This window comes from Clostridium sp. YIM B02506 (assembly GCF_022324845.1).
Taxonomy (GTDB): Bacteria; Bacillota; Clostridia; order Clostridiales; family Clostridiaceae; genus Clostridium_T; species Clostridium_T intestinale.
Genome location: NZ_JAKGTG010000022.1, coordinates 1 through 57,671 on the forward strand (window position 1 = coordinate 1; position 57,671 = coordinate 57,671).

Consider the following 57,671-nt stretch of genomic DNA (forward strand, 5'->3'; position numbering starts at 1 on the left):
GGTATCTTATATTCCGGTAGATATCCTCTGCATAAATTATCAAATATGTTCAATGACTAACTTAATGACATTGGTAATTACCTTTCCTTCCTTTTTACTTTCTTCAATGATTACCTCTTTTAAGTATTTTATTTCTGAAGGATACTGTAAATTTCTCTTTTTTAATTCCTCTATTTTATTCTTACTTTCACTTAAATCTCTATTTATTTCATCTATTTTATTTGTTAATCTGCCTTTATTTACTGATATATAATCCTTCCTTTTTGATATATATTCCTCAGTTTTTAGGGCTTTAAAGCAAAACTCCTCTGAATTTTCATAATTCAAAACATTTAGCGCTTCAATAAATTCAGTATAATATTCATCATATTTTCTAGAGAGAGTCTTAAATAGCTCTTTTTGATCTTTTACTAAAGTTTTAAATTTGACTAAAGTTTTGTCCTCTTCTTTTAACTTTTCCTTAAGATTATATATCTTACCATCAATACCTTTTACAGCTTTATAATCTCCGTTAGAATTTAACTCTACATTTAAATCATTTTTTAAATCTTCTTTGTTTTTCTTTAAATTTTCTTCATTAGTTTTTTCATCTGTCAAAATTTTAAGCTTAAGCTTATTTTTTTCAATATCATTTTTTAAATATTCAAGCTGATTAATAAGCTGTTCTTCTTCAGCTCTTGATATTATGTAGCCCTGTAGCTTTACATTCTTTTTATGTTTTTCATATTCTTCGTATATAGCTTTTATATCCTTTAATCTAGATATTTTAAGCTTTATCTCGTCTAACAGTTCCTCAAATTCCCTATAGGTTCTAATATTTTGTCTTAAATTTTCAATATTAACTTCCTTTTCATCAAGTATATAAGAATATACAAATTCCTTAACATTGCCTAGTGGCTTAAAAGCAAGGGCTTTCGGTAATAATTCAAAAAACTTGTTATTATAATTGCCTAATCTATTTCTAAAATCATCTCTTGCTTGGCTTGGTTGATTAAAGCTTTGGATTTTTAAACTCTTTCCATAAACTTTAAAATCATTAATATCCCTAGGCGTATTGTCACCCTTTATGAAGTCAATATCTTCAAGTTTTTCCCCTTCAATCCTATAAAATAATGACTTAGATGATGTTTCTGAAGCTGAATCAATAACAGTTCCAATAATAAAATATTCTTTTCTCTTCTCCTCATAAAACTCTAAAGCTACATGTGAAGTTACATTGCCGCTCCTCTCAAAAGCCCTATCCTCTTTACCTGTCTTATAACGAACATAACCTTCTAGATCTCTTTTTCCAGATTCATTTGCAGCCTTATTGAAGCTGCTTTTTGAACAAGTTAAAACATATTGTATAGCATCTAAAACAGTAGATTTTCCTGCACCATTTTCTCCAGATAATAAAACAGAATTATGTATTTTAATAGTTTCATTTTGGAATGCATGCCAGTTTATAAGCCTAATCCCTGTCATCTTCTTCATAATCATCATCACCACCTTTTGACTTATAGCTTTGAAGTTTTTCATATATAATATCTATATTTTCACTTCTAACAAGCATTTGAATTGTTGGGTAAATAATAACCCTAGAGTCTCCTAAAGTTACATCTCTATCTAAAGTCTCTATAATATTAAACCTCTTAAATTTACCTAAAGTTCCCTTTAAACTAGTTTTGTCCATAAGTCTATCCTTAAAGCCTAATGCTATAAACTTATTTTGTAATTCTTCAACTTCAATTACAACATGTTCACTTAAAGAAAGATCCTGCATCTTTTCCTGATACAAAATTCTAAGGATTAATAAAGTAATACTCTCAAACAAAACAAACTGTAACTTATTACGTCCAAATTTATTAATAAGTTGAGCTGACTTTAAATTTCTGTTAAGTTCAACCTCAAAACCTAATATTTCAAAATACTCATTAATAGCTAAGATGTTATTCTCAACAAAATAATAGTCTTTCTTATTATTTTCCTTATGTCTTGTAAGCAAAGAATGACTTAATAAGTAATTACAAACTCTTTTAAAATCTTCTTTTTCTCTAATGTTTAATTCCTGATATCTCACTTTTTCCTCCTCCAAATTTCAAAATCCCTATATGTATAGCCATTCTTTTCCACAATATTATTTTTTCTTTTAAGCTTATATGTAGTAAAATAATTATTACTATAAAGTCTTACATAAATAAGCCTAATATAATCATCAATGGAACTAATTTCTATGTCACTAGCATTAATCTTATCCTTATCACCTAAAAGTTCATTTACAATTTCATTTATCTTCTTTGGTGAATATCTTTTAGCTTGACTTTCTTTAAACTCCTTAAGTTTCTTTTCCCTTTCTATTAGTGATATTTCACTAACTTCAATACTACCTGGTTTAAATTCTTTATTTCCTTCAATTCTTGTATAAAGAGAAGTTTCATCATAATATCCATAAGAATAAATAGTAAATAAATCATTTAATTCCTCTAAATAATCAGAGGATAAATTAAGTTCAAGTTGTTTATATTGGTCACAAGTATATTCTAAAATACTTTTAAGAAGTCCAACTGTATCTTTAGAATTATTAAGCAAAAACTTAGCTCTAGTTACAGCTGCTCTTATATACTTAGAATTTTTTGAATCTATTTCAGAAATAATATCATCAATATCATCAAAAGCATTAATTACGTTAGCAATAACGGTACATACCTCTTCTTTAGCTTCCTCTTCTGAATTATCACCTTGTTCTTTATAAAATAAAGTAGCTTCCATAATAAATTCATTACTAGCTAAAAGCTCCTTTAATTTCTCAACAATCTTAGGTCTATACCTAGAAACATTCTCAGACGTCTTAAGTCTGTGGTAAGCCTTATCCAAAACCTCTTGAGTATAATTGCCAAAAAGCTCCTCTAATATCTCCTCAGGTGACATTTTTTTTGTGATGTTATCCATATACTTCTTGATATTAGCATTAAGAGTCTTAAGGGCACTCATAATCCCTCTTGTATTCTCATGGACCTGCTTAATAATAACCCCTGCATTATTCTTTTCTATATTATTTAACAAGGTATATATTGTAATAATATTACCTTGATACTCAAGCCTATCCTTTTTAATAATCTTAATTAAAGCCTCAATAATAGTAATAGAATAATCATGAAAATTAATAATCTTCTTATAATCATTAGTCGTCTCAGTATATATCCACTTATACTCCTCAAGCTTTCTAATAAACAAGTTAGCCTTATCCCTATTACTACTTGCCATTTCATTATCATCTAAATCAATATCAACATTTTCAAAACTAAAATAGTCTTCTATCTCTGAAACAAAAACATCCTTATCAGCCCCATAAGATAAACCACTTTCAACTAACTCATAAAGTAAAGATATAATCTTAATATAAATCTTCTTATTTGGGCTACTTAAAGGAATAAAATAATTTTCAGGTACACTACTAAATATATCAATATCCTTCATAAGTCTCTCATTTCTCCTAAATAATTCGTTAAGTACATTTTACCATTATAATTATATTTTACAAAATAGGAAATAGTAGATGAGATATTAGGATTCGTTGCAAATATAAAAATGGTGTGGAGGCGTCTTCTCAAGTCTCATTAAATTATTGTAAAATGGATTAGATTGACGTTAAGAATCACGTCCACCAAATAGCAGTGCACATTAATACTTTAGAAGCGTTCCTCAGCTTCATTAGAGTCATTTTGCTCCAAACTTATGTTTAATAAGAAGTTAAATTCTTAAAAAGTTAAACACCATATTGCTGTAGAAGCCGTTTCTCAGGCTTCATTAAATTCATTTTGATTGATAATTATGTTTAATAAAAAGTTAAATGTTTAAACATTTAAAAAGTTAAAAAGTTAAAAAGTTAAACATTTAAACAGTTAAAAAGAAAAACATTTAAAAAGAAAAATGTTTAAAAAGTTAAACACATTTACTCTGTAGAAGGCATTCCCCAGCCTTCATTAGAATCATAGGCTATTATAAAATGGATTAGACTGACGCTAAAAACAGCGTCCACCGAATAGAAGTGCACCTTGTTGCTGTAGAGGCTTCTTCCCAAGCCTCATTAGATTATTATTATGTTTAATAAGAAGTTAAGCACAATATTACTGTGGAGACTTCTTCTCAAGTCTCATTAAATTCATTTCAATATTATTTTTAATAAGAAGTTAACTTCTTAAGTAGAAAAATAGAAAAGTACTTAAATCGAAAAATGTTTAAAAAGTTAAAAAGCCGATTAGAATAAACATATAAAAAAAGAGCTGTGCACTAATTATTTAGCGACAGCCCTTTTGTGATGTGTTATACTATCTTCACTTTATTAAAGTTAAACCCTGTTAACTTATTATTTTTTATCATCTTTTTAAATCTTTCAGATGCGAATGCCTGTACATCATATTCTTTTAATCTAAAAATATCAAAATCCCGTATAGCTTCCTCTTTTAAAACAAAAGAAACAAAAGAATATCTATCAGGGGCTAACTCAAAATACTCTGACTTCTCCTTATCAACAGCTGCTATAAGGTTAATTATATTAGCCACATAATATATTCCTACTTCTATATCATTATCTTTATTTATAACACTTACCTGTAAAAATTGTATTCCAGTCATCCCCTCATTCTCAAAAGCTTTTTTAAAACTATCTGAAACTATAATCCACCCAAAATCATTGCAAATATAATCAGTAAGTTCACTTCCATCTGACTCTGAAAAAGTAAAAGTCACTCTCTTATCCCATTTATTTATATAACTCCCACTAGTAACATCATACATATCAAATTCATAAATTTTGTTATGATAAGCCATAACACCGCTATTTTCATATTTCTTCATATCGTATTGTAAAGTGAAATAATTCATAAAATCTCCTTCTTTATGATTTCTATATAATAATTTAGGACTATTGATCATGAAATTATTAACCTTTTGAATCTATTCATAAATATTTGCTAAATTAGCTTTGCCTTAGATATGTTTCCTTTTAGTATGTGGCTCGAGAGGATAGCAAGTACGTCTAGGTACGAACACTTTATCTACTGCTATCAACTTAATTTTAGTGCTAGTTGGAAATATATCAACATAGAAAATATTCATCAATTTCATCTTCATTTTTGAGAATGCTTTTCTCTGGAACTCCTACCGACTTCGCTAAATTAATAGAAGAAACAAATCTTAACTCAACATTGATATTGAAGTCAAAGGAATATTGCTGCAATTCCCCAAGTTTGTGATATTTATTTAAAAGCTCATCTAGTTCTACTTGGTATTCTTTGTCCAATTTATCAACAAATGCATTAACTCTTTCTTTATAAAGATTGATAACTTCTATTTCATGTTTGTTTAGAACGCCTTTACCAAGACTTAGCGCTGTGGTTGCAACGATTGAGCCAACCAAAGCACCAACAACTGGAATTGGTATAATTGTTTGTCCTATTGCAGCACCAATAGCAGCACCTGTTGCATCAATAGCATTTAATGTTACTAAATCAATAAATTCATCTGTATCAACATCGCCTTTTCTATATTTGACGATGGCATTGCTTAAACCAAAAGTACCTGAAGTAATTGCTCCAGCACTTGGTGCCGCAAGGTGACAAACGTTGGTTAATCCATATATTGCATATCCAGAAATTCCACCTTTAATAGCACCTTTAGCTGTACTTACTCCACATTCTTTCCAATCTTCAATATTAAAATTCCATACTTCTTTTCCGTCTTTATGTTTTCGATAGACAAAAATCCCTAGATTGAACCCACCTTGTACTGCTGCACCTATTCCAGCAACTTTAGATGCTTCTCCAAAGCTTGGTTGTGCTTCTTGTTGAGCTTTTAATCTATCTCTATCTACTTCTTTTTTAATATCAGATTTTTGTTTAGCAGTTTGCCTATTTATGTCATTTACTTCTCCTGATAAAGTTTGGTCAATTGTTCCTTTTTGAACATCTTTATACTTATTAACTGATGCTTCCAACCATTTATCATAAGAAACGCCACGCAGGGCACTCTCATCTTCAATAGCTTTTCGAATATTATTAATTTGTGCACTTGACAAGACATTTCCATTAAATTCTACAGATTTTGCTCCGCCCATAATTTTTTCTATTACTTCCACATGGTCTTTTGGAAACATCATACTCATATTGTCATAATTAGATGCTTGCCTAATCTCTTCTAAGATATTCGAGTAAAACTTCATTTGCACTTCTTTACCTTGAAGTAGAATATCCGCGGGCCCATTATCATTTAATAATGTAACACTTTTCTGTAGTCCTTGAAAAACATCTCTTGTATTTCTTATACCCGTTTCAGCGAATTCCGAAATAAAACCATGTACTCCTGTTTCCCCACCACGATTAATATTGATAAGATTATCAATTTCTGCTTTCGCCCAATCTAGATTTGATAATGCATTTGCTGATTTAGTAGCTAAGTTCGATAATTTATCTGTTTCGTTAGTAAGAATTGATTCTAATGAATTCATCAAATCTGTTAATCGGATATTATTTAAATAATCAACATAGGAAGCAATACCTTGTTCAAGATTATTATCAATAGTCTGTTCACTAATCATTTAATTTTAGCTCCTTATTAACTAGTTGTGCTAAAGTTAAAGTTGAATTCACGAGCAATCCAACTTGAATTTTTTCATCTTTGGAGAACTGACTATAATCACTTCCAATCAAAGCTTTCTCTGCTTTAGTAACTCCAGCAATTTGAGTGTTGGTAGTTTCCACCAACGCTTTGACTTCTGAATTCATGGTATTGAATTTCCTAATTATTTTTTCGAGATTTTCTCTCTCAAGAACTAGCTTTTTCGCAGTTTCTTTATTTTTATAACTAGCAAACAAGCCTGAACCAACAGAACCTGCGAGCATAACGCCAGCAATTGTCCAGCCTACTGGTCCTGCTAATGCGAGGAATGCACTACCTGCACTCATTCCGCCCCCACCAGCAGCTAATGCACCACCACCAAGCCATGCCAATGCAGCATTAGTCGCAGCGGCTCCTGATAAAGTAGAGATAGCAGTACCTGTTGATGCAACACCAAAAGTAGTTGCAATGCCCATTGCTGCTGTCGGTCCCATTGTTGCTACAGCAACTCCAAGAGCACTTAAAGTTGCACCTGCTCCAGAACCTCCAGCAGCCGCTTTTGCTTCAACTTCTGCCTTTTTAATTTCTTGTTGTTTTGTCTTAAAATTTTCCACTTCAATTTCAATTTTTTGAAGGGTCACTTTGAATTCCTTTGGGGCGTTTGTTAATTGATTAATTCGTTCTTCTACTAGTTTAACAAGCATTAAAGCTTTTTTTCGTTCTTCATAAAGAACATTCGTATTTTCACCTAAATCATTAGCGACTTTCTCATAACGCTCAACCGCTACATTATAATTGTCGATTGCATTTTTTCTTAACTTTGCATTAAACATACTATTACCTTCCTTCATAGTGTAATTATTGTAGTAGTTTTTTACCTTCTTTGCTAGTAATTCTTTTCTCAACGATATTTTTATAATCTTTTAGTCTGTAGGTTTGTAATTTTTTATAATACACACGTCAGAATAACTAGTCTTATTGCAATCTCTATCTATTTGCATACCACAGGAAATGATCAAATTGGGTATACACCAAATATATAATTTCGTATCCTTGCACATCATCATTTTGTAGTGCTGCTCCTGTTCCAAGGCTTCAAAAATCAGCTTGGACAAGTTCTTGTATACTTTATAAGCCCTTATTATCGAGCATTTCGAGAATATCACTTGCTGATAATCCTGTATCCCTAATTACAACATTTGCAAAAGATTTAGCTCCAGATCGGCAATTGTAACTTCCGGTTAATATAGCATTACAACCTTCTCTAAGCCGCGCCCACGATTGGCTTTTCTTAGTTCTTATTTTTTTAATTATGTTCCAGACATCTTCATCGCTGTCCTCTTTTTCTTCATTGCCATAACTGTTTCTTTGATTGTTCTGCTAAATTAATTCATGACCCCTTTTACTCAATAAAATCGGTGGCCTACCATCTCTCAAAGGGTGATGTAATTGTGGATCTACCCCAAGACAATACACTTATCAACGGCCTCCCTACAGGTATTCCTAGTAGTACCACCAAGAAGATATTATCTGTTGCTTGCGACTCCGCTGAGACCCATTGTTTTAACGCATTAAGAAGAAGTGAAAACACTCTAAAGTCATCAGGTAATAGTTCTTTCATATGAGATGGCAATGGATTAGCTTCAAGGAATTCCTTTACCGGGCCATCCTCATTAGCCATTTCTATTGATTTTTTATTTAAAATGCTACCAATATGATCCAAAATATCTTCAAATACCTCTCGAGGTATTTTGATATTAAGCGTATCAAGACCTTGCTCATTTATCAAACGCTCATAATAATCAATATATTCAGCCATCAAATTTACTTTTTTAGGCTTGGATAAAGCCATTTCATCACCTTCAATTATCAAATTTGTCTATCAGAGCAAAAATATAAGCAGTGTTTCTTGATTTTCTACTCACCTCATGCCTTACTCCTGACTCTCCGTTAACCCAGCGATCATAATATGAATGAACAAATAAAAAATCTTTTTTTGAGATTGACCTTTGCATCGATAGTTCACTTGATGGTGTGTTGTCAGTAGCTCTATCAACATAAAGTCTTCCATTATGAGATGATACTCTAAACCAAAGAGCAGTTGTGGTTTGTAGTTCTAATCTCGAAGATGAAAGTTCTGAAATAATAATATTCCATAGTGCTTCTCCACTCATTATTTTGCTCCTTCCTTTTATAGTTTTCAAAAATTTATCTTATCTTTAATTCATTATTCAACTCTTCAGTATATATCTCTAATATATTAAGAAGTTTATTAGTTTCAGGATTTTTGATAAATACCAATAGCAAGCTTAAAAAAGTATTCCAAGATAACTTAGCTTTCTTATTTTCTACTTGCATAATAGTGTGTCTTGAAACACCAATTAAATTAGCTAATTGTACTTGTGTTAATCCTAACTTTGTTCGAAGCATTGCTAAATTATCTGCCATATTTGCTGTTACTTTTTCTCTAACTAAATCTATATTATTGTTTACCAAAGCACACTCACCTCTTTTGTGAAAATTTTACCATCTAAATATATCATAAAATTTTACATTTTACAATTGATACAGACAAAATGTTGAAAATAATGACTTCAAAACAAAAAGCACCAACCGAGGATATTTTTCCCCAAATTGGTGCTTATAATAATTTCTTACATCTCCACCTCTATATCTACCCCAGACTTAAATTCTACCGTCAATCTATCTTCATAAACCGTTACCTTTTCAACCATTCATCTTACAAGATATTTATCATATTCTTCTCTTTCATCAATTTGCCCTACAAATCATTGATTGCTTATACATCTCTCCCCCTTTTTCAACATATTATAAAAAAACAAAAGCCCACAGATGTAATCCACAAGCTTCTATTTTTACTATATTCCTTTATTCTTTAATTCAAATAGTTCCGAGCATATTTCACCTATAAAATTATTCTTAAATTGTGCGGAGGCATGTCTAACACTAGCTATTGCATCAATTATACTACTTGAACAACTAGTTATAGTACTCAATGCTTCTCTAGGAATAACTATTGAGTTTTTTTTTTGTATTTTTGTAAGCTATATTTTCCTTCGAAATAATTATATTATCTAATAGATACAATTCTCCTCTTAATCCGTCCATACTTTTCAATAGTTTTACTACCTCATCTAATACCCTTTTTTCGTTTACATCTAATTTATTTATAGGTACAATCTCCTTTAATTCTGGTTTAAAGTCTTCTAAAAAGACCTTATCTTTTTCTGAATATATTGATTTTAGTGTTTCTTTTATTTTAGGAGATACTTTTATACTTCTTATATTTTTATCTAAAACTACTTCTTTATATAAATCATTTCTTTTATCTATATCTTCATTACTTATAAAAATAACATTTTCATTTTTAAGAATATACTTACTTGTTTTTATAGCTATCTTCTTCCACTTGATCTCTGCATAATTTTTATCTTCATAACTTCTTTCCATCTGCTCTACTAACTTATTTAATACAGTTTCATCATCTACGTTCTCAAGTATATTGGATATATCTTTTTGGTAAACAGTTCTACTTACATATTGTCTCTCTCTATTTATGCCCTTTTTTATGGTGGAGCTTGGATTTGTAATATTATAAGAAAATCTAAGATTACTATCTTCTGAAATCTTCATTCCATTTAAATAAATACTGGCTTTATCATCTATCCCCTTATCAATAACATCACCTTTTATGGTTTTTGCTAGAACTTGTGGGGTTTGAAATTTTATAAATTGTAACTTAGCTTCTTCAACTGCACTTTTAGAACAGTTAAAAATTCTAAATTCAGTTCCCTCTAATGAATCTTCTTTTATTTCCTTTATAGTCGCATGTAATGTTTCATATCCACTTCCCTTATTCTTTTCTTTCATTTCAAAATTATATCTATATCCCTTTGATTTAATCTCTACCTTTATTCCTCTTGACGATAAAACTCCTATTGCGTCTTTAAGCCCTACCCCAAATTTTCCATTCTTATCATCACGATCTCTTTTTTCAGTTTCCTGATAAATAAAATGTTCAGGTGTTAAGCCTTTTCCCTTGTCTTTAATTACAATAACTTCATTCTTAATAGCTACAATAGCATTTTCATCTTCATCTAATGCATTTGCGATTATTTCTCTTAATGCTAGTGATATTTTCCAATCGCTTAAATAATTTTTTCCTATGTTTAAATCAAAATATAGTATACTCTCTTCCTCTGCCAATATATTCCCTCAATCTATATTATTGTTTAATTAATTATATTACTATGAACTATTATTTATCTCTTTGTAAGATCATTTTTCTTAAGGGATTATATTATTACTTAAGAAAAAATGGCTAGTAAAATCTAATAAATTTTCACTAGCTATTTTTCAAATTATTTTCATCATAATAAATAAATTTATATATTGAGGTTTTGCCAGCCCCATTAACTCCTGCAAAAATTGTATAAGTTGGCATACTATTTACCTATAACCTTAGCTTGTTCTTTTTGCAATACTAAGTTAGATAAAGTCATATAAAAATCTTGCTCTTCCTTTGTTCTTGCGTTCTTAAATAACTCTTTCAGTTGACTATATGAGTAATTTATAAAAATATCATATAAATTTATATCTTTATCTACCATTCCACGTACCTCCTAAAGAAAACTACTTTTATAATATTATATACCAAATTCATTAAATGATAAACCAAACAACTAAAAACATTTGTTTTGTATATATCTTATTATGGCATTTTTGAGTAGTCACCATGTTTTTCCTAAATATGAACTTGCTAAGAAAGTTTATTAATTGTTATAATTTAACAATTGAGGGATTGTTATGAATACTTTTGGTAAAAGAATAAAAAGCTTAAGACAAAAAATGGGATTAACTCAAGTAGAACTAGGTAAAATGCTTAATGTAACTGATCTTGCTGTAACAAAGTGGGAAAGTGATTCTAGCTTACCTAATACGATCACTTTAATCAAAATTGCAGATTACTTTAATGTATCCATAGACTACCTGCTTTGTAGAAAATATATCTCATATACTAGTTCTGGTAATAACGTCGTTAAAATTCATGAAAAATATCCTTATAATTTATCACCTGATGATGTTGAAAGATTAATTAATTATCTTAGAGACATAGGATTTGATATAGACAGATTAATTAAAAAGATAAAGGAATCTAGTAAGTAGTCCTTTATGTGCTTGAGGTTATAATTATTGTTATCTATGTTAAAAACTAATTCCTGTTAGAAGAGAGTTCATTTTTAGCTAATTGAATCAAAACCCTCTCATTCAAGCAAATAGACATAATAAAACCCCAGAGCATTGCCTGGGGTTTGCGCGGAACAGACTTAGACATGATTCAATTCTGAGAATTATAATTTATCAGTTTCCTATTTATGTTTATATCTTATGCTAGTCACGAATTCTTTCTACATTGCGATTCATAAGTTTACGTCCGATATTCCGATAAATCCATTTTTTTAGCGGCGTTAACTGTTGGTGATATTTCTCAAAAAATTCATCAGGTGAATCGAACACACCGAAATCCTGGTTGATACCCTCTTTTTGGATGTAAGTATCATTAGCATTCCACTCTACTTGTGGATTTTGAAAGTTATCGGTAGCTGCACCATAGCCACAAAAACTGGTTTTACAATCTTTAAACTTTTCTTGGAGCTTTTTCAAATATTGGCTGTCCAAAATGAACCCCTCTATATTATACCAATTATCTTTATACTGAATTTCAACCCAGCTATGAATAATACTTTTGGGAGCAAACTTATAAATTATTCCTGTCATTGCACCTTTTTGCAATTTCTTGTCAATGGTAAAACCATGAATCCGACAAGGTATTCCAACTGCCCTCAGAAGTGCCATAAATAATGTTCCCTTTGTATTGCACTGGCCATAACCATCATTTAAAACTTCGGATGCAGGGATAATATCATCTGTATTATAGCCAAATGCAATATCGTCGCGTACAAAATTATAGATTTTTAGGATTTTTTGAAAGTCATTATCGTTTATCCATTGCTTTTCCTTTATCAATCTCTGTATTGATTTATGGTTAAAATTCAACATTTGAGTTTCTTGCAAGTATTTATTCATTGTGTAATCCTCCCTTTTGGTTTAATTACACTTTACCAAAGTACTCATCAAAAAACTTTCAAAAACTCGCTATTTCTTATAATATTTGTTGCAGACATCCCAGTCATCATTTTATTTGTGTATGCAAGATGAGACGGACTGTCAAAACCTGCATTTAGTGCAGATGTCGTTATGTTTTCACCATTAAAGATTGACTCATACGCTCTCTGTAGTTTGTGTAAAACAATATAACTTTTAAGCGGAATACCTGTTTCTTCTTTGAACAAATGCGCTAGGCGGCTTTCAGAGAGCCCAACTTTTTCAGAAAAATATTTTATCTGATGAAACTCATTTTCATAAACACAATCATCCAATAGATTCAGTACTTTCATAACACGGTCATCAAAAATTTTCATATTACTATAAATAAACTGAAAGGGAATGCTCTGAGCAAAGGAAAGAATAGCCTCATGACTGTTTTGTTCAATCACATTTTTGAAAGCCTGCTGCATAACTATATTTTTTTCATGTGGGAAAATATAAAAAGGTTGATCCATTAATAACCCTCTCATAGTACGCCCAAGCTCTGTTGTAGGATCAACTAGTATAGTGAAATGATGTTCTCCCTCTACGTCAAACCTATGCAGTGTATCCATGTTTACAAGAATAGAATTGCATACTATACGTTTTCCATTAACTTCAATATTTAATTCCTTGTGACTGCTGAGAAACATTTGTAATAACCAGTGCTTATGATAATCTGCTTCTATACTACTTGAAATTGCCATAAAATTTCTGCCATATTTTATAATATAGTTCATCACATCACCTCCGAACTTAAAGTACAGATACTTAATAAATTAACTTAATTATAAACTATAGCTATCACATATATTATCTATACCTCACATTATGCATATACAGTGCAAAAATCAAAAAAATACCCATAGTTAGAAATAAACTAAAATATATTATTTTAATACTGAGTATATAAATGGCATAGCTAAAAGAACATAAACTAAAACAATCATAAAAACGCCTTTACTATCTTTATATTTTCTAACAGCCTTAATTGCTAATCCTATTATCCCAATAACAAATGCTAAATTATAAATTCTTATACCATTAGATTCTCTCATTACAAATGAAATCACAATTAATAATACAGCTATTATATATAAGATCTTACTCAATTTATTACCTTTCATATAAACTCCTTAAGTTTTAAAATTTCTCTGTTATTTAAGCTTAATTATCACTAATTACTGGTAATTATACCATATTAACTTATACAAAGTAACTACTACTCCCATCCAAGTAACTTCTTCTCCAAAGAGTCATAGTAATAATTTCTCCCACTAAAATTATCAAACCTTAACTTGCCCTTATTAGAATTCCTAGAGTTTGATTTATTAGCGTAATTACCCTCAAGTATTTTTATATAATTAGATTCTTTTATGATCCAATCAAAGCCACAGTTTCCCCATTTTCCATCTCTCCCAGTTAGAAAATCACTTTCTTCAACCTTAGAGAAAAGCTCTTTAATTTTTTCTATGGATTTAAGTTTTATATAAAAAGCTTTTATAGTCTTCTCTCGAGTTTTAGACCTTGCCTTAACCTTAGGTAAGGATTTACAAATAAAGTTATAGCAATCTATTATTTCTTCATAGGTCACTTTACTTGTGTCATTTTTAGATTCACTCTCTGATGTTTCATCTGAGTTAATCTCCTCCACAGTATGAGGATTATAACTTTCATAGTTTTTTATAAGGTGTTTATTATTTTCATTTTTATTTTCTTTTTTATTTTCATTTTCCCCGCGTGTCCTTGTACGTATCGTAGAAATGGCTCTACTTGGCTGTTTGTTATTTTCTAATGTTTTTTCTAATTCTTTTTCATAATAATGCTTGGACATATCCTCATTGGTATCGTTGTTAGTAACGTCAGAGGTGTCGTTATAGAAATCCTGATTTACATTATGACAACTATCAGTGTAGGTATCCTTATTAATATCCTTAAACTTATCTATATGTTCTTTAAATATTTCTTTAAGCTTTTCGTTCTTTATTCCATCATAAACATATAGAAGCAGGTTCTTATTTTTAACTTCCTCTAGTTCAGCTTTAATGCAGCACTCAATAGGGGTACCACCTTTATTTAAGTTGTATTTACCCCAATTTTTTATAGCTATTTCACTTGTTTCCTTGTCATAAACAATAAGCTTATATTGATTCATAAATCTCTCTATCATAGAATTAATACTCTCAGTGCTATAGCCTATCTCAAAAGCTATAACCTTTAGTGGTATTCTGTAAACTCCAATCTGTTTTGTATATTTATTTGTAAGAAGATATAGCATAAAAAGTTTATCCTCTGGTGTGAATCTTTCAATTACTTTCTGATCGTTCCAAAAATCTGTGTAAATATATCTAAACTTTGCCATAATTTCCTCCTTTAAAAATAGAACCATTTAAAATTATTTAGTCCTCTCCAAGTTGGTTCTATCCTCATATTTTTGCACCTTTTTAAATAATCTTGAAGAATTTTTATATTCAAAAACCGTTACTCCTTTCCTTAATTTGTGATATAGTAACGGTAAGAGCTGTACCAGAGCTCTTACCCATATCGTTGTATGAAGCAGTTGTTTTTACTTATGTAAAGTCAATTGCTTCTTTTAGCTTTATATAGTTATTTAGTTACTCTTGTTTTACATCTTCATCAAAAAATATTTGTTCAACTGGTATTCCAAAGTGTTTAATTATCTTGACTACTAAATTGCCTTTAGGAGTATACTTCCCTCTTTCTATATTAGATAATGTGGGTCTAGCAATTCCTAGCTTTTCAGCTAATTCTTCCTGGGTTAAATTTCTCTCAGCTCTCAATAATTTAATTCTGTTCTTCATGTATAACACCTTCCTTTATTTATAGTGTAATACTGGAGTTAAATATTGTCAATCAAGCTTTACTTTATTTTTCCAAAAAGTTCTTCCATTTTAGTAATGCATGAATTACAATGATACTGAGGTGTATAAAATGAATAATCTACAGGATTTTTTGATAAACAAAAGAAAAGAGCTTAAACTCAGCTTAAGAAATGCGGCTAATCTAATTGGCATAAGCCATACATATTTAAATACTTTAGAAAAAGGCGTAGATCCAAGGAACAACATTCCAACTAAACCTACTCCTGAAACACTAGAACTAATAGCCAAAGCTTATGATGTTTCTTACAAATACCTTATGAAACTAACAGGCTATTTATCTGAAGAAAATAAAGAACTAACTGCTAAAGATGAAAAGGATATTGAGAAAAGAATAAATAAATTAAGACAAGATTTAATGGAAAGCTCTGAAGGATTTATGTTGTCTGGGGAGCCAGTATCAAAAGAAGCTATAGATAGTATTTTAGATACTTTAGCTTTCGGAGTTCGTCATGCTAAAATTATAAATAAAAAATTCACTCCAAAAAGTTCGCACCATTGAATCTTTAGTAGTAAAAGTTATGGTCACTACAGGGGGTATGAGTCTTGCATTTTATAAAAAGAGAGATTGATAAGATTGTAAAGAAATATCATACTAGAGATCCTTTTGAGTTATGTGATGCACTAAAAGTAAATTGCTACATCTTAGATCTTCATAAAGAAATAAATGGTCTCTATCAGTATGAGAAAAGAAATCAATTTATTTATATAAATTGTAATCTTTCAGATGAACTTCAAAAAGTCATCTGTGCACATGAACTTGGACATGCTATTTTACATAAGAAAACAAATTGTACCTTCCTAAAGAAAAATACATTTTTTAATGTTGATAAACTTGAAAGAGAAGCTAATCTATTTGCTGCTGAACTTATAATACCAAATGATTTCAAGAATTTCATTGGACAGACTTTAAAAGAAATCTCCCATTATTTAAATGTTCCAGAGGATCTTCTAAAACTTAAACTGGACAATCCTCTTCAATGAATATTTTATAAGAAGAGCTTAAAGGATTTAAAATACTCTTTAGGCTTTTTCTTATATCTTCATTAGATTCATTTATAGCTTTAATATAACAATATATATTCCTAAAAATATAAAAATTAATATTCCTAAGAATAAATATTCTTAGGAATATATAGTGTTCATGCGCCCTGCAGCCAATTTTACTAAAATACATCTCATACTTATTTCAAAAATATAAATATCTTTTTCTTTGATATTCTTTTATAAATCTTCGAAATTATCTAATATCAAATCAAAATCTTTTAAGCATTCACATCCTTCAACTTTTGAATTATATAACCCTATTTTACTCATTTTTATTCACTCCTTTAATATTTTATAGTACATTAGCTTCTCTGCTATCAAATCAATATCCATATTGCAGAAAAGTATTCCTGAAATAATTTGATGAAGACTAAGACTCGCCTTCTACAGAGTATAGATGATTATTTTTTTCACCAAAAATTAACATTAACTCCCATGAAATCATATTATAAATTAGATTGATTTTACACGTTGGAGGATATTAAATGAAGAAACTAAAAGCTTTTTTATCAATTATTTTGACTTTTGTTTTAATACTTACTGTAGGCGGCTGCACTAAGAAACCTTCTGAGGGAACTAAAGATGTTACTAAGGTTAGATTAAATGAGGTTGTTAGATCTGTTTTTTATGCACCTATGTATGCTGCTATAAATAATGGCTACTTTGAGGAAGAAGGTATAGAAATAGATCTTTCGACCGGACAAGGTGCAGACAAAACAATGCAGCAAGTTCTTAGTAAAAATGCTGATATAGGTTTTGCAGGTCCAGAACAAGTTGTTTATATTAACAATCAAGGTAGAGAAGATTATCCTATACTTTTTGCAACTTTAACTCAAAGAGATGGATCATTTTTGGTTAGCAGAAGTGATGAGAAGAATTTTGATTGGAGTTCATTAAAAGGCAAAACTGTAATAGGTGGAAGACCTGGTGGTGTTCCTCAAATGACTTTAGAATATGTTCTTAAGAATCATGGATTAAAGCCTGGAGTTGATGTTAATTTTGTTACTAATTTAGATTTTACTGCTACAGCTGCTGCTTTTAAGGCGGGTACTGGAAATTACGTTGCTTTATTTGAACCTACAGCTTCTGTTCTAGAAAAAGATGGTGGCTCTTATATTGTTAGTTCTATAGGTAAAGAAGCAGGTCCTATAGCTTATACTGGCTTCTTTGCTACAAAATCTTATATGGATAATAATCCTGATACTATCCAATCCTTTACTAATGCTATTTATAAGGGTCAATTATGGGTAGCTAAAGCTTCAGATGAAGAAGTTGCAAAAGCTATAGCTTCTTTCTTCCCTGGAACAGATGAAGGAATCTTAGTCAATGTTGTTAAAAATTATAGGGAAGCTGAAGCATTTGCAGAGCTTCCAACAGTTAAGGAAGAAAACCTAACTAAGTTAATGGATATTATACAATCCTATGACAGCTCACTTATGCCTACACGTCCTGAATTTAATAAGATAGTTAATAATAGTTTTTCTGAAAAAGCAGTTAGTGACGTTAAATTAAGTAAATAGCATTCTTATGTTCTGATACTAACTAATAAAAAATTTATAATTTATAGTTAAGAGTTAATGTAGTCGAATTTCATCCTTAACTCTTAACTATTCTCTCTTCACTATTAACTATTAACTGTTCCTTGTACATATTATTTTAAAGGCAGGTGAGAATATGAGTTTGTTAAAACTTAAAGATATAAATTTAAACTATCATTCAAAATCTGGAGAAGTTAAAACTCTTAATAATATAAATCTTGAACTATCTGAGGGTGAATTTATAACTATTTTAGGACCTTCTGGTTGTGGAAAATCTACACTACTAAACATCGTAAGTGGACTTATAGCTCCCTCCTCTGGTGAAATCACTTTTAATGGTGAGTCCATAGAACTACACAAAGATAGAATGGGATATATGTTTCAAAAGGATCATCTATTCCCATGGCTTTCTGTGTGGAATAATGTACTTCTTCCATTAAAAATAAAACATCAACTTAGTGAGGAAAAGCTTTTTAAGGCTGAAAAACTTTTAAAGTCCTATTCACTATGGGATTTTAAAGATAGATTGCCTTCTGATTTATCTGGAGGTATGAGGCAAAGGGTAGCTTTAATTAGAACTTTAGCTTTAGATCCAGAGTTATTACTTTTAGATGAACCTTTTTCTGCTTTGGATTATCAAACTAGACTTAAGGTTTGTGATGAGGTTTATGAAATAATTAAAAATGAAGGCAAAACTGCTATTATGGTTACTCATGATATAAGTGAAGCTATATCTTTAGCTAAAAGGGTAATTATATTATCAAAAAGGCCAGCTTATATAAAAAGAGAATTAAATCTAGTCTTCTCTCCTAATGCAGATACTCCTTTCAAAAAAAGAAAAGAGGAAAACTTCAGAAAATATTTTGATGAAATATGGAGGGATTTAGATGAACAATAATAAAGCCGAAATATCTCAAAGTCAAAAACTTTATCTTAGAAATTTAAAAATTGAAAAATTCAAGGTTGGATTTGTTAGGGTTTTTATTCTTGTTGCCTTTGTGCTATTGTGGGAGATAGCTGCTGACAACAAATGGATAGATCCTTTTTTAACCTCTTCACCAAGTAGAATTGTAAAGTCAACAATTTCACTTTATAATAGCGGCATATTACTAAGGCATATATGGGTAACTTGTTATGAAACCATAATTGGCTTTACCTTAGGTACAGTTTTAGGTACACTGGTTGCTATAGTACTATGGACTTCCCCCTTTACAGCTAAAGTTTTAGACCCTTATTTAGTTGTTTTAAATGCATTACCTAAGGTTGCATTAGCTCCTATTATAATATTCTGGGCAGGTAATGGGATTAAGTCAATAATAGTTATAACTCTTTTAATTTCTATAATAGTTACTATTATAAGTGTTGCCTCTGGTTTTAATGAAGTTGATAAAGAAAAGATTCTTCTATTAAAAACCTTTGGTGCAAATAAGTTTCAAATTCTCAAACACTTAATTATTCCAGCTTCTATACCAACTTTAATCTCTGCTTTAAAAATAAATGTTGGACTTTCTTGGGTTGGTGTAATTATGGGTGAATTTTTAGTTGCAAGAGAAGGTTTAGGATTTTTAATAGTTTATGGTGGTCAGGTAGCACAACTTGATATGGTTATGATGAGCATAATATTACTTTCTATAATCGCTTATTTAATGTATAAAGCTGTTTGGTTTGTAGAAAAAAAGATAACTAACAATTTTTAAATTAGATATTTTTATGTAAAGAGAACCTAAAACCTTGGTTCTCTTTAGTTTTTATTAAATTACCCCTTGTTCTATTAAAACTTCAAAATGTAATTGTTTTAGCTATATATTCTATATCAATTTGAAATTTTACATATCTTCTCTATGATGATAAAGTTAATTGTATACTTAAGGAGGATTAATATGAAATTATTTAGAGAATTACTGATCATTTTAAGTGTATATTTTTTAGGTGAATTTTTATCTAAAGCACTTAATTTACCCATACCAGGAAACATATTAGGAATGTTAATTTTGCTTACTTTATTATTAACTAACATTGTTAAAGTTAATCAAGTTGAAAAAGTATCAAATTTCTTTCTTGATCATTTAAGTTTTTTCTTTATACCTGCAGGAGTTGGATTAATAACCTCTGTAGCTGTTATTAAAGATTCATGGTACAAGCTTCTTGTTGTATGTGTTTTAACTACTATTATAGTAATTATATCAACTGGAACCATAGTACAATATCTATCAAATAAAAAAACTAAAGGAAGTGAAGAAAGTGAGTAGTTTAATAAGCTCTCCTTTATTTGGAATTATACTATCATTAATTGCTTTTGAAATAGGACTATTTTTATATAGGAAAACTAAATTTCCTCTCTTTAACCCTCTTTTAATAGCTATTGTTATTGTTTTATCCGTTTTACTATTGTTCAAAATTGATTATTCAAACTTTGAAGAAGGTGGGAAGTTTATCAATATGTTTTTAGGTCCTGCTACTGTAGTTTTAGCTGTCCCTTTGTATAAGCAGATAACTTTATTGAAAAAGCATGCAATACCTATTACAGTTGGTATTTTAGTGGGAAGTTCTGTTGGAATAGCTAGTATAATAGTTTTATCCTACTACATAGGGTTAGATGGAACCTTAATAAAATCCCTATTAGCTAAATCAGTTACAACCCCTATAGGAATGGAAATTTCTAAATCCCTAAATGGTATAGTTCCTGTAACAGTTATTGCAATTATAATATCTGGTATAGCTGGAGCAATTGTAGGACCTACTGTTTGTAAGATATTTAAAATCAAAAATGAATTAGCAGTTGGAATATCTTTAGGAACTGCTGCTCATGCTGTTGGAACCTCAAAAGCTTTAGAAATAGGCGAAACAGAAGGTGCTATGAGTTCTTTATCTATAGGCCTTGCTGGAATTATGACAGTATTTTTAGCTCCACTTATATATGATTTTGCTTTATTCATTCATCAGTTAATGAAATAGCAAAAAGAGCCATGCAACTTAATGCAATGGCTCTTTATTCGTATACAACCTTAACTTTCAGTAATTTCTTATTTATATTTGATAGGATTAAGTTACTATGATTCATAACCTTATTTATATTTGTTTTAGTATAACTCTCCAACTTGTGCATAAATTCATCTGAAGATATCTCTTTACCGTATACCATACCTAATCCTTTTTCCCATGAGGCTGTTAAGATTGGATTAAGAAGTGATGGTATAGATTCTTTTATAACCTCGTATATCATTTCTCCCTTTTTAGTTGGAGTTAAAATTTGTGTCTTGCTATTTGATTGAAGATATTCAATTCTTATAAGTTTTTTTATTATTTCTGCTCTTGTAGCTGAGGTTCCTATTCCACTACCTTTTATCTGTTCTCTTAATTCATCATCTTCAATAAGTTTACCTGCATTTTCCATGGCTATAATTATTGATCCTGTTGTATATCTTTTAGGTGGTGTGGTTTCCCCTTCTTTTATTGAAAGTTCTTTAAGAGGTAGCTTTTTACCTTTCTTTAATGAACTTATGTCTAGTTCCTTGTCATCAGCTTCTTCTTTACCTAAAACCTCTAAATACCCCTTCTCTACTAATATTTTTTTGGAGAAATAAAATCTTTCTTTTTCAATCTCAACGCTCATATTAGTTTTGCTGTATTTAGCTGGAGGATAAAAAATGCTTATAAATCTTCTTAATACAAGCTCATAAACTTCCATCTCAAGCTTTGTAAGTCCAGCTGAAGCATATTCCCCTGTAGGAATAATGGCATAATGGTCAGTAATCTTTGAGTCGTCTACATATTTACTTTTAGCTATTTTAGATGACCATTTATTTTCAGATATTTTAGTCAAAAGTTCTTTTACCCAAGGCTCTTTAACATTCTTATATATACTTGAAAGATTTTTCCCTATATCTTTTGCAACTGCGCTTGATAATACTCTTGCATCCGTTCTTGGATAGGTTAACATCTTTTTCTCATATAATTTTTGAGCTATTCCTAAAGTTTCATCAGGACTAATTTTAAATCTTTTAGTACATTCATTTTGAAGTTCTGCTAAGTTAAATAATAAAGGAGCATTTTTACTTTCTTTAGTTTTCTTTATTTCAACTATTTCACCTTCATTAAAGGTTTTAAGTTTATTTATTAAACCTTCCGCATCTTCTCTTTTCCTGAAGCCTCCTTCATTATAAAGCAGATGGGAATTATAATAATTTGATCCTTCATAACTTCTCCATTCCAAAATAAGATCTTCTTCCCCTAATAAAAAGTTACCGTTTATTTTGAAAAATGGCGTTTTCTTAAATTCTCTTATTTCTCTTTCTTTATCAACTACCATTGCAAGAACACAACTCATTACTCTTCCAACAGCTATAACAACCTTATCTTCCTTTAATACTGAGGAAAGATTTTTTGCGTATAAAAGGCTTAATACTCTTGAGAAGTTTATTCCTAAAAGATAATCTTCCTTTGCTCTTAAATAAGCCGAATCCCCTAATGAATCGTAATAAGAAAGAGGTTTAGCTTCTTTAATCCCTCTTTTTATTTCATCCTCTGTTTGTGAATCTATCCATACTCTAAATTTATCCTTTTTAGGTTCTCCAGACATTTTATCTACAAGTCTATAAATATACTCTCCTTCTCGCCCGGAGTCTGTACAAACATATACTTTATCTATATCTTCTCTATTTAGTAGACTATTAACTATGTTAAATTGTTTGCTTACACTTGGAATAATTTCATACAAGTACTCCTTAGGTAAAAAAGGAAGATCTTTTAAATTCCAGAATTTATATTGTGGTGCATATTTTTCAGGATAACTCATGCTGACCATATGTCCTACACACCAAGTAAAAACAGCCTTATCTCCTTCTATGTATCCATCTTTTCTATTTCCATTAATTTTAAGGATTTTAATAAAATCCATTGCTACAGAAGGTTTCTCCATAACAAAAAGAGCTTTAGCCATAAACATCTCCTCTTCCAAATTAATAAGGCTCCAAAACTTAGGAGCCTTATACATTATACCTTATTTTGTGAATTTTTTAAAGGTGAATATTTATCTGATGTCTAGCAACTTTAAGCTTCATTTAAAAGCCATATAAAAAAGTTAAGTACTCCAGCGTAAGTAGTCCATACTAAATATGGCACTAATAAAAGTCCTGAGACTTTATCTTTCATAATAAAATGTATAAAAGTTATTATAATAAATATAAGTAGTATAGCTAATTCAATAAAGGATATTCCATACAATCTGAAAGTAAAAAATATGAATGGCCATAAAAAGTTCAATAATAGCTGAATATAATAAGTAAATAAACCTGATGCAACATTTTTCCCTTCCTTACCTAACATTCGTATTCTATAAGCAGCTATCCCCATTAATATGTATAGAATAGGCCATACTATAGGGAATACTATAGACGGTGGGGAAAAAAAGGGCTTTTCTAGGCTATTATATGTTCCCATGGATCCTTTATTTAAATATCCTACAAGTAAACCTCCACCCAAAGGAATTGCAACACTTACAAGTAAATCCATCAAATTAAATTTTCCATTTACTTTAAAAATATTTTTCATAACAACACCTCACTCCATAGTTTACTATATGTGCTTTTAATACTTACTATTCTAATTTTATAATATATAAACAGGCTTATTTTCTATATTGTAAAATTTGAAAACAGAACTTCTCGTTTATATGCTATAATTTACATAGAATGTTTTAAAAAGGTGGTTTTATAGATGAACATTTTGATTGCTGAAGATGATAATGATATAAGAGAGTTAATTAAACTACATTTATCTAAGGAAGACTATACTGTTTTTTTAGCTGAGGATGGGAAAAAGGCTATTGATATCTTCGATACTAATGATATAGACTTAGCAGTTTTAGATATTATGCTTCCCTTTGTAGATGGATTTAACATATTAAGACACATAAGAAATACTAGCGAAATTCCTGTTATTTTTCTTACAGCTAGAGGAAATGACGAGGATAAAATTTTAGGTCTTGGTCTTGGTGGGGACGATTATATGGTAAAACCCTTTAGCCCAATTGAACTTACAGCTAGAATACAAGCTCAACTTAGAAGATACTATAAATATGCAACAGGAAAACAAAATGATAGGATTGTTTTAGGTTACTTAATTCTAGATAAAACTAGCTGCGAAGTACTTAGAAATAATATTCCTCTAGAGCTTAATGCTAAGGAGTTCAAGATATTAGAACTTCTAATTGAAAACCCTGGTAAGGTTTATACTAAAAAACAGATTTACGAAACTATTTGGGAAGATACTTATTATGGTGATGATAATACTATAATGGTTCACATAAGTCATATAAGGGATAAAATCGAGGAAGACCCTAAGAAGCCTCAATATCTAAAAACTATTCGAGGTATTGGTTATAAAATGGAGAAGATAAATAATGCGTAAGTATTTTAGACTTATTCGACTTAGAAAAAGAAAAACTCTAGCAAATTTTTTACTTAAAAATTATGTTATATCCTTTATACTTATGTTTTTTGTTTTGATTTTAACCTTACTATCTAGTGCAGTTGTTGCTCTATTTTATTTTAATGTTGATATATCTGATGCAACATCTCCTAAAAACTTCATAAAGGATAACTATAAAGATATAGATGCAAGTTATATAACTGAACTGGGTGGCTATATGGCAATAGTCGACAATAACAATAATATTATTTATACAATTGGAAATGTAAAACCTCCTTTTGATAAAAAGAAACTCTCTATAGAAAATATTAATTCTATAACATCTTCTTACGAGGCTTATTCAGGACTTTTTCCTGAAAGCAAAGCAAAAAGACGTAATACTTTTTTCTATAGAACTTCTTATAGTCATAAAGGAAACTTTTTGATGGTTTTAGCCATTCCAGCTGAAAAATACACAGAAATTGAATTAGCACCAAAGAGAATTACAGTTAAACAATTTATACTTATCTGTCTTGGAATATTCTTATTAATATTTCTTGCAGTTTTTTATATTTATTCTAGAATAACCTCCTCCTATTTTTTAACACCTCTTAAGCTTTTAACTCATGGTGCTAACAAACTAGCTTCAGGCAACTATACTACTAGGATAAATCTAAATAATAAAAATGAATTTAAAAACTTGAGTAACGCCTTTAATATTATGGCCTCTAAAATAGAGGAAGAGATAAGTCTTAAAGAAAAATCAGAAGAAGCTAGAAAAAGGCTTATTTTAGATATATCACATGATTTAAAAACACCTTTAGCATCTATACTTGGGTATTCTGATTATCTAATAGAAAACATGCAGATCTCCCAAGAGGAACAAACAAAGTATCTATCTGTAATAAAAAGAAATTCTGAACGAGCTAACAACTTAATTTTGGATTTATTTGATTATTCAAAATTAGATTCTTGGGATTTTGAATTGTCTATGAACAAAGGTGATATCTGCGAGTTTTTGAGAACTTTAATAGCTTCATATATTCCTTTAATGGAGGAAAATGGCTTTAATTATAATTTTCATATTCCAGATGAAGCAATATATCTTCCTTTTGATAATGAAAATCTAGATAGAGCTTTAAGTAATTTAATTATAAACAGCACTAAATATAATCCTTCTAACACAACTATTACCGTTAGCTGTTATAAGGACAATAAGTATATAAATATAATTGTTGAAGACAATGGTATAGGAATACCTAATGATAAGTCTGAGAGCATGTTTGATCCATTTACACGAGGAGATGAATCAAGAACTAGTAAAAACCCTGGAACAGGACTAGGGCTTGCTATAACTAAGGCTGTTATTCTTAAACATAAAGGTTCTATAAGATTAATAAGTGATATAAATAAAGGCTGTAAGTTTATAATTAAGCTTCCATTAAAACAATAGGAGTGAATTTCTTCACTCCTAACCCACAATGTCTAGATATCTGATAAATAAATATCTGAAAATTCTATATCAACTTTTTCTACTAAATCATTAATTTCAAAAGATTTATATATAGAATCTTTATTTTCTATATGTATTTCTTCATATGGGAATGTTATTAAAAATTCATTTCCATATTCTTCTTCTGATATAAGTACTAACTCCCCTTGTTGAAGTTCTATTAAACTTCTACACAAATATAATCCAAGGCCACTTCCCTCTTTATCTCTATTTAATGACTTATTTATTTTAGTAAATCTATCAAATAAATAAGGCTTAATGTCTGAAGATATTCCAGGCCCATTATTTTTTACACTTATACAAAGCTTATCTTTATTTATATATATAGTTACATATATATCCCCATCTACTTTTCCAAACTTTACTGAGTTTGATAATAGGTTTAAAACAGCTCTTTGTACAAATTCCCAATCACATATAGTGTATATTTCTTCTTTTTCTGAATCAAATACCAACGACATTTTCACTTTTTCAATATACCTAACTGATGCTTGGGCTGCATTCTCTACTAATTCCACAATATTATAAATACCGTAGTTAGGTCTTAAATAATTCTCTGAAATCTTATTAGCATCTATAAAATTATTTATAGTTCTTATAAGTCTTAAACAATTTTGTTTTATAACTACTGTATTTTTTTCTATAGCCTCGTAATTATTATCTTGTATATATAGCTCTTTAATCTGCAGAGAAGTATATATTAAATTTATTGGTGTTCTAAGTTCATGAGATATATTAGCATAAAATTCATTTTTAACATTTTCTTCTCCTAAATATTTTTGGAGTTCTATTTTAAGATTATAGTTAATGTTCTTTTCAGTGACATCCTTAATAAATAATATTTTAGTGTTTTCTTCTGATTCAAACATATAAATATCTAAATATTTTTCTTCTCCAGCTATTTCTATGTTTACGCTCTCCTCTAAAAACTTTTCATTAGAAAGTGAATACTTTAACCCTAATTTTTCTAATGTGTCACCTAAAGTTATATTTTTCACCTTATCTAAAGATATGTCTATAAAATAAGTTGATGCTTTATTGGCATACGAAATCTCATCAAAGTGAAATATAATTATTCCATCTGATATTGATTCTAATAAAGAAACATATTTTTTTTCACTTTTAGATAGAATAATTTTAACTTCTTTTAGAATATTTAATCTATCATTTAATGTTTTATTTAACTGAATATGCCTATCCTCAACTTTAAGTAGATCATCATACATACTACTATAACTTTCAAATAAAATATACTCATTTAAAGCTCTATATAAAAAATAGTAAGCTAGATATTTAATTATGTATACAAATACTAAGGGTTGTATGCTAAAAGTAAAATAAAGTTTTACTATGTATTCGTATATAAATACTAGAAGTAAATATGTATACAAATACTTACTTTCACTTCTTCCTATGTAGTATTTATACTTATGTATTAAAAGTAAAGCAACAAAAAACAATATGGCGGTATATTTCCATATATTATATCCTACAATTAGATACTCTGATGCTGTTCCCTGAAAGTTAAAAGTGAAAAGTGAAAACAATCCTATCCCAAATATTACTAAACAGTAGGCAAAAATTAAGTCTGTAACTTTAGGTTTTATCTTAGTAAAAATTGTAGAAATAATTATAATCATATATTCTAAATAATTATTAGCTAACCATACAAAAATAGTACCTTTACTTTCAAAGCTCCCAACTTCCATAGAATTTATTAATACTATATGTACTGTGTTAATAAAACATAATAAAGTGAAACCATATCCTATATAATTAAAAATACTATTACTTTTATATTTTTTAGTAAAAGTTATAAAAACTATAGCCATTGTCAAGGATGCGCACAACATTTCTATTACTATATAAAAAACGTTATAATCTTTAGTTATTAGATAGCTTAATATTGTGATTACGATAGAAACATAAAACATATTTATCTTTGTATTATTTTTCAAACGATCAACTATTTCTTCAAATATGTTCATTCTCCTTAAGCTCCTTGTTGAAACTCAAAAATATAGAGGTACCTTTTCCCACTTTAGATTTAATTTCTATACCCCCATTTTGTAGTTCCATTAAATTTTTCACTACAAAAAGACCTATACCTGTCCCCTTTTCTCTTACATATTCATTGTTTTTCCCTCGTGCATATCTAGTGAAGGCACTATTAACAAATTCCTCTTCCATTCCTACCCCATTATCTTCAACCTTTATTACTACTGATTTTTCTGAATCTTCAACTTCAACTAATATTTTCCCATTTCTAGGTGTATACTTAAGTGCATTAGATATAAGATTTAATATTATCCGTTCCATAAAATCCCTATCTAAGTATAAATAAACCTCTTCTTCATTAGTATCAAATATTAAATCAATTTTGCTTCCCTTTACGTATTCAACTAATTTCATAATAGTATCTTCTATAATCTCAACCAAATTACAGTACTCCAAACTTGGTTTTAAAAAATCCGATGATAGTCTAGAATGATCTATTAAGTTATTAGTTAACCTAATGAGAGAAATACAATTATCTTTAGCAATTCTCTGATACTTCTTTACTTCATCTATATTACCATTTGATATAAGTAATTTCTCTAACTGAGCAGCTGAATAAATTACATTTATAGGAATTTTTAAATCATGACTAATATTTGATAAAAAATCACTTCTAAGTTTTTCTTCTATTTTTTTATGGTCAACTCTAGTTTTAATCTCATACATATTCATCTTTTCTGTTATATCAGTTATAAGTACAAGGCACTGTTCATCTTCTTTAGATATTTCTAGAAATTGAATTTCTAAGCAAGTTTTTTCACTTCTATTTATTAACTCTGCTTCATAGATTTTCCCAAAATTAATTTTATATTTTTCTTCTTTAAATATCTTTATATCATCAAATTTAACAAACTCTAATATTTTTTTATTAATTACCTTTTTTAATCCACTTATTTGCGTGATAGATAGAAATGCTGGATTTGAGAAAAGAATCCTACCATTTGATAAGTTTAAAAGCAGCATGGGAATAGGTATATTTTTAAAGAGATTTTTGAACATATCTTCTCTTTTTGATAATATTTTTTGAGAAAATTCTAATTCCATACTTTTACCCATTATTTTACTGTTTAGCTCACTTAAACTATTATTTCTTGTATGCATGTCCTTGAATGTTGTATTATATGAGTTATTTAAAAGTTGCTGCAATATACATCCAAAAAAAACTGTAAATGCCATTAAATTTATATACTCATGTATTATATTAGTTGTTATATTTTTTAATACTATGATATTAATACTTCTAACCGTAATAGAAATCAATAAAAAATTAACATAAAAATACATATAATTTAATTTATTAGCCTTTAACAATCCAAATTTTCTATTTTTTATTGATGCGAATAATAAAAAGCTTATGGATATACCAATAATATATATGTTAAGAGTATAAAAATCGTTTATAAAACTATTTATTATAAAACATAACAAAAATACACATGCTATTGTAGTCCAATATTTTATTTTAGTATTTGTTTTTTTACCGTTATTAATAAAATACAGATTCATAAATAACATAATTGAAATTAACAATTTTGGGAAAATATATGAAAATCTTAATATCTTATCATCGTACACATTTATAGTTTCTTTAGATATGAAGTCAATAATATTAAATATAGATGCTATAAAAAATGTTGAAGTTAAAAAATAAAAACTTTGATTATTTGATTTATTATGTAACGTATTAGTAATCATCATAATTGAGATACTGATTATAATTGATAACACCTTTATTACACTTAAAGTAATTTTTATGGAAATAAAGTTCATCAAAAAAATCATTAATGATAATAATAATAAAATAACTATAATATTATAAATTTTATCTATTTCAATATAAATAACTTCTTTTAAATTTTTCCTTTTTAACAAAATTACCCCTCCTATATCTAATTTTAATAAATTTTAGTAAAAATGTGAATGATTTTAAAGAAATTTATTGTTTTTTTTCTATTTTTTATATTATTATAGTGTTAAAAAACGAAGGAGGTACTTTTATGTGGAAAGAATTTAAAGAATTTGCTGTAAAAGGTAATGTTATAGACCTTGCAGTAGGTGTTATTATAGGAGGGGCTTTTGGAAAAATAGTTACTTCATTGGTTCAAGATATAATTATGCCTATAATAATTTTAATTACAAGTGGTGCAGATTTTAAAAGTTTAGAATATGTACTAAGAGCAGCTTCTGGGGATAGTGATGCTGTAACTATTAAATACGGACAGTTTATTCAAAATATATTAGACTTTTTAATTGTATCTTTTTCTATTTTTATTTTCATTAAGCTTTTAAATAAACTTAAGAAAAAAGAGGAAGAGAAAAAAGCTGCTGCTCTTAAAGAAGAGATTGTTCTTCTTCAAGAAATACGTGATTTGCTTAAAAATAAAAATAGCTAGGACCCTTAGGGTTCTTAGCTATTTTTTATTAATCTTTTAAATCCTGACTGCTTTATAACCAAGGCTAATTCCTCATCTTCTAAAATATATTTAATAAAATCTGGATATAATTTCAAAGCTAATTCTAAGTCTTTAATAGAATTAGCAAAGTCATGTATAATAGCATAAAAGCAGGCTCTATTGTAATACAAGAAGTGACTGGAAGGATTAAAACTAATACCCTTAGTTAATACTTCTATTCCTTTTTCTAAATTTTCATGTTTATAAAGCACAGCTAAATTTAAAAAACTATAGGCATATCCTAAGTTTTTCTTTATTGATTTCTTATAATAATCTATAGCTTTTTCTCTCATTCCAAATTTAGCACTTATAACTCCCATATTAAATAAAGCTAAATAATGTTCCTTATCTATGTCTAAAGCCTTAGAAAACTTCTTGTATGCCAAATTATTTATATCTAACTCTTCATAAATAGAACCTAAATTTATGTTAGCCCAAAAATCCTCTTCATTAAGTTCTAGAAGCTTTTCATAATATTTTATTGCACTTTCTTTATCTCCTAAAATGTCATAAGCATTAGCTAAAAAGAAATATGCTTTATTATAATTTGGATTTATGTATATAGCTTTTTTGTACAAGTTTATTGCTTTTTCATATTCCGAATTTTCATCATAAATGACTGCTAATCCATAATAGGCTCTTTCTTCATCTTCGTTTATGGATATTGCTTCCTTATAATAAGCTTTTGCTTCTTTTAGCTTTCCAAGGTTGTGATATATTAACGCTAGACTAATAAGTACTTCAATCTCTTCCCCATTAGATAATTCATTAGCTTTTAAATATAAGTTAAGTGCCTTTAGTTGTTTATTTTCTTTCTCAGCCTCTTCGGCTTTTTTAATATACTCTTCTATCAATAAGTTACTTTTCATAATTCCCTCTAACGATAAAAAAGAGGGTCTCCCCTCTTAAATGTTCACTGTTATACTTCCAAAATATCGCTACCCTAATTTTGACACCTATCTCTCGATAGGTGGGTGTCCTCACAGATACTTTTATGTCCTGGCCATCAGGTCTTATAGGTCAATTTAATATCTAAATCTTGAACTCCCATGGTTATAATGTAGGTTCAAAATAAGAGCTACACAAATACCCCAGAAGTAATACTTACATTTTAATTGTAATATTGAAACCAAAATACCGTTACTCTAATTTTGAGCCCTATCTCGCGATAGGTGGGTGTCCTCACAAATATCTTTATGTCCTTGCCATTTAGGTCTTATAAGTCAAATTAGATATTTAAATCTTGAACTCCCGAAATTTAAGTGTAGGTTCAAAATAAGAGCTTCACAAATATCTCAGAAACAGTATCAATTTGTTAATACGATTATATAATAATGATATTTAAAATGCAACATGCATTATTTGGTGTAATTTTTAAAATACACTAACTACATCTCTCTAGTTAAATTTTAAGTTGAATACCTGAAGTTTTCAATTCACAATTAGTACATCCATTTTCTTTTACTTTAATCTTCTTAAAGTTATTAACTATATTAAAAATGCTTTTATCTATATCATATTCATGATTCATAATAAATATTTTTCCATCACTAAACTCAATTTTCACTGGAACGATATCTTTAATACTATTATTAAATAAATTAGTTTTCTCTGATGGAGTATATTTTATAGATTCTCCTTGTTTACCTTTTATCTCTATGCAATCAGTTGAGGTAACTAGTGATCTTACACTTCCATCTTCATAAAAGCTTAAAGAATTATTTTCTCCATGAATACCCATAGAGCTAATATCATAAGCTAAAATTTTACCTATTAATGTTTCTATACTTATTGGCTTTTCAGGTTCACAAGATTTTATGCTACCATCTTCATACAATGAAATTCCTGTTCTTATAGAAATTAATCCAAAGTTAGTTTTAATCTCAACTTTTTCTCCTGGCCAAAAGCTTATACTTTTTACTTTTTGGTTTTTATAAAGTTGAAGACTCATAAATTTACTTTCAAAATTTCCAAATCCTAAATTAAATTTATACTTTTTAGCTAACTCATATTCATCTTCTTCTCCCCAATATCCACTAAGTTTTCCATTTAAGTGAAATATTCTTTTTATTTCTCCAGTTTCATAAAAAGTTATCTTTTCTACTGAAAAAACATCTTCTAATATTTTTATATCCATCGCATTATTTAAGTTTATAACTTTAATAGACCCATTTTCATAAAAAGAAATTGAACTATTGTATTTTCTCCTTATCTCCCCTTGTTCATACTGAGGAATAAAGGTTCCATATAAGGTTTTTATCTCATTTTTTTCATCTAATATACATTCTTTTAAACTTCCATCTTCATAAAATTCTGCCGAAGTTACACCACATAATAATCCATATTTAGTATTATATTCTTTCATAATTTTCCCCCTTATTCTAAAAATTATTCTTTAATTAAACTTATCTTTAACTGGTTTGTACATTCATCTTCAATCTTCATACTAAATCCATAGCTTTTACTTTTGCTCTCTAACCAAGGTGGTATATGGCTACAGCTTATGTCCAATTTTTCATAAATTTTATTTTCTAAAAATGGAATTATTATTTGCTTTGACGATAGTTTTTCATTTCTATTTTGAATATCATCTAAACTGATATAATAATGTCCCTCTCTTATTTTCTTTATGTGTTCTTCAATAATAACTTCTATACTCTTAGAAGTTTCTTTATCTTTTTTTAATTTTTCTTCTTCATCTACAATATCATCTAAAAAATCTTCTGGCCTTCCTTCACATTCCCAAACAACTATTTTTGATGAACTTAGTATATTATAGGCTACTCCGCTTATTTTTTTTGCTACAACTACATTACAATCACTAATTTCAGATGAGATTGCCTTAAATTTATCACGTATCTCATGTATTTCGGTTGAGGCTATAGGCAATATAATCAAATCTCTTATCACTTGCCAACTTCCTTGAATCTTAGAAAACACCCTCAAATGACCTTGCTTATCAAAAGTAGTTACTTCACCTAAATTATCTACAAACACTGCTATCTTGTACATTTTCTCCTCCCCCTTAAATAAAAAAGACGCAGTAATTACATACTGCGCCCTTGCAAAACATTTCTTTATTAATTTATATTATTCTATCATATTTTTCTATTGGTGTCATCATTGAATCTAATATATATAGAAGATTTATTTTAATAATTTCCTTGGAAATATAAGGAAATTATTTACTTTTTTTATTTCATTATACATGCTTTTTATGACCTATTAACTAATTTGGAACACATATCATCTTTTAAAGGAATATATTGTAGTGTATTTTACATTTAATTAAATATGGAGGAAACCTATGATTACATCACCTTGGAGGAATCATTTCTTTGGAACTGATACTTACATGAAAACCACCCTTGGATATATTCCTCGCGTATATATGAATAACGCTGCAACTCCCCAAATATCGAAAGTGGTTGTAGAAAAAGTTGAATCACTTCTTCATCATTATTCTTATCACAATGAACAAAATCATTTATCTGAACAAATTCAAACTACTTACAATAATGTGAGAAATATCATTATTGATTATATTGGTGGAGACAGTAAACTTGATTCAGTTGTTTATACAGACACAACTACTTCTGCTTTAAATCTTTTAAGCCACATTGCCTTACAGGATGATCCAGATCAAGTTATAATTACTACTCGCATGGATCATATGGCTAATTATCTGCCATTTAGAATTCGCTTTAAAACTCTACTAGTTAGACTTACTCCTGATGGCAACATAGATATGAACCATTACGAAGATCTTTTAATAAAATATCAAGGGAAAGTTAAACTTGTAGCTGCTATAGCAGCATCAAATATTACTGGAATAATTACTCCTTACTACAAAATGGCATATTTAGCTCATAAATATGGTGCAAAAATTCTTTTAGATGCTGTACAACTTGTTCAACACAAGCCATTTTCAATGAAAGCCCATTCTGACCCAGAACATATAGATTTTATCTCTTTCGATGGTCATAAATGTTATACGGGGCAATCTGGAGGAGTTCTTATTGGTCCCAAAGAGTTTTTGGATAAATATCATCCAATGACTTATGGTGCTGGAGTAACTCATTTTGTAAATGATGAAAAATATATTTTAAAGGACTCTCCTTTATCTCATGAAGCAGGCTATCCTGATTTTATGGGAATAATTTCATTTGGTGAAGCTCTTAGTTTCTTAAAAGGTATTGGACTTAAAAACATCTCCGATTATGAAGATATGCTTTATGGCTATCTGATAAAGGAACTTAAAGAAATTCCAGGTATAGTTATTTATGCTTCTCAACAAAATGCTTCAAACCTTCCATATGTTTCTTTTAACATGGATGGTATCTCTTATAAAAAGCTTGGAAGCATTTTAGGCTTTCAATTTGGACTTACTGTTACAGCTGGATTTTCAGGTGCTGATATTTATGTTCAAGATTTACTTGGGCTCTCTAATGCTGAAGCTTATGAGCTATTTAAAAGTGGTGAAGGATATGGAGTTGTTCGTGCTTCCTTAGCAGCTTTTAACTCAATGGAAGACATAGATAGGCTTATAAGTGCTTTAAAAATAATATCTGAAATGATAGAAAAAGAGAGATAAAATCTCTCTTTTTTTATATGGTGCAGATGGCGGGACTTGAACCCGCACGAGAGTACACTCGCTACCCCCTCAAGATAGTGCGTCTGCCATTCCGCCACATCTGCTTATTTTTACTACATTTAATATCATAATGCCATATCACTGTTTTGTCAATGTTTTAGCATTTCTAAAGAGTTTTCTAGTTATTTTTAAAACTATACCATCTGTTAAAACCATCTATTTGTTACTTGTATTCTTTTAATCATCTAGCCCATTTGAACTTAAAAAAATTAATGCGTTTAAATTATCATAAGAATATATATCCATAGTTTTTTCTTCACCAAAAGCTCCGTATACCGGACTTGTACTATTTTTTATTTGAAATTCTTTCATACGTTTTTTAATGTTCTCAGCTTCATTAAATCTACCATCGTTCTCAAATAACTCACCTATAAAAGAATATATGGACGTAGATTCTATATCACTTAATTTTTCTCCTTTATATGAATATTTTATGTATATTTTTTTATCCTTATTAAATTCATTCCATAGCCAATCAAGTTCTGGAGTTATATCAATATTAGCAGATTGTAAATACTTTAACGCTATAAGTGAATATACCAATTCTGTTTCTGTCTCATTAGAATATTTTCCTGAATTAGGTCTATAGCTTTTTTTAAACAAAGGTAATCCTTTAGTTATCTGAGCATTTTTTATAAGATCTAAGGAATTAGCGTATATCTTATCCCACTTTTTATTGCTCTCTTTTAGATAATTCATGGTTGTTAAATCTAGATAACAAATAGTAACATCCTGTCCTATTGAACTCCCATCATTAAAATCAAATATGTATCCATTGTCTTCAACATTTTTTAATAGGTGCTGAGAAATACTTGCTGCTAGGTGTTTATATTTATTTTCCTGCCATCTGTCAGATCCATATATAAGTGCTTTTATTATTCTTAGGTCATCAATGGTTGAAGAACCTTTAGAAATTTCATTATCGTCATATCTCCAAGCCACCAACCCCTTAGAGGTTAGTAATCTATCTTTAATAATTCCATAACTCTCATCAAAAGCATCTTTATCATTAGCACCTACGGCATATAACATCCATAATCCGTGAGACTCAGATAGTACGCTATGACCTTTAGTTGTTTCTTTATCATTAGTTTTTCTAAATAAGTAGTGTATATACCATAATCCTTTTTACTTAGGTTATTGCTTATAAAATCATGTAAATCTTTTTCTTCTTTCGCTTTTTCTTTTTCGCTCCAACTTATTCCTGTATTTATAGTAAAGGTATATGGCTTAATAAAAATAAACCATATACCAAATAATACAAGATTAAGTAATAACACCACTGCGATTGTTACTTTAACCTTCATTTTTTTTCCCTATGCCCCCATATAAAAATTTATAGATATTGTAATTTACTTTAACCTTCTTTATATATTTATCTGTTTCTCCAAAAGGGATATTGTGAAGATTAACCCCATCCTTTGAAACCTCTGAATTATCAAGCCACTTATTAACGTTTCCCCGTCCAGCATTGTAGGCAGCAAGTACTAAGTCAATATCATTAAATTCTGTTCTTAAGTTGTCTAAATACCAGCAACCCATCTCTATATTAGTATCAGCATCAAATAAATCACTGTACTTAAAATCTGTTTTTTTCATCTCTCCTACAATCCATGTCGCGGTTGGCTCTGTCATCTGCATAAGTCCATATGCTTGTTTATGAGATACTACATCCTTCTGAAAGTTACTTTCTGTTTTTATTATAGCCATTACTAAATATGGATCTAGATTATATTCCTCAGAATACTCAACTATGGTTTCTTTATACTTTAAAGGATACACAATTTTAAGTATACATTCTCTAAAAAATACAAGAAATATGATTATACACAAAATTATTATTATTCTTTTTTTTGCTTTCATTCTTCACTCCTTAGAAATTATTTATAAAGGTTTAGTATCCCTATTAAATCTCTAACTTGAACTTCTGTACTTAAAATGTCTTTGGAATTGTCAATTATTATATTTGCATATTCCTTCTTTTTTTCTAAACTAAGCTGGGCATTTATTCGTTGAAGAGCCTCTCCTGTCCCCAGTCTATCTCTATCTTTAATCCTTGAAAGCTGTGTATTGTGATCAGCCCAAACAACAATAACTAAATCCATGACTTCATGTAAATTATTTTCTATTAACGTTGGAGCATCTAATATCACAATCTTAGCCTTTTTATCTTCTAATTTTTTGAAAGCCTCATCTATTTCCTTAATTATATAAGGCATTATCAGATCTTCATATCTAGTTCTAAGTCTTGGAAATCGAAAAATGTGATTACCGAATTCTTTTCTTCTAAACTCACCTTTCCAGTCAAAAAAACCTTCTCCAAACTCTTTTCTAATTCTTTTTAATATATCTGGGTATTTATCTAATACCTCTCTAGATATTACATCTGCATCAATTATAGGAAATCCAGCATCTTTAAGAAATTTACTAACAGTGCTTTTTCCCGTTCCAATTCCACCTGTTAATCCAACCTTTAACATACTATTACCCCCTATTTTGCATCATACCAAGTGTCACCTATATTTACATCAACTTCAAGAGGAACATTTAATTCTAATACATGCTCCATTTCATTTTTAACTAATTCCTTAACTTCTTCTAGTTCATCTGGCTTAACATTTAATATTAGCTCATCATGAACCTGAAGTATAAGTTTACTCTTAAGTCCATTTTCTTTAAGTTTTTCATAAACTCTTATCATAGCTATTTTTATAATATCAGCAGCACTTCCTTGTATAGGAGCATTCATTGCTAATCTTTCCCCTAAGGCTTTTAATATCTTATTAGAAGATAGTATTTCTGGTATAAACCTTCTACGGTTTAAAATTGTTAATACATATCCAAACTCTTTAGCTTTTTCCGTTACCTCATGAAGAAATCCCTGTATCTTAGGATATCTATCAAAATATATCTGCATATACTCTGCAGCTTCTTTTTTAGTAATCCCTAAATCTTGAGATAAAGAAAAATCTGAAATTCCGTATACTATTCCAAAGTTAACAGCTTTAGCTCTTCCTCTCATAAGCTTAGTTACCTCATCTAATGGAACTTTAAAAACTTCTGAAGCAGTTTTAGTATGAATATCTATATTTTCTCTAAACGCATGAAGCATATTTTCATCTTCTGCCATGTGTGCTAAAACTCTTAACTCTATTTGAGAATAGTCAGCTGATATAAGAACATCTTCCTTCTCTTTAGGAATAAATACTTTTCTTATAGCTCTACCCATTTCATATTTAATAGGAATGTTTTGTAAATTAGGTTCTGTTGAACTTAATCTTCCTGTTGTTGTAACTGTCTGATTAAAGCTTGAATGTATTCCTCCATCTTCATCAATAACAGCTTTTAACCCTTCAATATAAGTTGAGTATATCTTTGTTATTTGTCTATAATAAGTTATTTCTTTTATAATTGGGTGTTTATCTACTAATTTTTCTAGAACCTCTGCATTAGTTGAATATCCAGTTTTTGTTTTCTTAACTGGAGGAAGGTCAAGTTTTTCAAATAGTATTTTGCCTAACTGCTTTGGCGAATTTATATTAAACTCCTCACCTGCTAGCTCATAGATTTTATTTCCTTTTTCATCTATTTCTTTTTTAAATGAAACTGACAATTCTTCTAACATTTTTTTATTTATATTAAAACCTTCCGCTTCCATAGAAGATAATACATTTGCAAGTGGTAACTCTACATTATAGTAAAGATCCTCCATTTCATCTTCTTTTAGCTTCTCTCTTAACATATCAACTAGATTTTTAAGATTATAAGCCTCAAAAACCCTCTCTTCTTCACCCTCTGCTTTAATTCCTTTATTTAAGTATTTTTCTAAAAGGCTTTCTAATGGATATTTACCCTTTGATGAATCTATTATATAAGCTGCTAACTCAACATCAAATTCTATGCCTTTAGGTTCAACATTAAATTTTCTTAAGACAGTTAAAATATTTTTTATTCTATAGGAATATTTTTTTATTTGTTCATTTTCAAAAAGAAGTTTAAGTGCTTTAATATATTCTTTTGAATTTTCAATCTCCATCTTTAAACATTCTATAATAAAAATTTCATTGTTAGAACTTAAGTAAAGCCTATTTATATTAATTTTTGAAAAAACATTCTCTTCTATAAGTTCAGATATTATATAAACATCTTTTGATATTTTATCCATTAAGTTTTTGAAATCTGATATTGTGGTTACAGTTTGAGAATTAATATCCTCTTTTTCTTCTAATATATTCTCTTCTTGAAATCTACCTAAAAGAGACTTCATTTCGAGCTTAATTAGTAATTCCCTAACTTTTCTCTTATCTATATTTTCATTATGAAGAGCTTCATCCCAAGAAAATTCTATAGGTACATCCCTCATAATAGTTGCAAGCTTTTTACTGAAAATTGCCTGTTCACTGTAAGTTTCTAAATTATCTTTTATTTTTTTACCTGAAATATCAGCTATGTTGTTTAATACACCCTCTACACTTCCATAGGTCTGAATTAATTTGTAAGCTGTTTTTTCCCCTATTCCAGGAACCCCTGGTATATTATCAGACTTATCGCCCATAAGTCCTTTTACATCTATAAATTCTAGAGGTGTAACTCCAAAATCATCCTGCATTCTTTGTCTATTATAAACTTCCTTTTCAGATACACCCTTTTTAGTAATTATTATATTTGTGGTATCAGATGCTAATTGAAGCGCATCCTTGTCTCCAGTTAAAACATATACTTCTATATTATCTTCTTCTGCCTTTTTAGATAAGGTACCTAAAAGGTCATCTGCTTCAAACCCATCTAATTCAAATATAGGTATACCTAAATAGCTAAGTAGCTCCTTAGTTAAAGGAAACTGTTCTGCAAGCTCTGGCGGCATTTTTTTTCTTCCTGCCTTATACTCCGCATACTCATTATGCCTAAAAGTTGGTGCTTTTTTATCAAATGTTGCTATTATATAATCTGGGACTATTTCATCCTGTATTTTCAAAATCATATTAGTAAACCCATATATGGCATTAGTATGGATACCATCGCTATTAGTAAGTGGTGGCAACGCATAAAACGCTCTATTCATAAGTGAATTACTATCTATAAGTAAAATCTTCTTCATTTTTTCCTCCAAATAAATCATAATAAGCTAATTATACTATTTTTAGCTAAAAACTTCATCTATCAGTATTATTAATTTTAACATATAAAGGTTAAAATATGCTTACAGCTTGAAATATAAGGCAAGATTTGAGAAAATAAAACTGAAGGAGTGATAATAAATGGAAAAATTATTACAAAAATATGCTTCTCTCGCTGTAGGGACAGGAGTAAATATACAAAAAAATGATTACTTAGTTATAAACTCTCCAATAGAATGTGCTGACTTTGCTAGAAAGATGGCTGAAGAAGCTTACAAAAAAGGTGCTAAAGAAGTTACTATTCATTGGGCAGATGAAAAATTCACAAAAATAAATTTAACTTATGCTTCATTAGAAACTTTAGAAGAGGTTCCTGATTGGAAAGTGCAATCAAAACTTTATTATGCAAAAAAAGGAGCTGCCTTCATTAGCATCTCTGCATCCGACCCTGAAAACCTTAAGGGTGTTGATACAGAAAAAATATCAACAGCTCAAAAAGCTATGCAATTAGCTAACAAGGATTTTTCTGAACTTTTAATGTCAAATAAATGTCCTTGGTGTGTCGTTTCAGTTCCAACTGAAGGTTGGGCTAAAAAAGTCTTTAATGATTTATCTACTGAAGATGCAGTTGCAAAACTTTGGGAAAATATATTTAATATAGTTAGAATTGATACAGAAAATCCAAATGAGGCTTGGAAAGCTCATATAGATAACTTGCAAGAGAAAAGTAAATTCTTAAATGACAATAATTTTAAAGAGTTACATTACACTAATTCCAAAGGAACAGACATTAGAGTACAATTACCTGAAAGACATATTTGGGTTGGAGGTGGAGAAACCTGTGCTGATGGCAGATATTTTGTAGCAAATATGCCAACTGAAGAAGTATTCACTCTACCTTTAAAAACTGGGGTCAATGGAACTGTATTTTCTTCAAAACCACTTAATTATGGTGGTAATTTAATTGATAACTTCTCATTAACATTTAAAGATGGAAAAGTTGTTGATTTTTCAGCTGAAGAAGGTTACGATACTTTAAAACATTTAATAGAAACAGATGAAGGGTCTCACTACTTAGGTGAGGTTGCATTAGTTCCACATGATTCACCTATATCTAATTCAAATATAATATTCTTTAATACATTATATGATGAAAATGCTTCCTGCCATTTTGCTATTGGTAAGGCATATCCTTGCTTTGATGATGGCGATAAAATTACAAATGAAGAAGCTGTTAAAAGAGGTGCAAATGACTCTTTAACTCATGTTGATTTTATGATAGGGACAGATGATTTAAATATAGTTGGTTATACTTATACTAACGAAAAAATCCAAGTATTTAAGGATGGAAATTGGGCTTTTTAATTAGAAAATTTTCTGGAAACTCTTTTTATAGGGGTTTCCTTTTTTTCATTTTGTATCACATTATGGATTTTTTGAGTAAACTAATAGTGTATTAATTTACTGGAGATAAGAATGTGGGAAGAACTTACAAAGGAATTAGATAAATTATCCCCAAAGGAAATGTCTGCTCAATATCATTTTTTAGGTGAAGGTATCGCAAGAAGAGTTTATGCTCTTGATGACGAATATGTAATTAAAATTTCCAAGGGTATAGATGGCTTTTATCAAAATTCTGTAGAAAATTATGTTTTTCAAAATGCTTCAAGTAATCTGAAAACTATATTATGCCCAATAGAATACTTTACTCCAAAACATATAGTTATGAGGAGAGCTACACCTATGTCTTTTTTTACTAAAACAAAATATATAAACATTAGTAATTTTACAGGATACTCACATATTAAAGATTATCTTGATACTTTAACAGATAAATTCTATCTTTTAGAGGAAGATTTATATTCCCCTACCTCATGGGGATTCCTTGATAATAGCTTACGTTTAATTGATTATGGTTGTACTAGTAATTATGGTGATTATTATTATGATTTTGTCTTTACCTTAGATAAGCTTGATAACTTTTGGTAAAAAAGTGGCTACGCCACTTCACTAGGGAACCCTATGTTTCCCTTCGACGACACTGAGTGTCTGAGCACCCTCCTTAAGAGGCGGGGAGCACAACCTTCCCTGCACCCCTTGCCTTTTTTATCGCATAGGAAGAATGTACTTTCCTATACGATAAAAAAGAGGATCTAAAACATCCTCTTATATTCCCAAAGGTATTTTTCCTGATAAAAGAGGTTCCCCACTTCTTTGTACATCTGGAAAATTATTTATATATTTTAATCCAAGTTCATATCCACGACCCCAATATTCATCTGATATATCAATTTTTTTCCTTTCGATAATTTCCATATCCTCAGATAAAAAATCCGCTATATTAGGTGTAAACCCTACCCATAATCCTTTTGGATTCTCACCTGGCATAATATCGTTGTCATATTCATTTCCATTTTTATAAGTATTTAATGAAAGTAGTTTTGATCCAATAGTAAGTTTGTATTCATTAATTAAATCTTTTGGAAAAGCTAAAATAGCTACACAATCTAAGTCATCTGAGTAAGCTGCTACTAAAAATGGATTTAATGAAACAACTATGGCTGGCTGGGGAAATCCACTTTTTATAATTTTTTTAAGCGTTTTTATTCTATACTTATTATATATTCCTTTATAAAAAGGTTTGTCTTTAAACAAATCTTCTCTTAATATTTGTAGTTTTCTCATGGATAAATTTATATCCATATTTATATCTCCATAGTAATAATTTTTGTAACTCATCCATATTCCTCCTACACATATAGGTTCTCTTAAATATATCTTATCACACTTTACATATTTTGGGAATAAATTGTAATTTTAATCTACTATTTCCTTAGAATAATTTCAATTTGTTTTTCTTATAATAAATTTAATGTCTTTGATGAGGTGAATGTTATGAATAATAAAGTGTATGCTAAAGATATACATATTTCTAAATCAATTATTAAATCAACTTTTATGATAATTAGAAAACTATATAAGGATGGTAAAAAAGATATTATTATTTTAGGAGATAGTTCTGGAGATTTTAAAGCATCTATAGTTGCAAATACAAGTTTAGAATTAGGAATGGTTTTGAAAGTTAAAGGAAAATATACTTCTATTTTCGAAGTTTCAGAATATGAAATTGAAAAAAATCCAGATTTAGATATATTTTTGCCTAAATATAATGGTGATATATCTAATCTTTTAGATGAGATTGAGAAAATTTCTTTAGAAGAATTTAAAAGCAAAGATGTTTTAACTTTAAATGAATTTTTCTTTAAGGATAAGGAATTTTTAGATATGTTTAAATCAGGCATAGGTGGAGTCTCTCAACATCATAACTATCGTGGTGGCCTTGCAGAACATACTTTAGGGGTTATGAAACTAACTAAACATCTTGCATATAGCTATAGAATAAGGCGTAAAGAAATTGCTATATTAGGGGCTAAGCTTCACGATATTGGTAAAATATATGAATTTTATCATGATTCTCCCTTTAGATATAGTTTAAGAGGAGAAATGGAAGGACATATAGTTATAGGCACTCAAATGGTTGAAAAGGCCTTTAACGAACAACCTACTCTTTATACTGAGGAATTTAAAGCAAGAATAAAAGCTTGCATAGTCCAACATCATGGAAAATTAGAGTATGGTTCTCCTAGGGAACCTAAAACAGAAGAAGCCTTGATTTTAAGTATTGCTGATAACATAGATGCTACCATGAATAAGGTTCAGCAGATTAGAGATATTACTCCCGAAGGTAGTTGGTCAGAGTATGATAAAAGAATTAACAGCAAATTGTTTTTATAGAAATAAGGTATTCCTCACAAGTTTAGGAATACCTTTTAAAAAGTTTCACAGTTTTTTAAAGAACTTTATTACTGCTGTCATGAAAAGTCCTGCCACTAAAAATAATTGTAAAAACTTTTTAACCTCTAAATTGGTGGTAAAAATGGAACCAATTAAAATTCCTATAAAAAGAATAATCATTAGAATAAATCTAAAAGTTTTAATGATTATCACCTACCTAAAAGAAATACTATAGTAAATCTTTAATATTTTATTCCTTATTACAATATATTCAACTGCTTCTAAATTCTCCCCATAATTCAAAAGAGATTTAATAAATCTAAAACTTTAAACCTCGCAAAAATGAACTTATTAATGAATTTTTCATTTTAACTATGGATTTTTTTGAATTTATATCATATACTAGTTATGGATAGTGAAGTGTTTCATTTATCTACATAAATATAGTATATATATTTAATTTTATATATACAGCTTTAAATGGAAAATTTTAATATTTTCCTATATTATTCGATACTATTCATTTCATTTCGGCACAAAATGAAATATTAGTATATAGATTTACCCTTCATCATTTAGAAAGGCTTGTTTACCCCAAGCCTTTCTTATATTTTGCCCAAAATTTCTTTTTTAGGTTATAACTCCTTATGATATTTTCTTAATATTTATTAATACTAATAAAGAATGAAATAAGGAGGTGTAGCTATGAAAAATGATAATAAAAGAACTTTTACTAAAGAAAATGCTTTAAGAAATGGAACTAAAACTCAAGATCAATGGTCTAAAAATCAAATTTCTCAGACTATAGAGGAACCTGGCAAAAATGACAGTTATGTTGAAGCTAAAAAAAGAGGTTTTTAATTCCTTAACTTACCAGAATATAAAAACCAATTTAGGTTAATATAATATCAAGGAACAAATAGTGATTAAGCCAATACTTAAATAATTCTTTTAGATTTATTTAAGCTTGCTAGAATTAAGTATAAATTTATACTTAATTCTAGTGAATTCTATATGGTTAGGAAAAGTGTTTTTGTAGTCGGAAACTAAAACTTCTTATTATACTAATATTCCAACTTATCATATAGGGTTTAGCTAACATCATATAAGGTGTTGTAATGATATTATATAGCCGTAAGGTTATATAAGGTTGTGTAGATATTTTATATGGTGGAACGACTCATTGTTATAGGTAGTGATTTATTTGTATTTAGTCGAAAGATTATCTATGTATAATAAATTATTTATAATGGTGTTAGTTTAATCCTATTTGTTCTTTTTCTATTAAATTAAAAGAAGGTGTAAACATTGAGAAAATCAAATAAAGTTAAAGATAGTGATAGTTTTAAAACTGTATATAAAGAAAAAATTCATGATGAAAAAGGCACCTACATAAGTGAAGTTCAAGAATTCAATAAACCTGAAGATTATGATGAAGCATTTAAACAATATTATCCTAATGATAAAGAAATTTAAAAAATAAAGTTGTTGCAAATCATTGAAAAATAAATTTGCAACAACTTTTTTCTATTAATCTTGTAATAAAAATTCTGTAAAATTTTTATTAAACTCCTCTAACTCATCATAAAAGATACCATGTCCACTATTTTCGAAAGTATATAAAACTGAATTATTTATGCCCTTCTTCATTTCTAACGCAAATTCGTAAGGGCAAACCTTATCTTTTTTTCCATGAAAAATTCCAGTTGGAACATCTATGTTTTTTAAATCATTCCTTAAATCTTCGTCTCTTAAGGATACAGCTGTTTTTATTGTTGAATAGTTCTCCCCCTCTAGACCAAGACCATTAAACCAAGCTCTAAAATTAGGAGTAACTTCTGTATTAAAAAATATTTTTCCAAACTCACTTATCATTTCAGGTCTATTTTCATAAGTGTCTAAAATTAACTTATTTACTTCCTCTATACTTTTCCCATAAGGATAGTCTTCTCTTTTCGTAAACACAGGAGCCGCTGCTGATAATAAAGCCAGTTTTTTTACTCTGCTTTTTTTATATCTAGATAGATATCTTATTGCTATAGCCCCTCCCATTGAAAATCCTACTAAGGTTATATTTCTAAGGTTCAACTCTTCTATAACAAATCTAATATCATCAGCTAATCTATTATAACAATATCCATGCCAAGGTTTATCAGATTTTCCGAAACCTCTTAAGTCTATAGCAACACATCTAAAATTATAATTAGGTAGAAAATTTAATTGATACTCAAACATCTTATGATTTACTGGCCATCCATGAATAAAAACTATAGCATCTTCATACCCTGGATTCAAGTCTTTGACATATAATTTCACTCTATCTTCAACTTCCACAAAATGCATTGTTATAGCTCTCCTAAGTATTTATATTCATATATACTTTATGTAATAAATAGATAAATTAGACCAATTTATCTATTTAATCCTATACCAATATTTATATATTTCTTTAAAACCAATTTTCTTATATAGATTGATTGCGGAGATATTGTTATCTACTACCTGCAAATAAGCCTTTTCTCCTCCATTATCTTTCGCTTTTCTAAGAGTAGCTTTTATTAATTTTTCTCCTAATCCTTTATTTCTATGATCTTCATCAACAATTACATCAAAAATACCTACGTGATTTCTTTCTAAAACACCTAATGTGCATCCAACAACTTTATCTTCATCTAATATTGAAACAAAAAATTTCTCAGAAATTATATTGTTAAACATTTTTTCTATAGTATTTTTATTTTCTTCACTTAACTTATTTAACTTACAGAATGCCTCTAACCATCCCCCATTAAAATCATCTTCTATTTTTATGTTATGAGAAACTTCAAAGTCACTCTCTTCTATATCAAGAGTCTGAAATCTAGTAATATCTTTTACTAAATAACCCTTTGATTCTAGTATTTTATCTAGGTTATTAGGAAAAATCTTGGGTGTTATCTTAAAAACAATAGGTATATTTTTCTCCTTAAAGATTTTTTCACATTCTTCTATTTTATCGTGTATATTTTCATTAGAAAAATATACAGGATTTATGGAATTAGCCCTTTTTGTGTATCCATTCGCAAATCTTAAAATCCAACCATCATATAAAATGGTTTGTATCGCTGGCCAAGCATTCATTGATAACTCTTCTAAATATAACATTTTACACCTCTACTATTTCTTCTCTACTGCCATTGTCCATCTATCTATATTTTCAAATCCTAATCTATGATAAATACTACCAGCCTTAGGGTTATCATAAAATAAACATAGGCTTTTTCCCTCTTTTAATAAATCATCACATAAACTAGATAAACATTTTGTAACATGTCCCTTTTTTCTATCCCCTTTTTTGCATGCTACTCCAACTATCATAGCTGCTTTAGTACATTCAGCTGTACTTTGAGTAATTGCACATATTTCATCTTTTTCATTTTTTGAATAATATATTCTTGAAGTTTTACTTCTTATATTTTCTGAAATTCCCTCTGGAGAATTTGTACTTATCGTATCAAACTCATCAAAGGAACAAAACTTTCATGATATCTTAAAAGAATACCTACTAAATCATTGTTTTCATTAAAAGAACCCCATAATTTTTGAAAATCTTCATTAAATCCATTATTCTCTATATCTCCAATTATAAATAAATTTATAGCAGGCTCCTCACTTAGAAAGTTTAATGAAATCTGTCTATCTGATTCCTTTAGTTTTCTTATCATCCCATCTCCTCCAATGTTACAAATTTTTTCCTATTAGTATAGCTTAAGTTATTTTAATATAATTTTCAATAATAATTATCTATTTGTTTTATATATTTTCAAACTTTGATAAAATATAATTATACAAGTCAAATATAATATGGAGGAATCATTATGTATAAAAATGTAAAAGTAAAACTAAAAAAAGATGTAACAAGCACTGACTTTTGGAGAGCTACTTATCATAGCGATTCTAATTTTGGTATAAGACTTGTTCATAATTTCGATACCATGAAAAAAAACTATATGAAGGGCAGATTATATAAATATGGTTCTTTAGAGGTTGAAATACCTATGTCCTATTATAATAAACAAAATGAAACTATAGATTTTGATACTATAGAATATGGCTATATTAAAGATGGAAAAAATATATGGGATATTGATGAATTAAGTTAAATCCTAGAAATCTAAAAAGGAACAAATAGTCTTAAGTTCTATTTGTTCCTTTTTATGATTTTCACTTAGAATATCGTTCTTTAGGTAATCTAATAAATAGATTTTTAAGATAATATTCTCTACTATTACCTTCTAAAATCTCTTCTTCAGGACTACTTCTTATTGCCTCAAAAGCCATTCTAAAATCTAACATTCCATATCCCCAATTAGGGTTTGGATAAATATCACCCGGTCTTTTATTAGTTCCTCTTATTAAATAGGTTTTAAGCTTTGAAGCATACATATTGGGATCATTATTATTTACTATTCCCCACTGAAGTACCAATGCACTACATCCTGCCGTTATTGCTCCAGCTACACTCGATCCAGATACAACTTGAGTTCCTCCACCAACAGAAGTAACTATTTGATTCACTCCCCCTGCTGCTATATCAGGTTTCACAATATTATTTCTTGTATATCCTTTACCCGAGGTTGGTACAATACTATTATTGTTTTGATTGTAATAACCTACACTTATAGCTCTTTCAGATGTTGATGGTATTGTTAATGTAGTATTGCTTGTTGGGTTAAGAAAAGCTGTTCCTGGTGCTATTAACTCTCGTTGTAATAACCAAGAGTCGTATCTACCTACTGTAATTAATTCACCTATTAGAATAAATTGCCATATTCCCTCTTTAATATTTTCTGCAAAAATAACTATCTTCTGATCTCCAGTAATTTCTTCTGGAATTAAAAACGATACATACATCCTAGTTTTTTCGTATACAAAGTTAATATCAGCATCTTCCTTAAATTTAGGAACTATCTTTTTTATAATCTCTCCTGTAGGAGATATTATCGAAAGCGAAACCTTATCTGGTTTTGTTACCCATATCTCAAACTTAATGTCTTTTTGCTTTGCTCCTATTTTTAGCTCTATTGTTTTTGAATCCCCAACAAACTCTATCATTCCTGATGTATGGGTGTCTGTATTCCCTTGATTTCCTGTTGGTACTACAACTACTATTCCCTTACGATTTGATATCTCATCTATATATCTTTCTAAAAAAGTAGTTCCATTATGAGCTCCTGTATTTGTTCCTAAAGGAACATATATAACCATAGGTCTGTTTAATTCTAAAGCTAACTCATATAAATATCTGACTGCAAAAAATACTCCAGTTCCTCTATAACTAGGAACATCTCCATATATACCAATAAACTCCCGACCTTTTTTACTACTCATTCTAGGCTTTACAACAACCATATTACTTCCTGGCGATACTCCTTGAAGTTCTGGAGTTGTACCTCTTCCAATCAGTATACTTGCCATATGTGTGCCATGACCAATTTCATCTTTAGAAGGAACTATTGAATATGGATCTCCTCCACTTGCTTTCAATTGTATTGCTCTATCTATTTCTTCTTTACTATATTCTACACCACCTACAAGTTCTGGATTTATTATAGTAGGAACTATTGTTTGATCCCATATAGTCAAAATTTTAGAGGTTCCATCCTCATTAATAAACTGTTCATTTAAATAATCAATACCTGTATCTACAAGTCCTATAACTACACCTGTGCCATCTAATGCAAAATTTGAGCTATTTATAAATGATGGAGCTTGAGATGCTTCTACTGGCGATATATCGCTTAAGGTATATGCTTCTACTGGATCATTATATATTATTTCAGGAATTGATCTTATAAAAGCATCTGAATTTTCTATAGGAATTGCTATAGCAGCTCTTCTATTATCTAATATATAGAGTCCTGTATTAGGGTATTTTGCCATAGCACTTCTAATATCACCTTGATACTCAATCAATACACCTCTATGAGAATCTTGGTTAAAATAATTAATATTTTGTATGTTTACTAGCTCTCTACTTCCCTCAATTATTCCTCTTATATTATCAAATACCCCTTTCATATTTAACATCCCATAACCCCATTGAGGATTTGGATATATATCTCCAGGTCTTTTGCTCGTTCCCCTTATTAAGTATGTTTTAACTTTGGTTGCGTATAAGGTTATATCATTTTTATCTACAATGCCCCACTCCATTATTAAGGCACAACATCCAGCTACCACAGCTCCAGCTACACTAGATCCGGATACTAGCTTAGTTCCTTCATTAACATCTGTTGTGATCTGATTAATTCCTCCAGCTGCTATATCCGGTTTTATCATATTCTTCCGTGTATATCCCCTTCCAGATTCAGGTACTATAGAGTTATTACTTTGATTATAAAAAGCTACACTTATAGCTCCAGCTGATGTTGATGGCGTAGTTAGTGTAATCTGAGGATCTGGATTTAGAAACCTAGTATCTTCAGCTAGTAATTCTTTTTGCAGTATCCATGAATCATATCTTCCAACTACAATTAATTCTCCAGTTAATTGAAACTTCCATATACCTGGTTTCATTTTTCTACATACAATAGTTATTCTTTGATCTCCCGTAATTTCCTCTGGTATTGAATATTCTACTATCATATTAGTTTCTTCATAAACAAAATTAACCTCTGTAAAACCCTTAAGTTTTGGTGGAACTCTTTGTATAACTTCTCCTGATGGTGAAGTTATTGATATTGATACCTTATCTGGCTTAGTTATCCATATTTCGAAGCGTATATTGGACTGATTCCTACCAACTCTGAGCTCTATAATACCAACATCTCCAACACCTTTTATAAGACCGGATGTATGTGTGTTAGTGTTTCCTTGATTTCCACTAGGTACTACTACTGTTATCCCATTATATGAAGATATCTCATCTATATACCTATCTGTAAATCCATCTCCGTTATGAGGGCCATTATTAGTACCAAGGGGGAGAAATATTACTATTGGCCTATTTAATGATAGTGAAAGCTCATATAAATATCTTACTGCCATAAAAAGTGTTGTACTTCTAAACACTGGAGAATTACCATAGATTCCATAATACTCTTTCACTAGCTTAGATGCTTCCTTAAGCTTAACTATTGCTAAATCACATTTAGGAGCTACTCCTCTAAATACAGGCGTTGTTCCTTTTGCAGCTATTATTCCAGCCATATTTGTTCCATGACCTAGTTCATCTTTAGATGGAACTATTGCATAAGGATCTCTTCCATTAACACTTTCATTTATTGCTCTATTTATTTGTTCTTGACTATATATAGTACCTTGAATTAGTCCTGTGGTCTCTTGATTACTTTCTATTGTTTGATCCCAAATAGACAATATTCTGCTAGAACCATCATCATTTATAAACTCGTTATTAAGATAATCAATTCCACTATCTATTATGCCTACCACAACCCCTCTTCCATCTAATGGTAGATATGTGTTATTATAAAATAAGTTTGCACCTGAAGCTTCTATAGGAGATATATCACAGAGTGTAAATACAGCTCCTGAATCTATAACAATTACTTCGGGAATAGATGAAATTATATCTATAGCTTTAACAAAAGACTCTTCTATAGCTATTATAGCTCTAGTATCATCTATTACATAAGCATAGGTATTAGGAAATCTTTTTACAGCCTCAACTATATCTCCATTGTATTCAACCAAATAATTCCGTCCTTTTTCCTCTAGAAATTTATTTTCTGATAGGTTTGGAGAAATTTCTCTATAACTTTTATTCTCTAGACTTCTTATATTGTCAAAAACTTTTTTCATATCAATAGTTCCATATCCCCACTCTGGATTAGGATATACATCTCCTGGCCTTTTATCTGTTCCTCTAACTAAATAAGTTTTCATCTTGGTTGCATACATTCCTGTATCATTACCTTTTACTATACCCCACTCCATTATAAGAGCCGCACATCCAGCTATAATTGCTGCCGCTACACTGGATCCGCTTACAAGAACATTTGTACCTTCAAGACCAGTAGTTAATGCATTTATTCCTCCTGCCGCAAGATCTGGTTTTATTCTTCCATCACTACTAAAGCCACGTCCTGAACTTTCTACTATGGTATCATAATTCTGATCATAATAACTTACAGAAATAGCTTCTAAAGATGTTGAAGGTAGTGTTAGTGTCGTATAGTGATTAGGCTTAATAAACATAGTCCTAGGTGCTAATAGCTCTTTTTGTAATAGCCACGCATTATATTGTCCTGTTGACACAAAATCTCCAATAAGTCTAAAAATCCAAATACCTTCTCTTATATTACGTGCAAGTATAACTATCTTTTCATCCCCAGTTTTTTCTTCTGGAATGAAGTAAGTTATTGACATCTGTGTCTTCTCATATATAAAGTTTATCTGTGTTGCTTCGTTGAGTTTAGGTGGTACTCTTTCAACGATTTCTCCTGAAGGTGAAACCACAGATAATGCAAATTTATCTGGCTTAGATACCCATATTTCTAATCTTATATCTTTTTGATTTTTATCAACTTGTAATTCAATATTATCTATTCCACCTTGATTTCGTATTACTCCAGATGTATGCGTAAAAGCTTCTCCTTCATTACCTGTCGGAACTACAAATGTTATTTCCCGACTTTTAGAAATTCTATCTATATACCTCTCAGTGGATGAAAATCCATTATGAGCCCCCATAGTCGAACCTAATGGCAGTAATATTATCATAGGTTTTGCTATATTTAAGCTTAATTCATATAAATAATTAATGGCTAAAATAATATCAATACTATAGAATACAGGTCTATTCCCGTATACTCCATAATAATCTCTAAGTCCTTGACTTCCCTCCTTTAATTTAACAATTGCAAACTCACATTTTGGAGCCACTCCTATAATATCGGGATTAACCCCTCTTGCCCCAACAATTCCAGCCATGCTTGTGCCATGACCTATTGTATCCCTTGACGGAACAATAGCATATGGATCTCTATCTTGCTTCATTTCCTCTATAGCTTTATTTATGTCTGCCCTTATAAATTCACTTCCTATTGGATGCCCTGCTATTTTTCTTCCACCTTCTTCAGTTTGGTCAAAAATAGAAATAATTCTTGTATTCCCCGCCTCATTAATAAACTCTTCATTTAAATAATCTATTCCTGTATCAATTATACCAACTACGACTTGTGATCCACTTAAAGATAAAAAGTTGTTTTGTGCATTTGTATCCTGGAACATAATTGCCCCTGAAGCTTGAAGTGGAGAAATATCACACAATGTATATATTGCGCCTGGTGATACATAGGTTATCCTATTTCTTAAGGAAGCTATAGCATCATCAATTGACATTACCGTTGTTTGTATTAGTGCCCTCTCGTTATCTATAATTTGAACATTTACGCCATTAAGTTTGTTAGCATCTCCAACTATATCTCCCTGATATTCAACTAAAGCATATTCTATATTTTGTCTAGACATTTCATTTAAATTTTCTCTTCCCCTTGATGCACCTAAAAGCCTTAATGAATCATAAGCACATATAGTACCATATCCCCAAGTAGGATCTGGATAAACTATTTCTTTTCTTTCTCTTTTTGATCCTTTGGATAAATAATATTTAAGCCTATCTCCAAATAAAAACGGATCATTTCCCCTTACAATTCCCCATTCTAAGAGCAGTGCACATATTCCCGCTACATGTGGTGCTGCCATCGAGGTTCCAGACTTAGTTTCAAAACTCCCTCCTGAAACCGTTGATAATATCTCATCACCTGGAGCAACAAGATCAGGTTTATTAAAAGATCCTACCTCAATTTTTCCTCTTCCTGAAAATGGTGAAATGGAATTGGTTAAGTAATTATAACTACCAACTGATATTACACTTTGTACCGTTGCAGGTATGCCTAACGTGTTATATACACTTGGATTTAGAAATTTCGTTTTTGTATTTAAAGCTTCTGATATAGGAAGCCATATGTTGTAAATCCCTCTATACTCATTTAATAACTGTAAGTTTATACTCCACTGCCCACTTGGAACATAGTCTGCTGAAGGGACTATGCTTACAATTATTTCTCCATTTATGTCAAAAGGTTTAGGCCCAGTATTATAGATAATACACCTATCCTTGCCTATACTCATTTCTTTATATCCTTCATTTAAAACTATATTTCCTGTTCTTTCTCCTAGTGGATTTGTTATTTGTATAGATAATTCACTTAAAAGAGGCTTGTATAACTGTAAAGATACTGATGTTTCTGCTTCCGAAATACTTAATATAATATTATTAGTATTCTCTAATAATCCTTGAGTATGATGTGCAGCATCACCTTCATTTCCAGCAGCTACAACTATAGCTACCCTTTCAAGCTTGCATATAGTCTCTATATATTGTTCTAATAAACTAGTTCCATTATGTGCACCATCATTAGTGCTTAGACTTATATTTATGACACTTGGTCTATTTAATTCTTTTGCCCTATCTACAATAAACTTTATTCCTCTCATTATCTGTGTACTTAAGGCATAATTTAAAAGACCACCTCTTGCTGTTTTAACCATTATTATTGAACTTTTATAAGCTACACCATAGTTTACCCTGGGAACTCTTCCACCTGCACAAGCTATTCCAGCAACATGTGTTCCATGATTTAAAGGATCCCTTACATTTACTACTGAATATGGGTTTTGTGCTCTTATAGCTTCATTTATTTGTGTACTATTATATACTCTTCTATCTTCCCCTAAATCATAAATATAATCTATTCTAGTATTTCCATTTTCATCTCTAAATGCAGGATGAGTGTAATCTATACCCGTATCAATAAATCCAACTATGACACCTTCACCTGAAAGTCCATAACTTTCCCATGCACTTAAAACACAGCAAGCCCTATTACTATAATAGTCAGATGTAAATAACACCTTAGGAAGCTCAACATATTGAACTCCTTCAAGTTCTGATAATCTTCTAATATCTGATGCTTTAACAGTTACTATTCCAAAACCAAAACCTAAATTTTCAAACACTCCACCTATTTTGGCAGTAGAACTTACAATTTGATCTAAATTATCTCCAAATAATACTATAACTTCAACATTACCTTGGTTTATTTTTTCATTTTCTGATAAAGCAACCACTTTATATATTAGCTGTCCCGGGACATTGTTTAACAAATTTAATCCACTATCAAACTTATTTGTTTCTATAATAAACACCTCTAAATCATTGCTATTTAACTTATAAAAATTCATTAGGGAAGTCTTACAAATAAACTTCCTACATAATATCCATCTCTATCTTTGTTTTTTCTTCTTTTTCTATTTTCATAATCTAAAAATCTAATATTATCGAATACTCCCTTTAAATTGAGCATCCCATACCCCCATTCCCTATTGGGATATGTATCACCTAATCTTTTTTCTGTTCCTCTTATTAAATAAGTCTTAAGTTTTGGTGAATATAAAGATGGGTCATTCCCCTCAACTATACCCCACTGATATATTAAGCTACAGCATCCGGCTGTAACTGCTGCTGCTACACTTGTACCGGTAATGGTTTGAGTTCCACCCCCTACAGATGCAACTAATGCATTTACCCCTCCTGCTGCTATATCAGGTTTAATCTTTCCGTCTCTTGTATAACCTCTTCCAGATAACCCAACTACAGAATTATTACTTTGATTATAAGCTGCCACGGTTATAGCTTGAGTGGCTGTTGATGGTGTTGATAATGTTATATATGGATCTGGTCTTAAAAATTTAGTTTCTGGTGCTAACAACTGTCTCGAAACTAAATAAGCATCATATCTTCCAGTTACAACTAATTCCCCTAAAAGTCTAAACTTCCATATACCCTCTTTAATATTTGTAGCTTTTATAATTATTCTCTCATCTCCTGTTTGCCTTTCAGGTAAAAGGTATTCAATAATCATCCTAGTTCCTTCATATAGAAAACTTACTTCTGTTTGCCTATTAGGAATAGGTGGAACCCTTTGTACTATTTCACCTGTTGGAGATACTATTGATAATGTAAACTTGTCTGGATTTTTGACCCAAATCTCCATCCATATATTTCTTTGATTACTATCTACCTTTAATTCTATTTCTGATACATCACCTACATTCGTTAATTCTCCAGAAGCATGATTTTCTCCATCTCCTTGATTTCCTGTAGGTGTCACAAATGTTATTCCTCTAGTAGCAGAAATTTCATCCATAAATCTTTCAGTTGTACTTAATCCATCTTTAGGTCCAGTATTAGATCCTAAGGGTATTAAAATCACCATTGGCATATTATACCTAACTGCTACTTCGTATAAATATCTCATTCCAAGTATCAACGCTACTGTAGTGTACACTGGGCTATCTCCAACAACCGCATATTCACTTTTCGTACGCTCATCAGCTATAGCTAACTTAACTATTGCAAAATGACATTTAGGTGCAACCCCAATAACTTCGGGATTAACGCCTCTAGCTCCTGCAATACTTGCCATATAAGTACCATGTCCTTGGTCATCTCTAAGTGGTACTATTGAATATGGGTCTAAACCTTGATTTTTTGCTTTTATTGCATTATTAATATCCTCACTTGAATAATCTTTTCTCCCAGTTTGATCTAACATTGCTAATATTCTTGTGGTGCCATCCTCATTTATAAACTCTTCATTTAAATAATCTATTCCGGAATCTAAAATTCCTATAATAGTCCCCGTTCCATCTAATTGAAGATAGGGGCTTGTATGAAATAAGTCAGCTCCGGCAGCATTTCCAGGTGATGTCTCGCAAGGAGAATATAAAGCATTAAGCTCTACATTAGCAACATATCCACCAAGTCCCTTTATGACCTCTGAAATATTTCCTAAAACTACCAATATAGCACGACTTCTATCTACAATTATTAATCTTGCATTTGGGAACTTATTCATCTGGCTTTCTATATTACCTTGATACTCAATTAAAATAAAATTAGCATCATTCCAATTAAAATTTGGATCTAAGGCCTCTATACTTGGCAGCATTATTTATCACCTCTAAAACTTAGTAATACTATAAAATATTCATTTTTTTTAATTATTACTACTATAATCATTAAATTTATATTTTTATATTATTAAGAATAAATTTCAGAATTAATATTTTAGGTTACTAATTTTAGCTTTACTCTTAAATTTTATAATGTTATAATCTCAGTAATTATAGTAAATCAAGGAGGATTTATAGGATAAGATGTCAAGCATTATAACTTTAGATTTTTATAAAGAAAAACACCTTCCAGAACTACTAAAGTTCTGCCTTCCCCCAGAACAAGAAGTTTTTACCGCGCTTCCTAAAGATGTGCTTCATCTTTGCTTATCAGATAGACACAGGTTTCCTATTGTTGTATTACTCGATGATGTGGCTGTTGGTTTTTTTATTCTTCATTACG

At 29.6% G+C, this 57,671-nt stretch carries 54 protein-coding genes, 1 tRNA gene, 2 other RNA genes and 1 pseudogene (1 of these 58 running past the window's edge); 19 read left to right on the forward strand and 39 right to left on the reverse strand.

What is annotated here, in order from left to right:
* Window positions 1-39: 39 nt before the first annotated feature.
* The 12 genes and pseudogenes from L1S49_RS15590 to L1S49_RS15650 form a co-directional block, all read right to left on the reverse strand.
* Entirely contained in the window at window positions 40-1,473 is a 1,434-nt protein-coding gene (locus tag L1S49_RS15590) for an ATP-binding protein (RefSeq protein WP_238906102.1), read from the reverse strand.
* On the reverse strand, window positions 1,451-2,059 hold the full coding sequence (locus L1S49_RS15595) for a DUF4194 domain-containing protein (RefSeq protein WP_238906104.1): 609 nt from the start codon (window positions 2,057-2,059) through the stop codon (window positions 1,451-1,453). The genes L1S49_RS15590 and L1S49_RS15595 overlap by 23 nt, the downstream gene beginning before the upstream one ends.
* Complete coding sequence (locus L1S49_RS15600; protein WP_238906106.1) at window positions 2,056-3,456, reverse strand: Wadjet anti-phage system protein JetA family protein; 1,401 nt, start codon at window positions 3,454-3,456, stop codon at window positions 2,056-2,058. The genes L1S49_RS15595 and L1S49_RS15600 overlap by 4 nt, the downstream gene beginning before the upstream one ends.
* Before the next feature lie 846 nt (window positions 3,457-4,302).
* Entirely contained in the window at window positions 4,303-4,914 is a 612-nt protein-coding gene (locus L1S49_RS15605; RefSeq protein ID WP_343073985.1) for a DUF1629 domain-containing protein, read from the reverse strand.
* A 163-nt stretch (window positions 4,915-5,077) separates the two neighbouring features.
* Window positions 5,078-6,574 carry a hypothetical protein gene (locus L1S49_RS15610; protein WP_238906110.1) on the reverse strand — a complete coding sequence of 499 codons (1,497 nt, stop codon included), beginning with the start codon at window positions 6,572-6,574 and terminating at the stop codon, window positions 5,078-5,080.
* Window positions 6,567-7,427 (reverse strand): hypothetical protein, encoded by an 861-nt coding sequence (locus L1S49_RS15615; RefSeq protein WP_238906112.1) that lies wholly within the window; start codon window positions 7,425-7,427, stop codon window positions 6,567-6,569. Before L1S49_RS15615 ends, L1S49_RS15610 begins: the two co-directional genes overlap by 8 nt.
* 590 nt (window positions 7,428-8,017) lie before the next feature.
* Entirely contained in the window at window positions 8,018-8,446 is a 429-nt protein-coding gene (locus L1S49_RS15620; protein ID WP_238906114.1) for a hypothetical protein, read from the reverse strand.
* 10 nt (window positions 8,447-8,456) lie between these two features.
* The gene (locus L1S49_RS15625) at window positions 8,457-8,768 is read right to left on the reverse strand and encodes a hypothetical protein (protein ID WP_238906116.1); all 312 of its coding nucleotides are present in this window, start codon (window positions 8,766-8,768) and stop codon (window positions 8,457-8,459) included.
* A gap of 34 nt (window positions 8,769-8,802) precedes the next feature.
* The gene (locus tag L1S49_RS15630) at window positions 8,803-9,090 is read right to left on the reverse strand and encodes a helix-turn-helix domain-containing protein (RefSeq protein ID WP_238906117.1); all 288 of its coding nucleotides are present in this window, start codon (window positions 9,088-9,090) and stop codon (window positions 8,803-8,805) included.
* A 528-nt stretch (window positions 9,091-9,618) separates the two neighbouring features.
* Entirely contained in the window at window positions 9,619-10,821 is a 1,203-nt protein-coding gene (locus tag L1S49_RS15640) for an ATP-binding protein (RefSeq protein WP_238906119.1), read from the reverse strand.
* A 157-nt stretch (window positions 10,822-10,978) separates the two neighbouring features.
* A pseudogene (locus L1S49_RS15645) lies at window positions 10,979-11,059 on the reverse strand (ATPase); the annotation flags it as partial.
* A gap of 1 nt (window position 11,060) precedes the next feature.
* A complete protein-coding gene (locus L1S49_RS15650; protein ID WP_238906127.1) occupies window positions 11,061-11,225 on the reverse strand; it encodes a hypothetical protein in 165 nt (54 codons plus the stop codon).
* Window positions 11,226-11,421: 196 nt separating this feature from the next.
* On the opposite strand from L1S49_RS15650, the gene L1S49_RS15655 reads away from it, so the two are divergent.
* Window positions 11,422-11,781: a helix-turn-helix transcriptional regulator gene (locus L1S49_RS15655; RefSeq protein ID WP_238906129.1), complete on the forward strand. Its 360-nt coding sequence runs from the start codon at window positions 11,422-11,424 to the stop codon at window positions 11,779-11,781.
* 225 nt (window positions 11,782-12,006) lie between these two features.
* Here the strand turns inward: L1S49_RS15655 and L1S49_RS15660 are convergent, their stop codons facing one another.
* The 5 genes from L1S49_RS15660 to L1S49_RS15680 all read right to left on the reverse strand — a co-directional run bounded on the left by L1S49_RS15660 (window position 12,007) and on the right by L1S49_RS15680 (window position 15,584).
* Window positions 12,007-12,702, reverse strand: a complete 696-nt coding sequence (locus L1S49_RS15660) for a transglutaminase-like domain-containing protein (protein ID WP_238906131.1) — start codon at window positions 12,700-12,702, stop codon at window positions 12,007-12,009.
* Between the two features lie 47 nt (window positions 12,703-12,749).
* Window positions 12,750-13,502: a helix-turn-helix domain-containing protein gene (locus L1S49_RS15665; protein ID WP_238906141.1), complete on the reverse strand. Its 753-nt coding sequence runs from the start codon at window positions 13,500-13,502 to the stop codon at window positions 12,750-12,752.
* A 150-nt stretch (window positions 13,503-13,652) separates the two neighbouring features.
* Window positions 13,653-13,889 carry a hypothetical protein gene (locus L1S49_RS15670; RefSeq protein ID WP_238906143.1) on the reverse strand — a complete coding sequence of 79 codons (237 nt, stop codon included), beginning with the start codon at window positions 13,887-13,889 and terminating at the stop codon, window positions 13,653-13,655.
* Between the two features lie 95 nt (window positions 13,890-13,984).
* Window positions 13,985-15,124: a hypothetical protein gene (locus L1S49_RS15675; protein WP_238906144.1), complete on the reverse strand. Its 1,140-nt coding sequence runs from the start codon at window positions 15,122-15,124 to the stop codon at window positions 13,985-13,987.
* 253 nt (window positions 15,125-15,377) lie between these two features.
* A complete protein-coding gene (locus L1S49_RS15680) occupies window positions 15,378-15,584 on the reverse strand; it encodes a helix-turn-helix transcriptional regulator (RefSeq protein ID WP_238906146.1) in 207 nt (68 codons plus the stop codon).
* Between the two features lie 130 nt (window positions 15,585-15,714).
* Between L1S49_RS15680 and L1S49_RS15685 the strand changes: the two genes are divergently transcribed.
* From L1S49_RS15685 to L1S49_RS15715, 7 genes are all read left to right on the forward strand, one after another.
* A complete protein-coding gene (locus L1S49_RS15685; RefSeq protein WP_238906157.1) occupies window positions 15,715-16,164 on the forward strand; it encodes a helix-turn-helix transcriptional regulator in 450 nt (149 codons plus the stop codon).
* A 44-nt stretch (window positions 16,165-16,208) separates the two neighbouring features.
* Window positions 16,209-16,646: an ImmA/IrrE family metallo-endopeptidase gene (locus L1S49_RS15690; protein ID WP_238906166.1), complete on the forward strand. Its 438-nt coding sequence runs from the start codon at window positions 16,209-16,211 to the stop codon at window positions 16,644-16,646.
* Window positions 16,647-17,194: 548 nt separating this feature from the next.
* Complete coding sequence (locus tag L1S49_RS15695; RefSeq protein ID WP_238906168.1) at window positions 17,195-18,229, forward strand: ABC transporter substrate-binding protein; 1,035 nt, start codon at window positions 17,195-17,197, stop codon at window positions 18,227-18,229.
* A gap of 154 nt (window positions 18,230-18,383) precedes the next feature.
* The gene (locus L1S49_RS15700; protein WP_238906170.1) at window positions 18,384-19,145 is read left to right on the forward strand and encodes an ABC transporter ATP-binding protein; all 762 of its coding nucleotides are present in this window, start codon (window positions 18,384-18,386) and stop codon (window positions 19,143-19,145) included.
* Window positions 19,135-19,944 carry an ABC transporter permease gene (locus L1S49_RS15705; protein ID WP_073021965.1) on the forward strand — a complete coding sequence of 270 codons (810 nt, stop codon included), beginning with the start codon at window positions 19,135-19,137 and terminating at the stop codon, window positions 19,942-19,944. The genes L1S49_RS15700 and L1S49_RS15705 overlap by 11 nt, the downstream gene beginning before the upstream one ends.
* Window positions 19,945-20,127: 183 nt before the next feature.
* Window positions 20,128-20,496 carry a CidA/LrgA family protein gene (locus L1S49_RS15710; protein WP_238906172.1) on the forward strand — a complete coding sequence of 123 codons (369 nt, stop codon included), beginning with the start codon at window positions 20,128-20,130 and terminating at the stop codon, window positions 20,494-20,496.
* Window positions 20,489-21,202 carry an LrgB family protein gene (locus L1S49_RS15715; protein ID WP_238906173.1) on the forward strand — a complete coding sequence of 238 codons (714 nt, stop codon included), beginning with the start codon at window positions 20,489-20,491 and terminating at the stop codon, window positions 21,200-21,202. The genes L1S49_RS15710 and L1S49_RS15715 overlap by 8 nt, the downstream gene beginning before the upstream one ends.
* A gap of 34 nt (window positions 21,203-21,236) precedes the next feature.
* Here the strand turns inward: L1S49_RS15715 and L1S49_RS15720 are convergent, their stop codons facing one another.
* Together L1S49_RS15720 and L1S49_RS15725 are read right to left on the reverse strand one after the other, a co-directional pair.
* The gene (locus L1S49_RS15720) at window positions 21,237-23,186 is read right to left on the reverse strand and encodes a DNA topoisomerase (RefSeq protein WP_238906175.1); all 1,950 of its coding nucleotides are present in this window, start codon (window positions 23,184-23,186) and stop codon (window positions 21,237-21,239) included.
* Window positions 23,187-23,296: 110 nt separating this feature from the next.
* Window positions 23,297-23,797 carry a TspO/MBR family protein gene (locus tag L1S49_RS15725; RefSeq protein ID WP_073021981.1) on the reverse strand — a complete coding sequence of 167 codons (501 nt, stop codon included), beginning with the start codon at window positions 23,795-23,797 and terminating at the stop codon, window positions 23,297-23,299.
* Window positions 23,798-23,962: 165 nt separating this feature from the next.
* Here L1S49_RS15725 and L1S49_RS15730 point away from each other — a divergent pair, with 165 nt between their 5' ends.
* Window positions 23,963-24,655, forward strand: coding sequence for a response regulator transcription factor (locus L1S49_RS15730; protein WP_073021983.1), 693 nt, complete (start codon window positions 23,963-23,965; stop codon window positions 24,653-24,655).
* Window positions 24,648-26,108 carry a HAMP domain-containing sensor histidine kinase gene (locus tag L1S49_RS15735; protein WP_073021985.1) on the forward strand — a complete coding sequence of 487 codons (1,461 nt, stop codon included), beginning with the start codon at window positions 24,648-24,650 and terminating at the stop codon, window positions 26,106-26,108. The genes L1S49_RS15730 and L1S49_RS15735 overlap by 8 nt, the downstream gene beginning before the upstream one ends.
* Window positions 26,109-26,140: 32 nt before the next feature.
* Here L1S49_RS15735 and L1S49_RS15740 read toward each other — a convergent pair whose 3' ends face one another.
* Together L1S49_RS15740 and L1S49_RS15745 are read right to left on the reverse strand one after the other, a co-directional pair.
* Window positions 26,141-28,156, reverse strand: a complete 2,016-nt coding sequence (locus L1S49_RS15740; RefSeq protein WP_238906182.1) for an ATP-binding protein — start codon at window positions 28,154-28,156, stop codon at window positions 26,141-26,143.
* The gene (locus tag L1S49_RS15745; RefSeq protein ID WP_238906184.1) at window positions 28,143-30,098 is read right to left on the reverse strand and encodes a PAS domain-containing sensor histidine kinase; all 1,956 of its coding nucleotides are present in this window, start codon (window positions 30,096-30,098) and stop codon (window positions 28,143-28,145) included. Before L1S49_RS15745 ends, L1S49_RS15740 begins: the two co-directional genes overlap by 14 nt.
* Window positions 30,099-30,223: 125 nt before the next feature.
* Here L1S49_RS15745 and mscL point away from each other — a divergent pair, with 125 nt between their 5' ends.
* Window positions 30,224-30,619, forward strand: coding sequence for a large-conductance mechanosensitive channel protein MscL (gene mscL, locus L1S49_RS15750; protein WP_238906187.1), 396 nt, complete (start codon window positions 30,224-30,226; stop codon window positions 30,617-30,619).
* A gap of 14 nt (window positions 30,620-30,633) precedes the next feature.
* On the opposite strand, the gene L1S49_RS15755 is transcribed toward mscL, so the two are convergent.
* The 5 genes from L1S49_RS15755 to L1S49_RS15775 form a co-directional block, all read right to left on the reverse strand.
* The gene (locus tag L1S49_RS15755; RefSeq protein ID WP_073021992.1) at window positions 30,634-31,548 is read right to left on the reverse strand and encodes a tetratricopeptide repeat protein; all 915 of its coding nucleotides are present in this window, start codon (window positions 31,546-31,548) and stop codon (window positions 30,634-30,636) included.
* A gap of 51 nt (window positions 31,549-31,599) precedes the next feature.
* Window positions 31,600-31,780: non-coding RNA, 6S RNA (ssrS, locus tag L1S49_RS15760), on the reverse strand.
* 21 nt (window positions 31,781-31,801) lie between these two features.
* Window positions 31,802-31,984: non-coding RNA, 6S RNA (gene ssrS / locus L1S49_RS15765), on the reverse strand.
* A 97-nt stretch (window positions 31,985-32,081) separates the two neighbouring features.
* Complete coding sequence (locus L1S49_RS15770) at window positions 32,082-33,044, reverse strand: hypothetical protein (RefSeq protein ID WP_238906189.1); 963 nt, start codon at window positions 33,042-33,044, stop codon at window positions 32,082-32,084.
* Window positions 33,045-33,067: 23 nt separating this feature from the next.
* Window positions 33,068-33,691 (reverse strand): Fe-only nitrogenase accessory AnfO family protein, encoded by a 624-nt coding sequence (locus L1S49_RS15775; protein WP_238906190.1) that lies wholly within the window; start codon window positions 33,689-33,691, stop codon window positions 33,068-33,070.
* 295 nt (window positions 33,692-33,986) lie between these two features.
* On the opposite strand from L1S49_RS15775, the gene L1S49_RS15780 reads away from it, so the two are divergent.
* Window positions 33,987-35,273, forward strand: a complete 1,287-nt coding sequence (locus L1S49_RS15780; protein ID WP_238906192.1) for an aminotransferase class V-fold PLP-dependent enzyme — start codon at window positions 33,987-33,989, stop codon at window positions 35,271-35,273.
* Between the two features lie 18 nt (window positions 35,274-35,291).
* Here the strand turns inward: L1S49_RS15780 and L1S49_RS15785 are convergent.
* From L1S49_RS15785 to polA, 6 genes are all read right to left on the reverse strand, one after another.
* Window positions 35,292-35,377, reverse strand: a tRNA-Leu gene (locus L1S49_RS15785).
* 133 nt (window positions 35,378-35,510) lie between these two features.
* Window positions 35,511-36,365 carry a glycosyl hydrolase family 8 gene (locus L1S49_RS15790; RefSeq protein WP_238906195.1) on the reverse strand — a complete coding sequence of 285 codons (855 nt, stop codon included), beginning with the start codon at window positions 36,363-36,365 and terminating at the stop codon, window positions 35,511-35,513.
* Window positions 36,350-36,640: a hypothetical protein gene (locus L1S49_RS15795; RefSeq protein ID WP_238906197.1), complete on the reverse strand. Its 291-nt coding sequence runs from the start codon at window positions 36,638-36,640 to the stop codon at window positions 36,350-36,352. The genes L1S49_RS15790 and L1S49_RS15795 overlap by 16 nt, the downstream gene beginning before the upstream one ends.
* Entirely contained in the window at window positions 36,630-37,196 is a 567-nt protein-coding gene (locus L1S49_RS15800; protein ID WP_238906204.1) for a lytic transglycosylase domain-containing protein, read from the reverse strand. The genes L1S49_RS15795 and L1S49_RS15800 overlap by 11 nt, the downstream gene beginning before the upstream one ends.
* A gap of 17 nt (window positions 37,197-37,213) precedes the next feature.
* Window positions 37,214-37,813 (reverse strand): dephospho-CoA kinase, encoded by a 600-nt coding sequence (gene coaE, locus L1S49_RS15805; protein WP_238906206.1) that lies wholly within the window; start codon window positions 37,811-37,813, stop codon window positions 37,214-37,216.
* A gap of 11 nt (window positions 37,814-37,824) precedes the next feature.
* Window positions 37,825-40,431 (reverse strand): DNA polymerase I, encoded by a 2,607-nt coding sequence (gene polA, locus L1S49_RS15810; protein ID WP_238906208.1) that lies wholly within the window; start codon window positions 40,429-40,431, stop codon window positions 37,825-37,827.
* A gap of 160 nt (window positions 40,432-40,591) precedes the next feature.
* Between polA and L1S49_RS15815 the strand changes: the two genes are divergently transcribed.
* Window positions 40,592-41,815 (forward strand): aminopeptidase, encoded by a 1,224-nt coding sequence (locus L1S49_RS15815; RefSeq protein WP_238906210.1) that lies wholly within the window; start codon window positions 40,592-40,594, stop codon window positions 41,813-41,815.
* Between the two features lie 111 nt (window positions 41,816-41,926).
* Window positions 41,927-42,439: a hypothetical protein gene (locus L1S49_RS15820; protein WP_073022017.1), complete on the forward strand. Its 513-nt coding sequence runs from the start codon at window positions 41,927-41,929 to the stop codon at window positions 42,437-42,439.
* Window positions 42,440-42,616: 177 nt separating this feature from the next.
* Here the strand turns inward: L1S49_RS15820 and L1S49_RS15825 are convergent, their stop codons facing one another.
* A complete protein-coding gene (locus tag L1S49_RS15825; RefSeq protein WP_238906212.1) occupies window positions 42,617-43,189 on the reverse strand; it encodes a hypothetical protein in 573 nt (190 codons plus the stop codon).
* Window positions 43,190-43,345: 156 nt separating this feature from the next.
* Between L1S49_RS15825 and L1S49_RS15830 the strand changes: the two genes are divergently transcribed.
* The 3 genes from L1S49_RS15830 to L1S49_RS15840 all read left to right on the forward strand — a co-directional run bounded on the left by L1S49_RS15830 (window position 43,346) and on the right by L1S49_RS15840 (window position 45,721).
* Complete coding sequence (locus L1S49_RS15830) at window positions 43,346-44,245, forward strand: HD domain-containing protein (protein WP_238906214.1); 900 nt, start codon at window positions 43,346-43,348, stop codon at window positions 44,243-44,245.
* 705 nt (window positions 44,246-44,950) lie between these two features.
* A complete protein-coding gene (locus L1S49_RS15835) occupies window positions 44,951-45,106 on the forward strand; it encodes a hypothetical protein (RefSeq protein WP_021801625.1) in 156 nt (51 codons plus the stop codon).
* A 447-nt stretch (window positions 45,107-45,553) separates the two neighbouring features.
* The gene (locus L1S49_RS15840; RefSeq protein WP_238906216.1) at window positions 45,554-45,721 is read left to right on the forward strand and encodes a hypothetical protein; all 168 of its coding nucleotides are present in this window, start codon (window positions 45,554-45,556) and stop codon (window positions 45,719-45,721) included.
* Between the two features lie 54 nt (window positions 45,722-45,775).
* On the opposite strand, the gene L1S49_RS15845 is transcribed toward L1S49_RS15840, so the two are convergent.
* From L1S49_RS15845 to L1S49_RS15860, 4 genes are all read right to left on the reverse strand, one after another.
* Window positions 45,776-46,588 carry an alpha/beta hydrolase gene (locus tag L1S49_RS15845; protein WP_238906218.1) on the reverse strand — a complete coding sequence of 271 codons (813 nt, stop codon included), beginning with the start codon at window positions 46,586-46,588 and terminating at the stop codon, window positions 45,776-45,778.
* 72 nt (window positions 46,589-46,660) lie between these two features.
* Window positions 46,661-47,389, reverse strand: a complete 729-nt coding sequence (locus L1S49_RS15850; RefSeq protein WP_238906219.1) for a GNAT family N-acetyltransferase — start codon at window positions 47,387-47,389, stop codon at window positions 46,661-46,663.
* A 12-nt stretch (window positions 47,390-47,401) separates the two neighbouring features.
* Window positions 47,402-47,734, reverse strand: coding sequence for a GNAT family N-acetyltransferase (locus L1S49_RS23420; protein WP_343073986.1), 333 nt, complete (start codon window positions 47,732-47,734; stop codon window positions 47,402-47,404).
* Window positions 47,731-47,949, reverse strand: a complete 219-nt coding sequence (locus L1S49_RS15860) for a hypothetical protein (protein ID WP_238906223.1) — start codon at window positions 47,947-47,949, stop codon at window positions 47,731-47,733. The genes L1S49_RS23420 and L1S49_RS15860 overlap by 4 nt, the downstream gene beginning before the upstream one ends.
* 153 nt (window positions 47,950-48,102) lie before the next feature.
* On the opposite strand from L1S49_RS15860, the gene L1S49_RS15865 reads away from it, so the two are divergent.
* Window positions 48,103-48,387 (forward strand): hypothetical protein, encoded by a 285-nt coding sequence (locus L1S49_RS15865; RefSeq protein ID WP_238906225.1) that lies wholly within the window; start codon window positions 48,103-48,105, stop codon window positions 48,385-48,387.
* Between the two features lie 61 nt (window positions 48,388-48,448).
* Here L1S49_RS15865 and L1S49_RS15870 read toward each other — a convergent pair whose 3' ends face one another.
* Together L1S49_RS15870 and L1S49_RS15875 are read right to left on the reverse strand one after the other, a co-directional pair.
* The gene (locus tag L1S49_RS15870) at window positions 48,449-55,495 is read right to left on the reverse strand and encodes a S8 family peptidase (protein ID WP_238906227.1); all 7,047 of its coding nucleotides are present in this window, start codon (window positions 55,493-55,495) and stop codon (window positions 48,449-48,451) included.
* Window positions 55,495-57,264: a S8 family peptidase gene (locus L1S49_RS15875; protein ID WP_238906229.1), complete on the reverse strand. Its 1,770-nt coding sequence runs from the start codon at window positions 57,262-57,264 to the stop codon at window positions 55,495-55,497. The genes L1S49_RS15870 and L1S49_RS15875 overlap by 1 nt, the downstream gene beginning before the upstream one ends.
* A gap of 208 nt (window positions 57,265-57,472) precedes the next feature.
* Between L1S49_RS15875 and L1S49_RS15880 the strand changes: the two genes are divergently transcribed.
* Window positions 57,473-57,671: the 5' portion of a GNAT family N-acetyltransferase gene (locus L1S49_RS15880; protein WP_238906230.1), read on the forward strand. Its footprint extends 281 nt past the window's final position; the window shows 199 of its 480 coding nt (coding positions 1-199); its start codon is at window positions 57,473-57,475; its stop codon lies beyond the right edge, outside the window.

Coding starts and splice junctions, on each gene's coding strand:
- L1S49_RS15590 (WP_238906102.1), bottom strand. CDS start 1,473: ATGAAGAAGATGACAGGGATTAGGCTTATAAACTGGCATGCATTCCAA.
- L1S49_RS15600 (WP_238906106.1), bottom strand. CDS start 3,456: ATGAAGGATATTGATATATTTAGTAGTGTACCTGAAAATTATTTTATT.
- L1S49_RS15605 (WP_343073985.1), bottom strand. CDS start 4,914: ATGATCAATAGTCCTAAATTATTATATAGAAATCATAAAGAAGGAGAT.
- L1S49_RS15610 (WP_238906110.1), bottom strand. CDS start 6,574: ATGATTAGTGAACAGACTATTGATAATAATCTTGAACAAGGTATTGCT.
- L1S49_RS15615 (WP_238906112.1), bottom strand. CDS start 7,427: ATGTTTAATGCAAAGTTAAGAAAAAATGCAATCGACAATTATAATGTA.
- L1S49_RS15620 (WP_238906114.1), bottom strand. CDS start 8,446: ATGGCTTTATCCAAGCCTAAAAAAGTAAATTTGATGGCTGAATATATT.
- L1S49_RS15625 (WP_238906116.1), bottom strand. CDS start 8,768: ATGAGTGGAGAAGCACTATGGAATATTATTATTTCAGAACTTTCATCT.
- L1S49_RS15650 (WP_238906127.1), bottom strand. CDS start 11,225: ATGGTAGATAAAGATATAAATTTATATGATATTTTTATAAATTACTCA.
- L1S49_RS15655 (WP_238906129.1), top strand. CDS start 11,422: ATGAATACTTTTGGTAAAAGAATAAAAAGCTTAAGACAAAAAATGGGA.
- L1S49_RS15660 (WP_238906131.1), bottom strand. CDS start 12,702: ATGAATAAATACTTGCAAGAAACTCAAATGTTGAATTTTAACCATAAA.
- L1S49_RS15665 (WP_238906141.1), bottom strand. CDS start 13,502: ATGAACTATATTATAAAATATGGCAGAAATTTTATGGCAATTTCAAGT.
- L1S49_RS15670 (WP_238906143.1), bottom strand. CDS start 13,889: ATGAAAGGTAATAAATTGAGTAAGATCTTATATATAATAGCTGTATTA.
- L1S49_RS15675 (WP_238906144.1), bottom strand. CDS start 15,124: ATGGCAAAGTTTAGATATATTTACACAGATTTTTGGAACGATCAGAAA.
- L1S49_RS15680 (WP_238906146.1), bottom strand. CDS start 15,584: ATGAAGAACAGAATTAAATTATTGAGAGCTGAGAGAAATTTAACCCAG.
- L1S49_RS15685 (WP_238906157.1), top strand. CDS start 15,715: ATGAATAATCTACAGGATTTTTTGATAAACAAAAGAAAAGAGCTTAAA.
- L1S49_RS15695 (WP_238906168.1), top strand. CDS start 17,195: ATGAAGAAACTAAAAGCTTTTTTATCAATTATTTTGACTTTTGTTTTA.
- L1S49_RS15700 (WP_238906170.1), top strand. CDS start 18,384: ATGAGTTTGTTAAAACTTAAAGATATAAATTTAAACTATCATTCAAAA.
- L1S49_RS15705 (WP_073021965.1), top strand. CDS start 19,135: ATGAACAATAATAAAGCCGAAATATCTCAAAGTCAAAAACTTTATCTT.
- L1S49_RS15710 (WP_238906172.1), top strand. CDS start 20,128: ATGAAATTATTTAGAGAATTACTGATCATTTTAAGTGTATATTTTTTA.
- L1S49_RS15720 (WP_238906175.1), bottom strand. CDS start 23,186: ATGGCTAAAGCTCTTTTTGTTATGGAGAAACCTTCTGTAGCAATGGAT.
- L1S49_RS15725 (WP_073021981.1), bottom strand. CDS start 23,797: ATGAAAAATATTTTTAAAGTAAATGGAAAATTTAATTTGATGGATTTA.
- L1S49_RS15730 (WP_073021983.1), top strand. CDS start 23,963: ATGAACATTTTGATTGCTGAAGATGATAATGATATAAGAGAGTTAATT.
- L1S49_RS15735 (WP_073021985.1), top strand. CDS start 24,648: ATGCGTAAGTATTTTAGACTTATTCGACTTAGAAAAAGAAAAACTCTA.
- L1S49_RS15740 (WP_238906182.1), bottom strand. CDS start 28,156: ATGAACATATTTGAAGAAATAGTTGATCGTTTGAAAAATAATACAAAG.
- mscL (WP_238906187.1), top strand. CDS start 30,224: ATGTGGAAAGAATTTAAAGAATTTGCTGTAAAAGGTAATGTTATAGAC.
- L1S49_RS15755 (WP_073021992.1), bottom strand. CDS start 31,548: ATGAAAAGTAACTTATTGATAGAAGAGTATATTAAAAAAGCCGAAGAG.
- L1S49_RS15770 (WP_238906189.1), bottom strand. CDS start 33,044: ATGAAAGAATATAATACTAAATATGGATTATTATGTGGTGTAACTTCG.
- L1S49_RS15775 (WP_238906190.1), bottom strand. CDS start 33,691: ATGTACAAGATAGCAGTGTTTGTAGATAATTTAGGTGAAGTAACTACT.
- L1S49_RS15780 (WP_238906192.1), top strand. CDS start 33,987: ATGATTACATCACCTTGGAGGAATCATTTCTTTGGAACTGATACTTAC.
- L1S49_RS15790 (WP_238906195.1), bottom strand. CDS start 36,365: ATGTTATATGCCGTAGGTGCTAATGATAAAGATGCTTTTGATGAGAGT.
- L1S49_RS15795 (WP_238906197.1), bottom strand. CDS start 36,640: ATGAAGGTTAAAGTAACAATCGCAGTGGTGTTATTACTTAATCTTGTA.
- L1S49_RS15800 (WP_238906204.1), bottom strand. CDS start 37,196: ATGAAAGCAAAAAAAAGAATAATAATAATTTTGTGTATAATCATATTT.
- coaE (WP_238906206.1), bottom strand. CDS start 37,813: ATGTTAAAGGTTGGATTAACAGGTGGAATTGGAACGGGAAAAAGCACT.
- polA (WP_238906208.1), bottom strand. CDS start 40,431: ATGAAGAAGATTTTACTTATAGATAGTAATTCACTTATGAATAGAGCG.
- L1S49_RS15815 (WP_238906210.1), top strand. CDS start 40,592: ATGGAAAAATTATTACAAAAATATGCTTCTCTCGCTGTAGGGACAGGA.
- L1S49_RS15820 (WP_073022017.1), top strand. CDS start 41,927: ATGTGGGAAGAACTTACAAAGGAATTAGATAAATTATCCCCAAAGGAA.
- L1S49_RS15825 (WP_238906212.1), bottom strand. CDS start 43,189: ATGAGTTACAAAAATTATTACTATGGAGATATAAATATGGATATAAAT.
- L1S49_RS15830 (WP_238906214.1), top strand. CDS start 43,346: ATGAATAATAAAGTGTATGCTAAAGATATACATATTTCTAAATCAATT.
- L1S49_RS15835 (WP_021801625.1), top strand. CDS start 44,951: ATGAAAAATGATAATAAAAGAACTTTTACTAAAGAAAATGCTTTAAGA.
- L1S49_RS15845 (WP_238906218.1), bottom strand. CDS start 46,588: ATGCATTTTGTGGAAGTTGAAGATAGAGTGAAATTATATGTCAAAGAC.
- L1S49_RS15850 (WP_238906219.1), bottom strand. CDS start 47,389: ATGTTATATTTAGAAGAGTTATCAATGAATGCTTGGCCAGCGATACAA.
- L1S49_RS15860 (WP_238906223.1), bottom strand. CDS start 47,949: ATGATAAGAAAACTAAAGGAATCAGATAGACAGATTTCATTAAACTTT.
- L1S49_RS15865 (WP_238906225.1), top strand. CDS start 48,103: ATGTATAAAAATGTAAAAGTAAAACTAAAAAAAGATGTAACAAGCACT.
- L1S49_RS15870 (WP_238906227.1), bottom strand. CDS start 55,495: ATGAATTTTTATAAGTTAAATAGCAATGATTTAGAGGTGTTTATTATA.
- L1S49_RS15875 (WP_238906229.1), bottom strand. CDS start 57,264: ATGCTGCCAAGTATAGAGGCCTTAGATCCAAATTTTAATTGGAATGAT.